We start from the raw sequence: 40,396 nt of genomic DNA on the forward strand, positions 1-40,396 counted from the left end.
TTATTTCCCGGTCCGGCGTACGATCCGAAGGCGTGGAACCGGATCTGCCCCGGCCGGCTTCGGAACCGTGCGCGAGACCCCGGATCGACGGTGAGCCGGCCCGCGGACCTGCCTGGCGCAAGGGGGTCAGCCCCTTCGCCGTCACCGGGCCGGCGGCGCTCGTCACGGCCCTGGCGGCCGGGGCCGCCCGGACCGGCCCCCGGCTGCCGGCCCCGGCGGCTCGGGCCCCACCGACCGCACCGGCGCGGGCCGCGCGAACGGCCGGAGCGGGGAAGAAACCTGGTGGGCGGGCAACCCGTTCCGCTTGTCGAGTCGGTGTGCAGTTCGCGCACGGCCGGACGCGGAGCCGCGGCGACGATCGCGTCCACGGGGCCCACGGCCCGGGTGACCTCCAGACTGACCCAGTCCGCCCTGCCCCAGAAGGTCGCAGCCGCCTTTTCCGGGTCGACCATTACCCTGCGGCGCGGTCGCCCATCCGCGTCGGGCGTCGCACCGGCTCGTAGCCAGTCGTCCAAAGGCACCACCGGCCCCCCTTGCCACCCCTGTCCAGGGTCGCCGGGGCCGAGCGTACCGAAGGGCCGGGTGGGTGACGCGGCCGCCGCCGCACCGACATCGGCCGTTCGCCCGGCGATTCGGGGTGGGGATATTCGGTTCGCGTACCGGTGGGCCCGCGTCCTAGCATGCGCGGCATGGCCAAGACACCCGTGCTCACCCCGCGGTCGGACGACTTCCCCCGCTGGTACCAGGAACTGATCAACAAGGCCGAGTTGGCCGACAACGGTCCGGTGCGCGGCACCATGGTCATTCGACCGTACGGGTACAGCCTGTGGGAGCGGATGCAGCAGGAGATGGACGCCCGGATCAAGCGGGCGGGCGCCTCGAACGCGTACTTCCCGCTCCTGATCCCGCAGTCCTACCTGACGAAGGAGGCCGAGCACGTCGAGGGCTTCGCTCCCGAGCTCGCCGTCGTCACGCACGGCGGCGGCAAGGAACTGGACGAGCCCGTCGTCATTCGCCCCACCTCCGAGACGATCATCAACGACTACTTCGCCAAATGGGTGCAGAGCTACCGCGACCTGCCCCTGCTGATCAACCAGTGGGCGAACGTGGTGCGTTGGGAGCTGCGCCCGCGGGTGTTCCTGCGCACGACGGAGTTCCTGTGGCAGGAGGGCCACACCGCGCACGCCACGTATGAGGAGGCCCGGGACTACGCCGCGCTCATCCACCGCGACGTGTACGCCGAGTTCATGGAGAACGTGCTCGCCATGGACGTCGTGCCGGGACGCAAGACGGTCAGGGAACGGTTCGCCGGAGCGATCAACACGCTCACCCTGGAGGGCATGATGGGCGACGGCAAGGCGCTGCAACTGGGCACCAGTCACGAACTCGGACAGAACTTCGCCAAGGCGTTCGACATCCGGTACCTGTCCAAGGACGGTCGCCAGGAGTACGTCTGGCAGACCTCCTGGGGCTCCACCACGCGCATGGTCGGCGCCCTGGTGATGATGCACGGTGACGACGACGGTCTGCGGGTCCCGCCGATCCTGGCGCCGATCCAGGCGGTGGTGGTGGCGATCAAGGCCGACGACGCGGTGGTGGCGAAGGTCCGCGAGATCGGTGAGCGGTTGACGGCGGCCGGTGTCCGGGTGCGGGTGGACGACCGTACGGACACACCCTTCGGTCGCCGTGCGGTGGACTGGGAACTCAAGGGTGTGCCGGTACGGATCGAGGTCGGGCCGCGCGATCTGGACAACGGCACCGCCGTGCTGGTCCGGCGCCACGTGGGAGGCAAGGAGCCGGTGGCGATCGAGGCACTGTCCGCGCTCGTGCCCCGGGCGCTCGCGGACGACCAGGCGTTGCTGCTGGCGCAGTCCCGCGAACGCCGCCGGGACCGCACCGTCGAGGTGACCACGATCGAGGACGCCGCGGCGGCCGCGGGCACCGGTTGGGCGCGCATCCCCTGGGCCACGCTCGGCCCGGAGGGCGAGGCGCGGCTCGCCGAACAGGGCGTGTCCGTGCGCTGCCTGATCGCCGAGGACGGGTCGGTTCCCGCGAGCGATGAGCAACCGGGCAACATCGCGATCGTGGCGCGGGCATACTGATCCCCGAACTGCCCCCCGCCGCACCGTGATTGCGGGCGGGGGGCACACGGGAGCGAAGGAGCACTGTGCAGCCCACCGCGTCGCCGGCGTCCGATGACCCCGAGTTGCTCACCGCGCCCACCGACCGCTGGGGAAACCATCGATGGTTCCCGGTCCGCAGGGTCGAGTCCTACGCCGACCTGAGTGTCGCGCTGCACGACGTGGTGGCCGATTCGATGCCGGTGATCACCGTCATCGGTGGCGCGGCGGGAGCCGGTGCGGCGACGGCCGCGGACAAGGCGATGTACGAGGAAATCCTGCTGAACGCCGCGAGGTTCTCGGCCGCCGTGATGTTCGGGGGCACCGATTCCGGCTGCCTCAAGGAACTCGGCGAGGCCAAGCGCCGGTTGTTCGCCGAGGGGCGACTGGCGATGGCCGACGCCCCGCTGATCGGCGTCGTGGCCGAGGGCACGGTGGCCCCTCCGGGATCGCTCTACGATCCGAACAAGAAGGCACCGCTGCAACCCGACCAGGACCTGATCCTCGTGGTGCCGGGCCAGGATTTCGGTGACGAGTCCTGGGCGCTCGCCCAGGCCGGTCGGATCCTGTCCCAGGGACAGGGATCGGCGACCGTGCTGATCAACGGCGGCGGGATCACCATCCAGGACGCGACGCATCGCGTCCACGACATGACCGAGAACGGCAGGCCCGTCCAGGACGCGATCCTGCTGGCCTACCGAGGCTCCGGCCGCGCGGCCGACGACATCATCGCGGCGAAGGAGAACGGCGGGGGACACCAGGACCCCCGCATCAATGTCATCGCCGCGCACAGCCAAACGCGCGCCTTCGACTCGGCAGCCGATCTCCGAGCGCAACTGGGCGCGCACTTCACGGCCGCCGGACACGTGGCCCGCGAGCCCGGCGATCCGAGAACGGCGAAAATGGCGCCGGAGGTCACCGTTCCGCCGGTTTCGCTCCGGGTGCCGTTCGTCGTCGCCGGGATGACGCCGATGCGGGCGTACGAGTTGGCCCAGATGACGGTCGGCAGCACCGGGCCGCGCCATCTGTCCCAGGCACGCACCGATCCGGATCTGCATCGAGCGTGGCGGGAGGCGACCAAGGCCTCCCGCGCGGCAGCGCTGGACAAGCTGAACCGGGATAACGCCGGCTACCGGGAGGACGATCGGGCGGGCGACGAACGACGAAGCGTCGCCGCCTACAACGCGGGGCTTCGGGAAGCCTTTTGGCGCACCCACGACCACATCCGGGACGGTGATCTCTCGGCGCCGGGCCGACTGACGCACCTGGCGGCCAAGGGCTTCGGCGCGTCCAAGCAGGCGGCGCCGCTGCGCTCCGGCGACACGGAACCGGTCAACGGCGGCAGTTCGGACTGGACGCGGGTCGTGCTGCCCTCGCTCGCGCTCGGCGTCGATCAGGGCGGTGGCTCCTCCCACAGGCGGGCGGGGCGAAGCGCCGGCCAGGGAGTCTGACCCGCCCGGCCCGCCGCCCGTTCCGGCCCGCCGACCCGCCGACCTGTCGGGACCGGCGGCAGGGAACCCGTCGGGTCCCGGTTGCGTCAGTTCTGCGAACCTGCACGGACGCAACGAACGAGGGAGTGGCACGGTGACGGCACGACGGAGGACCGCGGCGGCGTTGACGACGGGGCTGGCGGTGCTGGGCCTGGCCGGTTGCGGGAGCTCGGGGAAGGATCCGGTGTCGTTGCCGACCCCCGAGCCCACCCGGTCGCAGTCCGCGACCGCGCCGCCGGTCGAGCGGGAGACCGAGGTGAACACCGAGGCGGTGGGGTTCCGGATCCGGGCCTCGAGTCCGGTACAGCCGACGACCGCGCCCGCGACCGAGGGGTGCGCACAGGTCGTGGTGCGGCTGGGCGATGTCACGATCGAGTCCAACTCGACGCGGTGCAAGGCGCAGACCCAGGCGCCGGGCAATGGCCGGCACGGCATGTACCGCACCGCCGCGGACGTTCCGCCCGGCGCTGTGACGGAGACGATCCGTACGCCGCTCGGCGACGCCATCCTGTTCACCCAGCGCTACTTCGAGGCGACGAATTCGGTGACGTACTGGAACGAACCGGTCGCCATCGTGACCCTGCGGAACCCGAAGCAGGCGACCCATCCGACGCTGATCCTGCGTTCCGACAAGGGAAAGCTCGATCAGGCGGGGCTGCGGACGTTCGTCGAGACGAAGCTGTCGCCCTCGGCATGAGCCGGATGGCCGCATCTCGGCTTCGAGCCGGTCGGAGCCGGTGGCTTCGAGCCGGTCGGCGCCGGGCGGTGCGCGGATCGACGTCCGGAGAACGAGGATGGCCTGAAACGATGCCGCTGCCGTCGGCGATTCGGACGGATTCGGCGACCGTTCTTTGTCCGGCAGGACGAGCCGAGGTGTTCGGACGCTGCCTACCGTGAGCGTCCTCTGCGGCACCGAGCCGTTCTCCGAGGAGGTATCCAGCATGGGACGATCCGATGCGGTCGGGTCCACCGTCCGGATGGTGGGTCCGGACGCCCGTACACCGATCGGCGCCGAACCGGAGGGCGGGAGGCAGGCGTGGCTCGCCTTCCTGGGCAGTGGTGACCGGGCCGGGATCCCGCAGACCAGGCGCGCCCTCTCCCGGGCGGCCGGCGTGGGGACCGGCTCGGGGGCGGCGAAGGTCGCCGACCAGGGTCTCGTGAACCGTCCCGGCGGCGGTGCCCGATGAGACGCGGCGTACGCGCGGCCGCGACCACGGTCGCGCTGGGCCTGCTTGCCGTCGGCTGCGGCGGAACCGGCTCCGGCGGCGCGGGCGGTCGCGACACGATCACCATCGGCATCACCGCCGACCCCGGCAACCTGTCCCCGCTCACCTCGCTGACGAGAATCACGTCGTTGCTCAACCGGTTCTCCTACGATTCCCTGGTGAACGTCGAGCCCGACGGGCGGATCGTCTCCGGCGTGGCCGAGAAGTGGACGACCGACGCCGTCTCGGCGACCTTCACGCTCAGGCGCGACGTGACGTGCGGTGACGGCCGACCGCTCACCGCGTCCGCCGTCGCGGCCCAGTACAACTACGTCACCGACCCGAAGAACACCTCACCCCTGCTCGGCCTGGCGGTGACCCCCGGAACCGTCGCCACCGCCGACGACGCCACCAACACGCTGACGCTGAGGACTCCGGAGCCCACACCGTTCCTGCTGCGGGGCACCTCCGGACTGCCGTTGGTCTGCCCTTCGGCCCTCGCCTCGCCCGACTCGCTGACGCACGCCACCGACGGCACCGGTCCCTACCGACTCACCGAGTCGGCACCGGGCGACCACTTCACCTTCACCAAACGACCCGACTACATCTGGGGCCCGGACGGCGCCGGCGCCGGCGAGTTGCCCGAGCGACTGGTCTTCAAGGTCGTCTCCAACGAGTCCACCACGGCCAATCTGCTCCTGGCCAAGCAGATCGACATCGCCCCGGTCAACGGCGCCGACCGGGTCCGGCTGACGGCGGCCGGATTGAAGTACCAGATCCAGCGCGACCCGCTCGGCATGCTCTTGTTCAACGAGGCCGCCAACCACGTCACCGCCGACCCGCAGGTGCGTTGGGCCCTGACCGCGGCGCTGGACCTCAAGCAGGTGGGGGCGGTGGCCACCGGCGGCAAGGGGGCGCCGCCGGCCAGGATCGCCACCACCATGCTGCCGCCCTGCCAGGCCGACGCCGTCACCGGGAACGTCCCCCCGCACGACAAGGCCCGAGCCGCAGCGGCGCTGCGGGCCGCCGGCTGGGAGAAGTCCGGCGGGCGCTGGAGCAAGGACGGCAAACAACTGTCGATCGTGCTGCCCTTCCCCTCCACGTCGGGCTCCCAGGTCGTGTCCGCCGTCGAGCTGGCGGTCGCGCAGTGGAACTCGTTCGGTGTGAAGGTCACCCGCAAGCCGCTCACCTCGGCGACGACCGGCGAGGTGCTGGCCTCGGGCGAATGGGACGTCTCGTGGACGCCGGTCGCGCTCACCCAGCCCGACCAGCTCATCCCCTTCTTCAGCGGCCCCCCGGGGCCCGACGGGATCAACTTCGGCTCCGTCGACAACCCCGAGTACCAGCGCCTGGTGGGTCTCGCGATGGCCAAGCCGGATCTCTCCGGCTGCGACGAATGGACGGCCGCCGAAGCCGAGTTGGTCAAACGCGTCGACGTGGTGACCTTCGTGGACTCGCTCTCGCCCTACTTCAACACCAAGGGCACCACGTTCACGATCGACGGCGCCGGCATCGTGCCGACGTCCCTGCGCCGGGGCCGAGGGTGACGAATCCCGCCTCCCCGGCGGCGTCGACGTCGGTGATCGCACCGCGACGGTCGAGGGCGAGCACGCCTTCGCAGCCGTGACGAAGCCCCGCCCGAAGCCGATCGACCCGGCTTCGGGCGGGCGGACGCTCAAGCACCTCGGTGCATCGAGGGTGCCCGTTCGCTCCCGGGGCCACGGCGCCGAGGCTGCCGGGATACAGGTACTGGTCCTGCGGGACGGTGGTGCCGTGTGCCCAGGCGTCGAAGAACCCGGTGAGGGCCGGTCGGGCGGAGATCTTCTTGGCGAGTGCCTCGAACCGCGGCCGGGAGGCGTTGCCGTAGCGGTGCTCACGCTGCCACTGCCGGAGAGTTCCGAAGAAGGCGTCGTCCCCGATGGTCCGCCGCAGGGCGTGCATCATCATCGACCCTTATCCGAGCGCGGGAAGATGTCGGGAACCTGTCGGAAAGCCGTTACCGCACGGTGATTTCGTCGCGGAATCCCTTGGCCGCACGGTGATTTGGTCGCGTGTGCGGACCGCTGCGGCACGGTGGGGGAGCGGCTCGGCCGTCGGGACCCGGTGCGGATCCCGACGGTGGGGTCAGACGGTGACGCGGGCCCGTACGGTGGCGCGGACGTGGGGGCCGAGGGAGTTCGTGCCGGTGACGCGGAGGTCCACCTCGTCGCCGGTCACGGCGGTCACCTCGGCGTCGAGGGTGAGAGTGTCGCCCGTGTGGTTGGGCGCGAGGAGGTGCAGGTCGACCTCCAGGAGCCGGGTGGCCGGGCCGCCCCAGTCGGTGACCACTCCGCCGACGAGGCCGGTGGTGGCGAGGATGTTGGTGAAGATGCCGGGACGCCGGAGCGAGGTGCGCGTCCAGTCGGCGTCGTGGTGAGCGGCGTAGAAGTCCTGGGTGGCGAACGCGGTCGCGATCACGAAGGTGGGGGTGATCGGGATCGTGGTGAGGGGGGTACGGTCGCCCACGCGGGGGGCGGCCGTGAGCGGGCGGCAGGTCCGGCGGCTCGCGGGTGTGGGCGGGGCCGGATCCGCGGGGGTGCCCGGTGCGCCGACGTCGGATGCGGCTGCGTCCACCGCGGTGACGTCGGGTGCGGTGACGTCGGGTGCGCCGGCGGGTTCCGGCGTACGGAAGCACAGTACGGTCCAGTCGACCGTCGCCACGTCCGCCTCGTCCTGGTCGCGGAAGGTCATGCGTGTGGTGACGAAGTAGCCCGGCCCCAGCGCCGTTCGCTTGCGCGGCGACACCGTCGTGAGCACGCTCTCGCAGGTCAGGTGGTCCCCGACCGCCGTCTCGCGGTGGTACCGCTGCCGGCATCGGGTCGCCGCGCGGGCGGTGTACCCGTGCGCGGTGAGGAGTCGGTGTACGGCCGCCGCCGGGTTGTCGGTCTCCTGCTCGGTCGACCGGCCGTCGGGCGACCCGTCCTTCGACGACACCTCGTGCCCCGATGCGCCGGCCAGATAGGGCGCGTACCCGGGGACCTGGGGCAACGTGGCGGCCAGGGCGGAGAGTCGGGGCATGGTCCAGGCCTGGATCATGGTCGGGGGCGCGACGATCCCGGCCCGCCCGGTCGCCGCGGCGGCCTCGGCGTCGCGGTAGACGGGGTTGGGGTCGCCGAGGGCGTCGGCCCAGGTATCGAGCATGGGCGCGTTGACCGGGTGCCGGGCGCGCACGACGGACCTGGTGCCGCGCGCCACACAATCCTGGAGCGTGCGTTCCGGTTCCACGGTGTCGGTGCTCATGCCCGCCTCGCCTTCCGGAACGATCGCCGCCTGTCGGATGCCGTCGCCTACCCTATCGATCTACTTGACATTGACAAGCGATTGACCCGCGTCGATGATCGGCAGGAGTGGTTGTGGGGCCGCACGCGTGCACAAGCACACAAGCCCGCAAACGCGCACGCACAGGGATCGCGGTGAACTCCCGTCGTCGTCACGTGTGTCGAGGCACGCGCCGAGGTGCCGGGCCGAACGCGGTGGGGATGCGTTCGAGGATGCCGCCCGCGAAGACGTCGTACAGCGGCAGGGACGTCAGGTGCACGTAGCCGATGTGGCAGTCGCAGGTCTGCTCGGGGCACGGCGGCGCGGGTGCGAGACCGGCGCGGAACGAGCCGTCGTAGAGATTGCCCAGCACTGCGGGCACGAAATGGCAACGGCGTACGGTGCCGTCGCCGTCGACACTGATCACGGTGTCACCGGTGCGGCAGGGCACACCGAGGGCGGGATGCGGGTTTCGGCTGAAGCCGAAGTGCGGGTCCAGCGTGGCCCATTCGGCTGCCGCCGAGTCGGTGTACGCGTGCCCCTCGGCGGCGTTGACCCATAGGTACACGTCGGCGGGAAGATCGTCCCGCAGGCGCCGCGCGGCGGGCAGGTGTTCCGGCAGGCCGACGACGCCGACGCTGAGGCGCACGCCACGTGCGCGCAGGTCGCGGCAACGGTCCAGGAAGCGCTCGTGAGGGACCTGGTCGGGGTGATAGGTGGCCCAGAGCGCCAGGCGGGTGAGGTCGGCCGCCTCGGTCCACCGGGGATGCGCGCTCAGGTTGGTCTGGATGGCGACACGTTCGACGTGCGGGAGATGGCTCAGTTCGGCGAGCGTACGGCGGTACCAACTGCGGACGAGACCCTCGCCCCACGGGGTGAACAGGACCGACACGCGGTGCGGCGCGTGCGTCACCCAGTTTGCGAAGCGCGCCAACGCCGCACGATCGGCCCGCAGTTGCTCGGGACTATCGCGGCGCTTGGCGAACGGACAGTAGCCACAGTCGTAGTCGCACGAAGCGAGCGGACCCCGGTACAGGATCGTCAACGGGTCCGCGCGCACGCCGAGTTCGACCAGGGGCGGCGCGGCGGGGGGAGTGCCCGTCATCGCGGCCGGTATCCGTGCATCAGGGTGGAGGTCTCGGGCGAGAACAGCGCGGGACCGATCGCGTCGGACCAGGCCAGGCCCTCGTCGGTCAGGTGTATGCCCGCCGCGGAGACGGTCAGCAGGCCCGCGTCGGCGAGCGGCGCCAGTTCGGCGGCGAAGTCGGCCTCGGCGTCGGTGCCGAACTCGGCCCGATAGTCGGGTGCGGCCAGGCCGTCGGCCTGCAGCAGCGAGGTGAGCAGGTGGCGTCTGCGTCGTTCGCCGACGTCCAGCCGATAGCCCACGCGGGCACGGGTGAAGGCGTCCTGATCGAGCGTCACATAGTCGTCGATGATCGCACGCACCTCGCCGACACCGACCGCGTACTCGAACGAGTAGTGCAGGTCGGTGGTGTACGAGCGGGCGCCGCAGCCGAGGCCGATCATGCCGTCGCGCTGGCAGCGGTAGCCGCCTTGCGCGTCGCTGCCGGCCGCGTCGGTGCCGGCAGCGCCGGCCGGCCCGCCGGCGGCGTCGGGGAGGGCGTCCGCGCGGCGGAACATGCGCATCGAGACCTGCTCGTAGCCGGCCTCGCGCAGACGGTCGCGGCCCGCCCGATAGAGCGCGAGGCGGTCCTCGTCCCAGTCGGCGCGCGTGACGGCTCGGCGGCCGAGGCCGGTGAGCGGGCGCACATACAGTGGATACAGGTACAACTCCTCCGGCCGCCACGCGAGCGCAGCGTCGATCGAAGCGAGCCAACTCGCCCGCGTCTGGCCGTCGATGCCGTAGATCAGATCGATGTTGAGCGTCGGCACCGCGGCGTCCCGGATCGCCGCCAGCGCGGCCTCGACGTCGGCACGGCGCTGCGGGCGCCCGCTCGCTCGCGCCTCGGCGTCGTCGAACGACTGGACGCCGATGCTGACCCGCGTCGTCCCGCGCTCGGCCAACACCGCGAGGCGCTCGGGCGTCGCCGTCGCGGGAGAGGTCTCCACGGACATCGGGATCGAGCCGAGGTCCGCGCCCATCACCTCCGTCGCGATGTCGAACAGTCTTTCCAGTTCGGGCGCGTCCAGGTACGTGGGCGTTCCGCCACCCACCGCCGCGACCGCGAAACGTGCCTCGGGGATCGCCTCGCGCACGGCCCGCGCCTGCCGTTCGAGCGCGTCCAGGTAGCGCCCGACCAGTTCCGCGGGGGCGCCGGTGCGGGTGAACAGGTTGCAGAAGCCGCAGCGCATCTCACAGAACGGCACGTGCACGTACAGGAACAGCGCCGACAGGTCCTGGCCCCGCCACACATCGCCCAGCGTGGGCATCGGGGCGAGCGGGCGGTAGGCGGTTTTGTGCGGATACGAGTAGACGTACCCCGCGTACGGCGAGCCGAGCAGGTCTCGCGCAGACGACGGAACCACCAGGGGATCGGCGGTGCTGGACGATCCCATGAGCGGACGACCTCCGAGGACGTGGGTGAGTGCCGGGTGCGGTGTTCGCACGCCCCGACTCTAGGGGTGGGCGCCGACAGGCCGGCCGACCGCCCGGTGGCTTGGGCGGCGGGCGATGGTCGGGGCCGTCGCCCGCCGCCGATCAAGGCGTGCGCGGGGTCACCATTCGCCGGGGTCGAGGGTGAACTGGGCGTAGGGGACGGTCCACACGACCTCGTGGCCGATGCGGTGCCCGGTGTAGCCGTCCTCGCCGTACGCCGTGCCGTGATCCGACGTCAGGATGGTGAAACACGGGCGGCGGGCGCTCATCGCCCGGAAGAGCCGGCCCAGATGCCGGTCCACGTACTCCAGCGCCGCCGCGTGCGTCTCGCGGGTATCGCCCTCGGCGGCCGTCGCACCGGGCCGGTGGAACCAGTTCGGCTGGTGCAGCGCCGCCACGTTGACCAGCAGGAAGAGTCGCCGGTCGGGGTCGAGGGCGGCGACGACGCGTTCCGCGCGGGCCACCTGTGCCTCGAACGAGGTGGGCGAGGTGACGCCGAGTTCGGGATCCCAGTGGCTCTCCGCGAACATGCCGGGCAGTACCGAGCCGAGCGCGCCGCGTTTGTTGAAGAAGCCGACGCCGCCGACGCAGGCCGTGTGATAGCCCGCGCGAGCCAGCCCGGAGGGCAGATCGGGCTCGTCGAACACCCACGTGTGCGGCGCGGTGGACTCGCTGCCGCCGAAGCGTGCCGCGAACAGGCGTGGATGCGGGCCTTGCCCCAGCGGGGTGGGCAGGAATCCGGCGAGGAACGCGGTGTGCGCGGCGTAGGTGAAGCTGCCCGGGGTGTGCCGCGCCTCCCAGCGCCCGCCGGGCAGCACCCGGGCGAGGGTGGGCAGTCGGCCCGCCGCCACGAGTTCCGCTGCCACGTCGTAGCGGAGCGTGTCGAGCGTGACCATGAGCAGATCGTGGTGGCCGACGACCTCGTTCATGTCGGGATTGTGGCCGTGCGGGCCGTTGTTCCCGTGGCGCGGTGGGGGTGTCGTCAGTTCGGGCACGGCAGTCGTTCCCCGTCGGGTGTCTCGCGGTTCGGTATTTCGTGGTCCGGTGCCTCGCGGTCCGTCGCTTCGCGGTCCGGTGCCTGGAGGTGTGCCGCTTCGCGGGTAGGCGTTTCGCGGTCCGATGTCTCGCGTCCCGCCTGTCGTGGCCTCGCGGGTGGGTGCCGGCCGTCGACCAGGGCGCGGATCTGTTCCGCCCACGTGTCCCGGCCCCGGTGCAGCACCCCCGGCAGCAGATCGCCGAACGCGTTGACCTCGCCGACCGCGTGGCGGCGGCGGTCGACCGCGAACAGGAGGTCGACGCCGACGTGCAGCGTCCGGGGAAAACACTCGGCCGCGCGAACACATGTCGTCATCGCCTCCTCCCAGGCGGCGGCCCCCACGGCGCGGCGGACCGCGTCCACGTCGACGCGGGTGTTGCCGAGGTGGAGGTTGGTCATCGGGGTACGGCTGCCGCGTGCGACGACGTGTGTGGCGCGGCCCGCGACGACCAGGACGCGCAGGTCGACGGCGAGTCCGTCGAGGGTGAGTTTGGGCAGCCAGGTCTCGATGTGCACGCCGTCCGCGCACAGTGCGTCGATCAGGGCCGCGACATCCTCCTCGTCGCGGTACTTGCGCACCCGCAACGAGTTGAACAGTTCGATGCCCGACGCGGTGCGCACCAGTTCGGTGGACGTGGTGGCCTGGACGCGCGTTCCCGAGGTCTCCAGGGCGACCACACCGGACGCCGACGAGCCGTGCGCGGGCTTGACGAACACGCGTGGCCGGCGGGTGTCGCGCATCAGGTCGCGCAGGTGGGTGTAGGAGCGCACGGTGACGCCGCGCCCCTCCGCGCCGAGCCCGGGCGGGACCGGGACGCCCGCGTCGTGCAGCCGCCCGTGCGCGCGCGGCTTGTCGAACATGACGGCGATGTCGTCGGGGTCGTTGACGAGCCACGCTCCGGGCGTCGCGGCCACGGCGGTTCGTACGCGTTCCAGCGCGCGCACAAAGGTCGCGTGGCGCACCGCACCGCCCTCGACGCGGTGCGGGTCGGACGGCCCGCCGAGCAGTGCGTGGACGACGGGGTTCTCGCCGGGGGAGTCGATCCGCACCGGCCCGGCGGCGAAAGCCGGTTGCACACCACGCAGTACGTCCTCCCACGGGACGACGCGCGGGGCCGGTAGCCCGGCGGCCCGCGCCGCCGCGTCGAATCCCACGACGCGCCGGTGCCCCGGGTTGGCGACGACGGTGATCACGGTCACGGCAGGTACCGCGCGGCGCGGAGGTCGGCGGTGCCCGTGGGGTCGATCGCCGCGACGACGCGCGGGCCGGCGGAACGTGCCCGGGCCTGACCGCCGGTCATTCGGAGATCTCCACGTATCGGGGGTCGCCGCCCCAGTCGCGGGGGCTTTCGGGGTCGGAGATCTCCACCGTCACACCGGATGCCCGCAGCGTCGCCCGCAGGCGCTCGGCCACGGAGTCGTCCAGGAAGTGGTGGCGGATCGTCAGGTTCCGCAGCCGCTCCAGGGATCGGCTGTTCAGCAGCGCCTCGGCGCCGTCGTTGCTCAGGATTCCCATCGACAGGTCGAGCGATTCGAGCCGGGGCGTGACGGCGGCGCTCGCGATCGCGGCGGCGATCTCGTTCTGCAATTCGCTGTTCATCAAACCGAGATGCCGGAGTCGGGGCACTCGGGTCCCGGACAGGAGGTCGGCGAGGTCCTCGACGCGGGCGTCACCGCCATAGTCGTCGACGCCGAGCCACATGTCGAGTTCCTCCAGCGCGGGGAAGTCGCTCATGCCGACGGCGCGCACGATCCGACCGGACAGGCCGCCGCTCTCGAAGCGGAGCCGGCGCAGGTGCTCGTGACGCACCGGAGTCAGCGCGGGGGCGTCCTCGGTGGCGTTCTCGCTGCCCCGAAGCACCAGTTCCTCCAGGTGCGGGAAGGCTTCGAGGAGCCCGGTGGAGGGGCCGATGCCGATCCAGGAGATCTCGGATTCCTCCTGCACCACGTCGCCGACGAACAGATGGCGCAGCGCCGGAAAGCGGGCGGCGTCGCGGACCAGCAGCCCGGGCAGCGGATTCTCCTGGGACATGTCCACGTCCCAGGCGCCGACGATCAGCGCGGTGACTCGTGTGGTGTCGACGTTGGCGAGGAAGTAGGCGTAGAGATCGGCGAGTTCGGGATCGTCCTCCCAGTGGCGGTGGCGCAGCCGCCAGGCGACGGCGTCCGCGGGGTGGTCGCCGGGCGCGATGCCGTACGGCGGTGTGGGCTCGCCGCGGCGGGCCTCCTCGGGTTGCCTTCCGGGAACGGCCGAGGGCTGCTTCGAGTCCGGCGGCCGCAGGTCGGCGACGGGCAGGCCGCCGAAGTGTTCGAGATAGGTGTGGATGCTCATGTCGGGAGGTCACCTGCGTGGGTCGGATGCGTGCGGATCGGTGCGCGTAGGGCTCTTGCCTACCAGAGCGCACCGACGGCCGGCGCGGGGGGAGAGCCGAGGGGCCTGAGTCGGCAGACCCGCTCACTCCCGTCGGTGGTGCCCGGTGGGTCGGCTCGCCGCCGGTGCCGTCCCGGGACGGTGCGAGCGCGCCGGTGTTCGTTCGGCGGGTGCTTGCCGCGAAGGCTCCCGCGCCCCGTGTCACACTTTCTCGCCGACGTTCGTCTACATCGCATGGAGAACGAACCCGGGCCCGAGCCCACGTGGCGTGCGGAGTGGACGGCCGACCAGTTCGAGGGGCTGCGCCCGCACCTGCGGTCCGTCGCGTACGGCATCCTCGGTTCGCGCGCCGACGCCGAGGACGCGATCCAGGAGACCTGGCTGCGGGTCTCGCGCACCGAGCACGAGGACATCCGCGACCTGCGGGCCTGGCTGACCACGATCGTCGAGCGGATCTGCCTCGACATGCTGCGCGCGCGGCGACTGCGCCGTGAGCCGGGTACGTGGTTGCCGGAGCCGATCGTGCGCTCGGCCGACGCCGACGCGTACGACCCCGAACGCAAGACCATCGAGGCCGACGCCATCGGCTTGGCGCCGCCGATCGTGCTGGAGACCCTCAATCCGGCCGAGCGGCTCGCCTTCGTGCTGCACGACGTGTTCGGCGTGCCGTTCGACGAGGTCGGCCCCATCGTGGACCGCACCCCGGCGGCCGCCCGGCAGTTGGCCGGCCGGGCGCGGCGGCGGGTGCGGTCCGCGCCGCAGCCGGAGGGCGACCTCAAGCGGCAGCGCCGCGTCGTCGACGCGTTCCTGGCCGCCGCGCAGGACGGCGACTTCGACGCGCTCCTGGCCAACCTCGACCCGGACGTCTCCTTCCAACTCGACCCGGGCCCGAACCGGCACTCGGCCCCGCCCACCGTGGTCGGCGCCGAGAAGGTCGCGCGGCAGATGTTGCGCTCGGCCCCGTTCTGCCCTACGCCCGTCCCGTTCTGGTCAACGGCGCCCCGGGTCGGCTGGTGGGCGACCCCAACCGGCCCAGCGGCGTCGCCGGCTTCACCGTGGCGGGCGACCGGATCGTGCGGATCGACGTGATCGCCAACCCCGAGAAGCTCAAGGGAGTTCCGCTGGACATCGTCGACGACGCCGACCCGATCGACTACCCCGACTTCACCCGGGTGCCGCACGAGCCGCCGGCCGCGGACGACACCCACCTGCGCCCCGACGACACCGAGAGCTGACCCGGCGAACCTTCGCCGCGCGGGACGAGCCGCGCGCACCTCCCGTGACCACCTCGGGCGACGCCCCGGTTCCCGGCACGCCGTCGCCTGATCCCCGCACGCCCGAAAACCGAACCGTCATCCAGCCCTGGAGCACCCATGTCCACCGGCACCTTCGCATCGACCGACTCGACGGATCCGACGAAGTCCGCGGCTCCGACCGAGTCCGACGCCTCGTTCCTGACCACCGCACGGGGCAAACTCACCCTCGTCCTGCTGTGCGCGGTGGCCTTCCTCGACTTCGTCGACGCCTCCATCGTCAACATCGCGCTGCCGGCCATCCAACGCGACCTCGACCTGAGCAACCAGGGTCTGCAATGGGTGCCGTCCGGCTACCTCCTGACCTACGGCGGCCTGATGCTCCTGGGCGGGAGGGCCGCGGACCTGATCGGGCGCCGCCGGGTCCTGACCGGCGGCACCCTGGTGTTCGCCGCCTCCTCCCTGATCGGTGGACTGGCGCAGAGTTCCGAGGTGTTGATCGGCGCCCGGCTCGCCCAGGGCGTGGGCGCGTCGATGATGCTGCCCGCGGCCCTGTCGATCCTGACCACCTCGTTCGGTACCGGTCCCGACCGCAACAAGGCGCTCGGCGCCTGGGCGGGCACCGGCGCACTCGCCTCCGCCGTCGGCGTGTTCCTGGGTGGGGTGCTCACCGAGGGCCCCGGGTGGCGCTGGGTCATGTTCGTCAACCTGCCGGTCTGCGCGCTCGTGCTTCCGCTCATCCCCCGACTCCTGCCCGACGACAAACGCCGGGCATCGGTACGCGGCTTCGACTTCCTCGGCACCGCACTGGCCACCGGCGGACTGGTGCTGCTGGTCCACGGTCTGGTGAAGGCCCCCGACCAGGGGTGGTCGTCCACCCGCACCGTGGTCGAACTAGGGGTCGCCGCCTGCCTGTTGCTCGCCTTCGTCGTCAACGAGGCGGTGATCGGCAACCCGCTGATGCCATTGGGCATCTTCCGGGTCAAGGGCCTGGCCGCGGCGAACGTCACGCAACTGGTGGCCATGTCCGGCTTCATCGCGATGTTCTTCTTCATCACCCTGTACGTGCAGGGTGTCATGGGCTACTCCGAGATCAAGGCCGGATCCGCGTTCCTGCCGGTCACCGTGGGTGTGGGGATCGCGGCCGGAATGGCCCAGCCGCTGCTGGCCCGGGTCGGCACCCGTCCGCTGATCGTGGTCGGCTCGCTGATCGCCTCCGCCGGGGTCTGGTTGTTGTCCCGCATCCCGGTGGACGGCACCTACCTCGGGGACCTGTTGCCCGGCCTGGTCGTGATGTCCTTCGGGCTCGGCTTCGTCTTCGTCGGCGTCGCCACCGCCGCCAACGCGGGCGTCCCCGCCGAACAGGCGGGCCTGGCGGCGGCGCTGATGAACACGGCGCAACAACTCGGCGGCGCGTTCGGCCTCGCGATCCTCTCCGCCGTGGCGACCGCGGAGACCACCCACCGACTGGCCGCCGGCGACGCGGCGGCCTCCGCCTACACGGATGGCTACCAAAAGGCGCTCCTGGTCGGCGCGTTCCTCCTCGCGGGCGCGGCCGTGGTCGGCCTGTTCGTCGCCAACACCCGCGGGGAGGAGACGACCTGACCCACACGCGGATCGGCCGCGCGCCGAAGGGCCGTCCACCGGGCCGGCTCCGCCGGACGCCGCTGTCCGGAACCACGGTTCCGCACAGCGGCGTTCGGCACGTCCGGGCACGTCCGGGCATCCGTGCACGTCCGCACGTCCGACCGACCCGTCCGGAGGCTGGTCGGGGTGACGTCTGATCCTGGCGCGAGCGTGGCCGTGGAAGTGCACGGTGTGGACGACCGGCCGGGCGGGCGGGTCAGTTCGCGGTCGGGGTGGTGCTCGGGGCCGGTCGGCGGGTCAGGTGGGTCAGGGCGTTCGCGATGATGTCGAGACCGATGGACCCGTGTGCCGTCATGATCGACTCGGGGTGGAACTGCACGGCCGCGAAAGGGCGTTCGGTGTGCTCGACGACCATCGCGACGCCGTCGTCGGTGGTGGCGCAGACCCGCAGTCGCGGTGGCAGGTCCCTCGGGTGCACGTACAGCGAGTGGTAGCGGCCGACTTCGAACGTGTCCGGGAGGCCGGCGAGCAACCCGCTGCGGTGATCGGTGACCCGCACTCGCGAGGAGCGCCCGTGGACGGGACGGTCCAGGACGCCGAGCGTGCCGCCCAGGTATTCGACCAGGCCCTGCAATCCGAGACACACCCCGAACACCGGGGTGTCGAGCGCCTCGGCCGCGGCCAGTGTCTCGGCGACGCCGAAGTCGCTCGGGCGCCCCGGGCCGGGGGACAGCACGAGCAGGTCCGGCCGGGTGCGTTCCAGCACGGCCAGGTGGTGCGGCGGCCGGAACGTGGCCACCTCGGCGCCGCATTGACGGAAGTAGTCGCCCAGGCAGTGCACGAACGAGTCATGGTGGTCGACCATCAGGACCCTGGGCCGGGCAGCCGGCTCGGCGATCGGCGACGGTCGCCGCCCGCGGATCGCCGCCGCCACCGGCACCGGGACGCGGACCTCGGGTGCCTGCGCCTCGTCCAGGGCGGCCAGCAGGGCCCGGGCCTTCAGTTCGGTCTCGGCCTCCTCGGCCCGGGGGTCGGACGCGCACAACAACGTCGCCCCGGTCCGGACGACGGCCGTTCCGCGCCGGATCTGGATGGTGCGCAGCGTGAGCGCGGTGTCCAGACCCCCGTCGAAGCGGATCCGGCCGACGGCTCCGCCGTACCAGCGCCGAGGCGACCTCTCCTCGTGTTCGAGGTACCGCACCGCGGCCCGCTTGGGCGCGCCGGTGACGGTGACCGCCCACAGGTGCGCCAGGAACGCGTCCAGGGCGTCGAGTTCGGGTCTCAGGCGTCCCTCCACGTGGTCGACGGTGTGGATCAGCGTGGCGTGGAACTCGACACGGCGCCGGGCGGTGACCCGGATGCTCCCGGGTACGCACACCTTCGCCTTGTCGTTGCGGTCCACGTCGGTGCACATGGTGAGTTCGGACTCCTCCTTCTCGGATTCCAGGAGTCTTCGCACCTGTGCCGCGTCCTCCAGCGCGTCGCGGCCGCGCGCGATCGTGCCGCTGATCGGCGCGGACTCCACGACGAGCCCGCCCTCGCCGGCGTCCCCTCCCGCTCGGACCGCGACGAAGCGCTCGGGTGACGCGCCGATCAGGTGCTCACGCTCCCCGAGGTTCATCAACAGCGCGTACGGGGCGGGATTGCGGGCGTACAGCCGCCGGTACACCGCCGACGGCGGCGCGGTCGCGGCGCGGCGGAACTCCCGGCCGGGCACGACCTCGAACAGGTCACCCGCGCGGAAGGCCGAGCGGGCCCGCTCCACGACCCGGGCATAGTCGCCGGGAGCGTGGTCGTCCTTCGCGACCGCGCCGCCGGGGCGGAAGGCGGCGTCGGCGGTGGTACACGGCAGTCCGTCGGTGCGCGCGCGGCTGTCGTGGAACTCGTACCGGTGCCGGATCGCCGTGTCGTTGCGCTCGTCCACCTCGAGGAGTTCGTCCGGCAGGTGCAGGACCAGCACGCGGTCGCCGGGATCGCGTTCTCGCGCGATCGTGATGCCCTCCAGCCCCAGGATCAAGTCGTAGCCGAAGGCTCCGTACAGGCCCAGGAGGGAGTCGGCGGGAGAGCGCATCGCGTCCACCAACTCGCGGAGCACCGTGAAGACCCCGGCCCGGCGGGTACGGTCCTCCTCGGCGATCGCCTCGTCCGCGGACGGCACGCTCCCGTACACCCGGTCCGCGCGGACCTCTCGATCCCGCAGGACGCCGGCGGTCGCCCGGGCCAGCGCGGGAAGCAGCACCCGGCCCCGGGCGTTGAGCGCCCGCACGGCCAGCAGGGAACCGCGCGCGGTCACCTCGATCGGCGGGTCGGCGTATCCCACGACCGTTCCGTTCCCGAGGTGGGCGAGCAGGCCACGACGCCGGTCGAGCCGTTCCTCCAGTGCCGCCAACGCGGGGCCCGCCCGTCCCGCGTACGCGGACGAACGGCGCACTCGGAGGCCGTTCGGCAGGCGCCAGGACAACTCCCGGGACGTGCCGGCGGAACGGACGGCGAGCATTTCCGGTAGCGCCATGGCGAAGCCCCTCCGTGAAGTGGTGTGCCGACCGGCCACGTGCCGCGGTGCGCCGACGGGCCGCGATGTGCCGACCGGTCCATCACACGCGCCGGGCAAGTGCCGTCGCAATCGGCTGGGTTGCGCGGACGCGAACGTCCGGCCCCAGATGCGGTGAATGTTGCTCAACCCCGCGACCCGGGGGCGCAACCGGTTGCCCCCGGCCGCCCGGCGTGGGTGCACTGGACCCGTTCCCGCAAGGTCGCCGCGTCGGCGTCGTCGACGCGCCGGGCGGGAGCGTTTCCCTTCTTCCCACCGAGAATCGGGGACCCCATGCTCTCCGCCCGACACACCCTGCTCCCCCGATCGGCACGTATCGCCCTGGCCCGGGACACCCGGCTCGGGGGCGGCAACCTCTGGCGTACCGCGCTGGAACACAGCCGGGCCCCCGACGCACCCCTGCTCGTGTCGGACCCGCCGCTCGTGGTCGGCGACGGGAGCCGGCAGCGGGAGTTCGGCATCGCCGCGCTCGACGCCCTCGCCGACGCGTGGGCGTGCCACTACCTCGACCGGGGCGTACGACCGCGCGACCGGGTCGCCATCTACATCGAGGACTCCTTCGAAGACCACGTGCACCTGGCCGCTCTCGCCCGGATCGGGGCCATCGCGGTCCTCGTCAACGGCCGGATGCCGCCCGAGCTCGCACTCGGCCTGATGGACCGCGCCGACCCGGTCGGCCTGTACACCGACCCCGCGCACCTGGAACTCCTCGCCGGGCGGCACCGGGAACTGCCCGGACTGCGCTGGACGCACACCCGCGCGGACGCGGCCGGGCTCGGCAACCCGGAACCGCCCGACAAGGCGAGATACCGGCACGGCGACAACGACCCGATCTTCCTGTGCCATTCGTCCGGCACCACCGGCCGACCCAAACTGGTCACCTGGACCCACCGGCAGAGCGTCGCGGGCACCCGGTTCCGGCTCGCCACCCAACCCGAACCCGACGACTCGCTGTTGCTGTGCGCGGCGCCCCTCAGCCACGGGGCGGCGATCGCGATCACCTTCTTCGCGCTGGCGGCGGGTCTGCCCGTGGTCTCCTCCGCCGACCGCAGCGCCGCCGGCCTGTCCCGCGCCGCCGCCGCGCACCGGCCCACGACGATCTTCGCCTTCAACCACACCCTCGCCGAACTCGCCGTCTCGGACCCGGACCCGGCGGACTTCACATCGGTGACGGACTGGGTGAACGTGGGCGACTCCGCCCACGAGGCGCACGTACGGTCGCTGGTACGGATGGGCGGGCGTACCGCGGCGGGCAATGCCGTATCGGGCTCGGTCTTCAACGACATCCTCGGCTCGTCCGAACTCGGGTGGGCGGCGCTGCGCCGCTCCACGGCACCCGACACACCCTCGTGCCCGCGCCACCTCGGCAGGCCCGGCTCCGCGATGAAGGTGGCGGTACTGCGCGAGGACGGAACGCACGCCGACGTGGGGGAGGTGGGCATGCTCGGGGTCCGCGGGGAATCGGTGACCACCGGCTATTGGAACGACTCGGACACCTACCACCGCAGTTTCCTCGGCGGCTGGTTCCTCTCCGGGGACCTGGTGCGCCGAACCGCGGAGAACCACTACTTCCACGTCGACCGCGTCGTGGACACCATCCACACCACGGGATCGCCGGGCCACTCCGTCCTGATGGAGGAGGTGATCCTGCTCGCGCTGCCCGAAGCGGCCGACTGCGCGGTGGTCGCGGGAGGCGATCGCGGCGCGAGCGTGCCGGTGGCGGTGGTCCGGCTGCGGGGTGAGCACGCGGACCCGGCCGGACTCCTCGATCGGGCCAACACCGCGCTCGCCGCGGCCGGTCAGCCCGACCTGGCCGCCCTGGAACTCGCCGCCGACGACGCGGACCTGCCCGTCGGCGCGACCGGGAAGGTCCTCAAACGGCACCTGCGGGAGAAGTACCGGGACTTGCCCGGCCATCTGGCCGCCGCGGCACGGGGATCCGTGGCGGCAGTCCGGGAACCGAACCGCCCACCCCGGCACGAGGAATCGACGACCCACCGAACCACCCCGGACGCGACCGCCACGCCGGAGGGTGTGCGTGCGATCGCCGCCGCGGTGCTGGAGACGGAACCCGAGCGGATCACGCCCGACGCGGCCTTCCACGCACAACTGGAGATGGACTCGCTCCAGAAGACCGAATTCGTCGCGCGGGTCGAACGCGCCTTCGGGGTGCGGTTCGCCGCCGAGGAGGCGGCCCGACTGGACTGCCTGGCCGACGTGCTCGCCGCCCTGCGTCGGCACGGCGTCGGCACCGACCCGCGCGCGGACGAAGGAGGCTCCCGATGAACCCCGTCGACCTGCTCCTGCTGCGGCACACCGCGGCCGGCCGGGGCAGCCGTACGAGCGTCACCGACCGCACCGGTGCGATGACCTACGCCGAACTGACCGAGGCGGCGCGCGGGTACGCCGGCGCACTGGCGGCCGGCGGGATTCGCCGGGGATGCCGCGCCCTGGTGGTCTCCGACGACACGGTGGACGCGATCGTCGCCGTCCTGGGCCTGTGGTGGCACGGCTGCGTGCCGGTCGTGCTCAGCCCGATGCTCCGCGACGCCGAGCTCGTGTTCATCGCCGGGGACTGCGCCGCCGAGTACGCGGATCTCGACCTGGTGCCCGAGCGCCGCGACGAACTGGCCGCGGCCCTGGGCCCGCTCGGCTTCCGCCACGAACAGCGGGCCGAGGAGCGGGCGTTCGTCGACCCGGGCGCACCCGCGAGGTTCGCCGAGGGAGCCGAGGTGCTGGTGCAGTACACCTCGGGCAGCACCGGCCGGCCGCGCGGCGTCCGGCACTCCATGGGCGGGCTGCTCGCCGTGCTGGCCGGGTTCGGCGGCGTGCTCGGGCTGACCGAGTCGGACACCGTCCTGTCCACCGCCAAACTCTCCTTCGGCTACGGCTTCGGCAACTCGCTGCTGTTCCCGCTCGCGGCGGGCGCCGGCTCGGCGCTGCTCACCGGCCCCGTCGACGCGTTCAGCGTGAGCACCGCGATCGACCGGTACCGGCCGACCGTGCTGTGTGCCGTGCCGAGGGTGTACGAATCCCTGCTGGGCGCGGTCGCCGGCCGAGGAGCGGCGCCGGACACCTCCGCCATCCGCCTCGCGGTCGCCGCCGGCGAGCACCTGCCCGCCGACCTCGGCCGCCGCACCACGGAGACCTTCGGATTCCCACTGGTCAACGGCCTCGGCGCGACCGAGGTCCTGCACATCGTGCTGGCCACCGCGGCCGACGCTCCGCCGCACGGATCCACCGGCAACCCGGTGCCGGGCGTGACGGCGACCGTCCGCGACGAACACGGGCAGCCGGTGCCGACCGGGACCCACGGCCGGTTGCACATCGCGTCCGCGTCCGCCGCGCTCGGCTACATCGACCGGCCCGAGGCCCAGGCGCGCACGTTCGCCGACGGCGGCGTCTACCCGGGCGACGTCGTGCACCGCACCCCAGACGGGGACTTCCGGCACGTCTGCCGTACGGACGACCTGCTCAACATCGGCGGCCACAAGGTGGCGTCGGCGGAGATCGAGGCACTGCTCAAGGCGACCGACGGCATCGCCGACTGCGCCGTCGTCGCCGACCGGGACCCGGCCGGCCTGCAACAAGCCGTGGCCTACGCCGTTCCCGCGCCCGGCGCCGCGCCGGAGGAGGTGCGCCGCAACGCCCTGCGCGCCCTGCGCGACCGGTTGCCGCCACACCGGCGCCCCTCGCGGATCGAACTCATCGACGCGCTGCCGACCACCTCCACCGGAAAACTCGCCCGCTACCGGCTGCGCACGCCCGAGGAGACCCGATGACCTGGGACATCGTCGGAATGGGCGCGGTCACCTGTCTCGCGAACGAACCGCGGGCGATCCACCGGGCGTTGAGCCGAGGCGAGAGCGGAGTCGGCCCGCTGCGCGCCTTCGACAGCACCGGGTACCGGGTGAAGAACGCGTACGAGATCGACGATCGCGCCGTGCCGGGCCGTGACGAGCCCGGCCGGGCCACCCGTTGGCTGCGCGCGGCGGTCGCCGCCGCGCTCGCGGACGCGGGCCTGGGCGATGGGGGACCGGCCGACGGGGCGGGAGCGGCCCACGCCGGACTCGGCGAAGCGGGACGCACGGACGCGGACCCGGGCGGCGGCGCACCGCACCAGGGGTCGCGGGCCGGCGGGATCGCGGACATCCCGGTGATCGTGGGAACCACCCTGCGCGAGCTGCGCTCGGCGGAACTGTGGTGGCGCGACGGCACCGAGTTGGAACCCACCGACCTGCACTTCGCCCGGGCGATGCGCGACGCGTTCGGGACCACCCGCACGCACACCGTGGCGAGCGCGTGCGCCGCGTCGCTGTACGCCCTGGGCATGGCCACCGACCTGATCGCGCTCGGCATGGCGGAGACCGTCGTGGTGGCCGGCACCGACTCTCTCACCGAGAGCGCCTTCGGCGGGCTCGACCGTGTGCAGAGCCCGGCGCCGCAGTCGATCCGCCCGTTCGACCGCGACCGAAGGGGCATGGTCATGGGCGAGGGCGCGGTGGCCGTCGTGGTGCGCAGGGCCGGCGCCCACCACCGACCAGCCCACGCACAGGTGCGTGGCGTCGCGATGAACTGCGACGCCGCCCATCCGACGGTGCCCGACCCGGCGAGCGTGACCGCGGCCGTGCGCGAGGCCCACCGGCGAGCCGCGGTCCGGCCCGAGGACGTCGACCTGGTCGTCGTGCACGGCAGCGGCACCCGGCACAACGACGTGGTCGAATCCCAAGTCCTGGGCGAGGTGTTCGGACGGTCCCGGCCCGGACCGCTGGTCACCTCGATCAAATCCGGACTGGGGCACACCTGCGGCGGCTCCGGCCTGATGAGCCTGGTCGTCGCCGTACTGGCGCTGCGGTCGGGGCAACTCCCGCCGATCGCCGGCCTGCGCGACCCGATCCCCGAAGCCGCGAACCTACGCCTGGTCGCGGGCGAGCCCGCCTTCGACAGCTTCGCCACCGCGCAGATCAACGCGATCGGCCTGGGCGGCATCAACGCCGTCGCCGTCGTGGGGAAGGCGCCGTGATGCCCGCCGGGACGCCGCACGGGGCGGCACCGGTGATCACCGGCTGCGCTCTCGCGGTCTCCGGCCTGCGCGACGAATACGACCTGCTGGAGCCGGCCGAAGCCGGAGTCGGGGCCGCCACCGGGGACCGCGATCCGGACGCCGGTCGCGCCGGTGCGGGCATGCGGCACAAGGACCGCGCCTCCCGGCTGGCCCTGCACGCGGTGCGCCGAGCCCTGGACGGCGTGGCGCTGCGCGATCCCACGGCCACCGCGGTCATCGTCAGCAGCAACTTCGGCAACCTCGACACCGTCTGCGACTTCACCGACACCATCGCGGCGGAGACCGTCACCGGCCTGAGCCCCATCCGGGTCCCGCACATGTCGAGCAACGTCACCGCCGGCTGGGTGGCGATCGCGCACGGCCTGCGCGGACCCAACATCACCCTGTGCAGCGGCACGACCGGCGGGCTGGACGCCGTGTTCTGGGCCGCGGCGCTGCTCACCGCCGGCCGCGCCGAGGCCGCCGTCGTGGTCGGCGTCGAACCGGACACCGCGCCGGTGGCCCGGTTGCACCGTGAGCACGGCGGCGGACCGTGGTTGGACGGCGCGGCCTGTCTGGTCGTGGAAAAGCCCGAACACGCCCGCGCCCGCGGCGTGCGAGCGCGCGCGGTGATCACCGGCTACGGCCGAGCGGCCGGACGCGCCGACGCGGTCGGGCAGGCGACGAAGGCGTACGACCGTCCGATCGCACGGTGGGTTGCGGCCGGCGCGCAGGCGTCGGCGCTGGACCTGACCGCCCGGCTGGGCCGGTGCTCGGGAGCGCTGGGAGTACTGCAATGCGCGGCCGCGGCGGCCTGGTTCGACCGGTCGGGCGACGACTCGGTGCTGGCCGTCGCCGGCGACGACCACATCGGCGCCGGATCCGACGGCGAGGGTGATCCCAGCGGTGTGGCGGCCGTGCTGCTCACCCGCCCCGAACCGGTTCGCGCGGGAGGTGGTCCGCATGACACCGAGGCATGACGAACGCAGGGCCGTGCTGACCGGCCTCGGCGCCGTCTCCTGCCTGGGGGCCGGGGTCGGCGCGTACTGGAACGCGCTGCTCACCGGTGGCGCCGCACCGCGCGAGGTCGACCTGCCGCACCTGAACATGCGGGCCACCCGGATGTACCGGGTGCCCGGGGCCGCCGTCCCCGAGCAGCCGCGCCGGCACGCGGGCGTCCCGCTCGGCGCCGTGCCGCGGATGGCGGTCGCAGCCGCGATCGAAGCCCTCGACGACGCCGGGATCGAGCATCCCGACCGCGCCGACGTGCCCGTGGTCATGGGCTGCGAAATGGGAAACGCGAGTGTGCAGGAGGAGCGGCGCGGCGCCGACGGGGCCGGCCGCCCGCGGTGGACACCGCTCGCGGTCGCCGCCGCGGCCGTGGGTGCGGCCATCGGCTCACGCCGGGGCAACATCAGTGTGGGCAACGCCTGTTCGGCGGGTGGGTACGCGCTCGGCATCGCCTCGGACATGATCCGCTCGGGTGAGGCGTCCGTGGTCGTGGTCGGCGCCGCGGACGGGGTCACCCGGGTCGGCATGGGCGGATTCGACCGGCTCGGCGCGGCCGACCCGCGAAGCTGCCGCCCCTTCGCCCGGGACCGGGCCGGTACCATGTTCGGCGACGGCGCCGCGATGGTCGTGCTGGAATCGGCGGCACACGCCCGACGGCGCGGGGCCCGCGCCTACGCGGAACTCGCCGGCGTGGCGTGGAGTTGCGACGCCCTGCACCCGACCGCGCCCGATCCGGACGCGGCCCAGCTCGTGCGTGCGATGCACGAGGCCCTCGCCGACGCGGGGCTGCGCCCGGACCAGGTGGGCTGTGTGCTGCCGCACGCGACCGGTACCCCGCTCAACGACGCGGTGGAGAGCCGGGCGCTGCGTCGAGTGTTCGAGCAAGTGGCGCACCCGCTACCGCTGTTCGCGCTCAAGGCGATGATCGGACACACCTCCGCGGCGGCCGGGATCTTCGCCTGCCTGACCTCCGCGTTGATCCTGTCCCGGGCGCGGATCCCCGCGAACGCCCCCATGGAGCAGGACCCGGAATGCGACGTGTGGCTTCCCCGGGAGGGCCCGCTGCGCCTGGAACGCCCGGCGGTCCTGGTGAACACCTGTGCCTTCGGCGGCAACAACTCCTCTTTCGCGCTTGCCGGAACGGCGTGGTCGGCATGATCGCCCCGGCGCGGATGCGCGTCACCGGCCTGGGGGTGATCACCCCCGGCGCGAACCGGCCCGACCGTGCGCTCGGACCGCGACTCGCGCCGATTCCCGGCTGGTTCGAGGTCGCCGAAGCCCTGCCCGGGCGCGGCTATCGCCGGTTGCCCGCCGGCTGCCTCCACCTGCTCGCCGCGGCCAGGGCGGCGGCGCTCGACACCGGCCCGTGGTTCACCGGGGTCCCCGCACACCGCCGGGCCGCGGTGGTGGGAACCAACAACGCCGGCGCGGCCCTGATCGAGGAGTTCGACCGAACGATCATCGACCTCGGTGCCGCCGAACTGCCGCCCGCCCGCGTTCCGTACATGGCGATGAGCATGTTCGCGGCCCGATTGGCGCCCGAACACCTGCTGCGCGGCTTCGACCTGACCACCAACTCACCGGCCGTGGCCGGGCTGGACGCACTCCAGAGCGCCGCACGCGCACTGGCCGCCGGGCGCGCGTCGGTCGTCCTGGCCGGCGCGGTGGAGGAACCACCCTCGGCCGCACAGCAGGCCGGCGCCCGATCCGGCGCCGTGCCGGCCGACATCGGAGCCGCGGTCGTGGTCTGCGAACCCGAGGAGACACCGACCGGCGGTGCCGGCGTGTACGGCTACTGCTCGACGTACAGCGCGTTTCTTCCCGACCCCGACAGCGCGCGGGCCGTCCTGGAGGTGTTGTGGGAGCAACTCGCCCAGGACGGTGCGGCGCCGCACCACATCGACACCGTGCTCGACGACTCCGCGATCGGCGCGGCCGTCGCCGCACGGTTGACCGAACTCGCCCCGGACGGCGAGATCACCACCGTTCCCGCGGCGACCGGCGGCGGTTGCCTGACCCCGGTGCGCCGCGTCGTCGGTCGGCTCGGCACCGCCGGCGGCCTCGCCGATCGCGTCGCGGTCGTCGCCGCCTCCGCCCACGGCCACCTCTCGATCACCGACATCACCCCGTACACCGGCCCCCCACGCAGCACGGACAGCACGGACAACACGAACAGCACGAACAGCACGGACAACACGGACGGCACGGACAGCACGCGAAAGACGCACGGCACGCCGCCGGCGACCACGAAGGGACACCGACCATGACCAAGCCCATCCCCACCCGCGAGGAACTGCGCGACTTCTTCGTCGAGGAACTCGAACTCGCCGACGAGATGGTCGCCTACGACAGCGAGTTCGCCGTCGACCTCGGTATCGACTCGCTCACCACGATGGAGCTCATGGTGCAGTTGGAGAAGCGCTACGGTGTGCGGCTCGCGGAGTCCGAATTCGCCGAACTCACCTCGGTGGACGCCGTACACGCCTTCCTGTCGGCCCGGCTCGGGGCGGCCTGAGCATGGCGGACACCGGGCGGCCGGTCGCGGTGGTGACCGGAGGATCGCGCGGCATCGGACGGGCCGTGGTGAACCGACTGGCCGCGGACGGATTCGACGTCGCCTTCTGCTACCGGTCCCGACCGGACGCCGCGGCGAAGGTCGTGGCAGAGGCCGGCGCGGCCGGCGCCACCGTCGTGGCGCACCGGGCCGACGTCTCGGCCGCGCACGAGGCCCGCGCCCTCGTCGCCGTCGCCGAGGCGCGACTGGGGCCGCTGTCGACCCTGGTCACGTGTGCCGGCGTCGTTCGCGACCGGCCGCTGGCACGCATGTCCGACCAGGACTGGGACGAGGTGATCCGCACCAACCTGGACGGGACCTACCACGTGTGCCGCGCCGCCGCTCTCGCGCTGATGCGGCACGGCGGCGGCTGCATCCTCACCCTGTCCTCGGTCGCCGCCGCGCACGGCAGCGCCGGACAGAGCAACTACGCCGCGTCCAAGGCGGGAATCGTCGGCTTCACCACGTCGCTGGCCCGGGAACTCGGCCGCTTCGGGGTGCGCTCCAACGTGGTCGCCCCCGGCCTGATCGACACCGACATGACCGCTGAACTGCCCGGCGCGGCAAAGGCGTCCATCCTCGACCGGATCCCGCTGCGCCGACCGGGCAGCCCCGAGGAGGTCGCCGACCTGGTCTCGTTCCTCGCCTCGGATCGGGCCCGATACATCAACGGTCAGGTGATCGGTGTGGACGGCGGGCTGATCCTGTGAGCACCCGACCGAAACCCTCACGACGGCGCAGGTGGTGCCCCGGAAGCAGGGGTTCGTCATGTACGACGTGATCGTCGTCGGCGCCCGTTGCGCCGGCGCGCCGACGGCCATGCTGTTCGCCCGTGCCGGATACCGCGTCCTGATGCTGGAACGGGCCCGATTTCCCCGCGACACGCTCTCCACCCTCTACATCCATCAACCGGGCAGCGCACTGCTCGACGCGTGGGGCCTGCTGGACTGCGTCACGGCCACCGGCTGCCCACCGATCACGGCCGCGACACACCGCATGGGAGAGGTGACCCTGGCGGGCGCGCCGACGCCGATCGGGGGAATCGGTGCGGCCTACGCGCCGCGCCGGTATCTGCTCGACACCATCCTCGCCGAGGCCGCGACCGCCGCCGGAGTCGAGTTCCGCGAGCGGTGCCGGGTCACGGACGTGGTCTTCGACGGCGACCGGGCCGTGGGCGTGCGATGGCGCACCGGGGCGAGCACCGGCACCGACACCGCCACGCTCGTCGTCGGCGCGGACGGCATGCGGTCCGTCGTGGCGGATTCCGTACGGGCCCCGGTGACCCGCGAGAACCCGGTGCTGAGCTGCGTCTACTACGGCTACTGGGAAGGCGTGCCCGCGGACCGGTTCGCGGCGTACGCCGTGCGCGGACACTGGGTGGGCTGCGTCCCGACCAACGACGGACGCACGCTGATCGGGGTCTATCGCCCGCAGGCCGCGTACGCGGCGCTGCGGGCCGATCCGGAGGCCGGCTACCTCGAGGGCCTGGCCGCTGCGGCGCCCGAACTGCACGACCGGGCACGGGCCGGCACCCGGGTGGAGCGGCTCTTCGGCTGCGGCGCGCAACTCAACTTCTTCCGCCGCGCGTTCGGCCCGGGGTGGGCGCTGGTCGGCGACGCCGGCCACCACAAGGACTCCATCACCGCGGACGGCATCACCGCCGCCTTTCGTCAAGCCGCCCTGCTCACCGCCTGCGTGGGCACGGACCTGCACGACGAACCACTGCTGCGGGCGGCGTTGCGGCGCTTCGCCGGACACCGCGACCGGCTGCTCGCCGACCGCTACACCGACGCCCTCGCGCTGGCGCGACTGCGTCCCGACCGCGGGCAGGGCCGGCTGGCGGCGATCGCGGACGATCCCGCGCTGACCCAGCGCTTCCTCGACCGGGCGGCCGGTCCCGCCCCGGACATGACGGACGTACTACAGGAGGGTCGGGTACGCATATGACCACCGGCTTCGGCATCGCCTTTCCCGGGCAGGGCACCAAGGCGGCGGCGCTCACCGCGGCCCTGCACGCCCACCACCGGCACGCGCTCGTGGCCCGACTGCTGGACACCTTCGACGCGGCCGACCCGGACGCCTTGGACCTGACCGACACCGCCGTCAATCAACCCGCCACCTGCGCCGTGGGCATCGCCGCCGTCGAGGCGGCATTCGGGCCGGCCGCCCGTCCACCCGTGACGGTCGGACACAGCCTCGGCGAACTCACCGCCGCCGCGTGCGCCGGATTCCTGGACGCGCACGACGCGTTCGATCTGGCGGTCGCCCGCGGCGCGTTGTGCCGTGCGCAGAACCTCCGCCGGCCCGGGGCCATGGTCGCGGTGGTGGGCGCCGGACCGGCCGACGTCGAGTGGCTGCGCCGCCGAGTGCTGGCCGAGCGCGGCGGCATCCTCGAGATCGCCGGCCTCAACAGCGCGCGCCAGGTCGTACTGTCCGGCGACCCCGCGGCCGTGCGCGAGACCGTGCGGCTGGCCGCCGAACTATGCCTGCGCGCTGAGCCGTTGCCCATCGCCGGGGGTTTCCACAGTCCGCTCATGATGGACGCGGTCCCACTCTGGCGCAGCCGACTGGAGGCCGTCGACTTCCGCCCGGGCACCGCACGGTTCGTCTCGGCGATCGACGCGCGGGAGCACACCGACCCCGAGCAGGTTCGCGAGCGACTGGCGCAAGGGCTCGTGCTCCCGGTCCGCTGGCGCGAGGCGATGCACGCGGTCCGCGACCTCGGGGTCCCCGGACTGATCGACGCGGGACCCGGGGACACGCTGCTCCGACTCGGGCGCAGGGACCGGTCGACGCCCTTCGTCGGGATCGGCGAGCCGGCCGCGCGGCCGACGGCACCCGAGCGGGCACGGCCGCGGAGGTCCCCGCAGTCCCCGGCACACCCGCGGACACAGTCTCGGACGCCACTCGGCCACGATCACCGGACCGACCGCTCGCCCGATCCGTCGCGACCCGACACACCCATCCGCCGCCGACGCTCGGGAGGCGTCACATGATCCGCGAAGACATCCCCGCCCGGGCCCCCGCCCGAACCGGACCCGCGACGCGCGGCGCGGATCCGCGCACGGACGCGCTGCTCGACCCGGACATCGTCCCGGCCGCGTCCGCCCCGTCCGCGCCGCGCCGGTCCGGATCCGACCGCCGCGTTCTGCTCACCGGCGCGACCGGCTTCCTCGGCGCCTTCCTGCTGCGCGAACTCCTGGACCGCACCGACGACGACGTGTGGTGCCTGGTCCGCGCCGACACCCCGCAGCACGCGCGACATCGCCTCCAGGAGACGATGCGGCGCTACCTGCTGTGGGACGCCGACACGGCCGCCCGGGTCGTCCCGATCACGGGCGACCTGACTCGACCCCGCCTCGGGCTGGCTCCGCGACAATGGTCGCGACTCGCCGAACGCGTCGACGTCATCCAACACAGCGGGGCGCGGGTCAGTCACGTCGCAGGCTACGAACCGCTTCGCGACGCCAACGTACGAGGCACCGCGGAAGTACTGCGGCTGGCCTGCGCGGACCATGTGAAACCGGTGCACTTCGTCTCCACCGCGGCGCTGTCCACCGATCCCGCCGACCCGGCCGGGCAACCCCCGCCGCCCGGGACGCCGGCAGCCGGTTACGTGACGAGCAAGTGGGTCGCGGAGCGGCTGGTGCTCCAGGCCGGCGAGCGGGGTGTGCCGGTCGCCCTCTACCGCCCCGGGCGGATCAGCGGCCACTCGATCACGGGCGCCTGCCAGCTCGACGACGCCATCTGGAACCTGGTGCGCGCGGTCGTGCTCCTGGGAGCGGCGCCCGACGTCACCGTTTCCCGGGTGTCCTTCACGCCCGTGGACCACGTGGCCCGCGCCATCGTGCGCGGGCACGCCGCGGACCGGCCCGTGCCGCCCGTGCGTTACCTGCTGAATTCCTCCGGGATGCCGCTGCGCGAACTGTTCGGGCACGTGGCGAAGCGGTTTCCGATCGACACGGTGCCGCCCGACGTGTGGCTCACCCGCCTGTGGGACGCGCGGCACGGATACGACGGCGCCCTCACCAGGGCGAGCCTGCTGCTGGCCTCCTACCGGGCCCTGCTCGGCGGAACCGCCCGCCCGCCCATCGGCGACGCCGGGGTCGCCCCGGACGGTGCGGGCGACGCCGACATCGTGTGCCCGCCGATCGACGGCGGGCTGATCAACGCCCATCTCGACTACTTCGAGTCCGTGGGTTTCCTGCCGTCCGCCGCCACACAATCCCCTGCATAATGGGCAACCGAATTTTAGGAAACAGTCGGGACGCCGGTCCTTTCCGACGGCGCCGGCCCGGTCGATACTCGAATCCTATCGTCGGCATAAAGAAACACCGATGCCGGAGCGAACAACCCTCACACGGCCTTGACGCGCGCCTCCCTAGTCTTATCGAGACACGATCCACGGGGAGCTCGACCATGGTCCAACCGTTCGCGTTAACGATTCCTCCTGCCATTCTCATCGTCAGTGACACCCCGGAGTATTCCTCCGACGGAACGCAACTCTTTCCCGGTCTGCGCACCACGATCGGCACGGTCGCCGGCCGCCGACCGGAATGGCTTCGGGTCGGGCCGGCCGGCCGCGACGCCGTGCCCCGCGAACTGCTTCGCGCCTCGGCCGCACGCGCCCACGCGTTGGTGCTGCTGACCGCCGTGCGCAACAACTCCTGCTCCGGCGAGATCAAACTCGCCCTGGACCATCTCGACGGCGGCCCGGTGCGGCGCAAACCGGTGGGCCTGGTCTCGGTGAGCGCCGCCCGCGACACCCACGCGGTGGACCATCTCCGGATCGTGCTGGCCGCGTTGGACGCGGTGGTCATCCCCACTGCGCTGACCGTGCCGGGCTACCCGGCCGCCGCCTCGCCCGAGACGCGGGCCCAGACGCCGCACGGCAGGCTGAGCGGTTTCGTCGAGGAACTCCTGTGGTTCACCGGCCGATTGCGCGCGGACGCGCCCAGCGCACCCACACCTGTCGAGCGCCCCGGGGTCGACCCGGTGGCCGAGCAGGTCGACACCGCCGTGGCCTTCATCCGGGAGAGATTCGCGGACAACGAACTGACACTCGGACTCGCCGCCCGAGCCGCGCACATGAGCAAATACCACTTCTCGCGGACCTTCAAAAAGCGGACCGGTCACAGATTCATAGATTTCGTCACGGAGCTGCGTATGGAACTCGCACGTGCACTGCTGATGGAAAGCAGCCTGCCGGTGGCCGATATCTGCGTCAAGGTCGGTTATCGGGACCTCAGCCATTTCCAGCGCACTTTCAAGGCCACCTACTCGCTGTCGCCTTCCGTGTTCCGCTCGGCGGCGCAGGCCGGATTCACGCCGAGCGGAATCGGAGCAGTCGAAACGCAGGATATCGCGGCACGCCAACCCGTCCTGTGCGCGCCGGGTGAAGGGAGCCGACATTGACCGGCCCGGTGCCGCACTACCTGTGCGGCCGATGGCACACACCCGCCGACTCCGGGACCACGCGCCGACACGCGGTGCACGGACACGAGGTCTTCCGGGTCACCACGACCGCGATCGACGCCGCCCCGGCGTTCGGGTACGCCCGCTCGGTGGGCATCCCCGCGCTGCGCGGCACCGACTTCGCCGAGCGGGCCCGGCGGACCAACCGGCTGGCGCGTCATCTCGCGGGCCATCGCGAGGAGTTCGTCCGCCTCCTCGCCCACCTGGGCAGCTCGCCGACCGACGCCGCACAGGACATCGACAGCGGGCTGGCAACGATGCGGCACTGCGCCGCGGCGCTCACCCGCCGACTGACCGACGCCGGCGCGACGGCGGACGGCCTGCTCTTGGCAGGAGACGGAGTGGACCCGCCCTCAGGAGTACGGGGTTCGGCGACCCGGTCCGTGCTCGACCGGCCGCCCGGTGTCGCGGTGCAGATCAGCGGCTTCAGCCTGCCCGCGACCACAATGCTCGGCGCCTTCGCCCACGCCTTCCTCGCGGGCACACCGGTCATCGTCCGGCCGTCGCACCGCACCGCCCAAGTGGCGGCGCACCTGGTGCGACGGATCACCGAGTGCGACGGAATCCCGGACGGAGCACTCCAGTTCGTGTCCGGACCCACCTGTCTGGCCGACCACCTCTCCGCCCACGACCTGCTCTCCTTCACCGGGACCTCGGCCACCGCCCGACGACTGCGCGGTCGGATCGCGACGCTTGCCGCCGCGCCGCACGAGAACTACGCCACGGACGCCCTGGACTGCGCGGTACTGGGTGCCGACGCCGCACCGGGCACGGCGGCCTTCGCGCTGTTCGTCGACCGACTGGTCGCCGCCATGACGGCGCACGCGGGTCAGACGCGGGCGGCGGTACGCCGCGCCTTCGTACCGGCGCAGCTTTTGGACGCGGTGGCGGACGCGGCCGCCGCCGCCCTGGACGAGATCCGACCGGGTGACCCCTACACCACCGGAGCGGACATGGGGCCGCTGATCGACTCGCCCCATCGACACCGCGTCCTGGCGGGTGTCGCCCGACTGCGCGGGGTCACCCGCACGATCCGCGGGACGCCGGGCCGGATCGCCGCGATGGCCGACGAGCGGCGGTTCGGCGCGTTCATGCCGCCGGTGCTGCTGGCCGCCGCCGACCCGGGACGCCGCGAGGTGCACGAGGTGGAGGCGTTCGGGCCGGTCGCCACGCTCGTTCCGTACCGCTCGTCGGCCGACATCCGCGACGCGCTCGCCCTCGGCGGCCGTGACCTGCACGGCTGGGTGGTCACCGACGACCGTGCGACGGCCCGAGACCTGGTCCGCGGGCTGATCCCCACGCACAGCCGCGTCGAGATCGTCGACCCGCGGGATCCGGGCGCCGGCCGAAGCACTGCGGACGACACCGAACACCTTCGTCCGTTCCACCGCCACCTGAGTACCACGAACGTTCGGGCCTCGCCCGGGCATCTGGCGGCGGTCACCGATCGATGGGAACCGGGCGCTGCACGCGCGCACGGCCCGACACATCCCCTGCGCCGATACCTGAGCGACCTGCGCGCCGGCGACGCCGTGACGGTCGGCCCCCGCACGGTCACCCGGGCCGACATCGACCGCTTCGCCGAACTCACCGGCGATCACTACTACTTGCACACCGACGAGGCCACCGCGACCAGACACCCGCTCTATCGCGGGATCGTCGCCCACGGCTACCTGGTGCTGTCGCTCGCGGCAGGCATGTTCGTGCCGCCCGAACCCGGGCCCGTACTGGCAAACCGCGCGCTGGAGAACCTGCGCTTCCTGGCCCCGGTACGGCCGGACGACGCCCTGACCGTCACCCTGACCGCCCGGCGGATCACCGCACGCCCCGGTGGCCGTCACGGCGAAGTGCGCTGGCACGTCGAGGTCGTCAACCAGGACGCCCGGCCCGTCGCGGACTTCGACCTGATCACCCTGACCGCAGACCGGCCCGCCGACGCCGGGGACAAGGACGTGACGCATGCGCGCCACCACCATTCACGGCCCCTATGACATCCGCGTCGAGGACGTCCCCGACCCCCGCGTACAGCGGCCCGGCGACGCGGTGGTCCAAGTCCTGCGCGCCTGCGTGTGCGGCAGCGACCTGTGGGCCTACCGGGGCGAGTCCGCCCGTACGCCCGGACAGCGCATCGGGCACGAATTCCTGGGCACCGTGGTGGAAACCGGCTCCCACGTGCGCGCGGTGCGCCCCGGCGACCTGGTCATCGCCCCGTTCACCTGGTCCGACGGGGCCTGCGTCTTCTGCACGGAGCGCCTGCCCACCTCCTGCACCAACGGCGGAATGTGGGGCGCGGTCGGGTCCGACGGCGGCCAGGGCGAGGGCGTCCGGGTCCCGTACGCCGACGGCACCCTGGTCAAGGTGCCCACCGAGGCCGCCTCGGACGAGCGGCTGCTCGGCGCGCTGCTCGCACTGACGGACGTCATGGGCACCGGCTACCACGCGGCGGTGAGCGCCGGCGCACGGCCGGGTGCGACCGTCGCCGTGGTGGGCGACGGCGCGGTCGGGCTGTGCGCCGTCCTGGCCGCCCGCATGCTGGGCGCGGAGCACGTCATCGCGCTGGGCCGACACGCGGCCCGCCTGCGCCTCGCCCGCGAGTTCGGCGCCGCCACCACGATCACCGAACGCGGCGAGGCGGCCGTGACGGCGGTACGCGAGGCGACGGGCGGCCACGGCGTGCACGCCGCGATCGAGGCCGTGGGCAGCGAGGAGGCGATGCGTACCGCCATCGGCGTCACCCGCCCCGGCGGCGCCATCGGCTGGGTCGGCGCCCCGCACGGAAGCGACCGCGGACTGGACGTCGGCGCCCTGTTCATGAACAACCTCACCCTGCGCGGCGGCATTGCCCCCGTCCGGTCCTACCTCCCCGACCTGTTGCCGCGCGTGCTCGACGGCACCCTCGACCCTTCACCGGTGTTCGACAGCACGATCCCCCTCGCATCGATCGCCGACGGATACCGCGCCATGCACGACCGCAGCGCCCTGAAGGTCCTGATCATCCCCTGAAGATCCTGATCACCCCCTGAAGGCCCGGGATGCGTTGGCCTGTTCCCGTACCGCCGGTGCCCCACGCACCACCCACACGACCGTGAGCAAACGAAAGGCCGTGAGCCGCATGCAGATCATCCACCGGGACGACCTCGAGGCGATCACCTCCGTGGTCGTCGACGAATCCGTCCATGACATCGGACTGTTGAAGGACTTCCATCGTCATCCCGCCCTCAAGGAGTTCATCCCCGACCTCGCGCGGATCTCGATGAGTTGGGTACGGCTGCTCCCCGACCAAGCGCAGGCCGTGCACCGGCATCCCGTCAAGAGCATGGTCGTCGCGGCGGTCGGATCCGGGCGAACGCTCGGCGAAGTCCGGCAGGAGATCGGGCCGGGCGACATCGTGCTGCTCCCGCCGGGCGACGACCACGGCTTCGTGTGCACCGGACCGACCGGGTTCTGGGCCCTGTCGATCCAGTTCGAGGGCGCCGGACTGTACGAGAACACCGAGTCGCCGCGCGTGAGTTACCTCGCCGATCGGCACGAGGTGGCGGCCGTGCGCGCGGCGAACGAACGGTACATGGCCGGGTACCGGGACAGCGCCCTGATCCGCCTCGTCGCACATCCCGACGCCACCACCGGGGAATTGCGGCAACGCGCGCTGGACCACCTGCAACAGTGGTCCGACGGCTTCCAGCGGGTGATCGCCGCCCGCGTCGCGGGGGAGATCGACACGCCCTCGCGTCGGCTCGCCGAGGAACACCTGGCCGAGGAACTCGGCCACAACACGCTGCTGGGCGGCACGCGGGCCGGCCGCCCGGCCCGCCGTGATCCGGTCGTCGCCGCGGCATCCTCGTGGTTCGTGGACCGCATGACCTCCTCGAGCACCGTCGACCGCATCGTGCTGGCGCATCTGGTGCTGGAAGGCAGCGGTCTGGTGTTCCACAACGCCGGGTTGACCAGCTTCGCGGGCAGCCGCTACTTCGAACTCCACGACGGCGCCGATGTGGAACACCTGGAGGTGGGATATCGGGCGCTGGCCGACCGCGACGACTGGTCCGTGGAGCGGGTCGAGGAAACCCTGCGCGAGGGCTGGGAGATGGTCACCCTGTTCTCCGACCGGGTGGCCGAGCGGGCCCACAACGGTTGACCCACTGCGTCGGTGCCGGCCGATGGGTGGCCGGGTGGCCGAACGGCCCGCGCGGACCGATGCGTTCGTCCGCGCGGGCCGTCCGTCCCGAGGTGGGGTCACCACGGGTCCTTCGGGTTCCAGATCAGTGGCGGCGTGTTCGTGAGGATGCGTCGGATGATCGCCATCATGGGTGTTCACCTCCTCCCGGATGCGGGTGATCCGGTCACGGAACGGGTGGTGCGGCTCAGGGTGAACGGCTGGGGAGCCGCCGCGTTGGTCACGACCGGACGGGTGTCCCCGTCGACGACGGTCAGTCGCGCGCCGCCGGCCAGGGCGGCCACCGCGTCGGTGGCCATGGTCTGGGCGATCGCCGCGCCGGCGCAGATGAACGGGCCCGCGCTGAACGGCAGATACGGGCCGCGCTCGTCCGGGTGTGCCCAGCGTTCGGGCCGGAACGCGTCGGGACGATTCCAGTGTCGTTCGTCGTGGTGCAGGAGATAGGGGCTGACCGACAGGATCGCGCCGGGGCGCAACTCGACACCGCCGAATTCGACGGGATCCGGCACCGGGCGGCCGACCATCCAGACGAACGGGCGATGCCGCGCGGCCTCGCGCACGATCCACTCGGGGGGCCACGGCCACGGCGCGCCCGGCGCGCTGTGCAGGCCGGCCAGCAGTACGGTCCAGGCCACGGTGTAGCCGACGTTCCCCACGATCGACCGGAACAGCAGCACGTAGAGTTCGGCCACGATCCGGTCGTCGATGTCCTCGGGGCACGCGCCGACGACCGCGTCGAGCAGGTCTCGCGGCGCGTCGGGATCGCCGCCTGCCGCGCGGCGTTGCCCGATGTGCTCGATCAGTGCCGCGAACAGCCGCGCACGCAGCAACTCCACGCGTACGCGCTCGCGCATCAGGGGCGAGCGGATCAGCAGGCCCGCGCCCACGGATCGGGCCAGCAGGTGTCGCAACTCGGGGGCCGCGGAGGGGTGGAGCAACAGGTCGGCGGTGCACCGATGGACCAGCGCGGGACCGGTCTCGGGCCACCGCCCGGCCGCGGGCAGTTCGGCCACCGCCTCGGCCAGGTTCTCCCGGTACTCCGGCAATCGTGGTCGCAGGACGTTCCGGACCGCGTGCCCGAGGGTGATCTGGGCCGGTCGTGAGGGCAGCAGGTCACCGTAGAAGGTGGACAGTCCCGCGTTGAACTCCGGGTCGCGCAACACCGCGAGCGCCAACTCCGGGTCGCCCACGCACCAGCCGCCCCAGGGGAGCGGGAAGACGCCGGCCGAACGACGGCGGGAGAGGTCCTCGAGAAACCCCAGCGGATCCTGCCTGAACCGACGCGGAACTCTCCTGCCCATCGAGCGGTCCCCCTCGGGCACCTGTCGAGCGCGGACACGTCCCGCCCCACGGAACACGGACAGCGACCTCACGTCAGTATCGTGTGACCGCAACGCCCGGGCAAGGCATCGACACCGTCGATTCACCGCCCCGCGAGTCGGCCGATGATCGCCGCGCGAACGGCCCGGGGGCTACGATCCGTTGCCCCCGGCCCCGATGGGCTGCGGGATCGGCTCCCTCGCGTGGGATGTGGTCTCCTCCCCGCCTCGGCGACGGCGTCGGCGGCGACGCACGACGAGCGACACGAGAACGGCGAGCAGCAGCGCGGATGCTCCCACCACGACCCATGGCACGGCCCGCACTTCGGTTCGCGCGTGGGCGATCGGGCCGGTCTCCGCCGGGCCGGCGGGTACCGGCATCGAGTGCACCGCGAGGTCGACATCGAGCAGGAACGCCTGCGTCACACCGTCCAGGCGCACGGTTCGCGTCAAGGCGGCACCGGGCAGCAACTCCGGTAGCGGATCCAGCCGTTGGTGCCGCGTGGTCACGCCCCAGGGGCCGCGCACGGTCAGCTCGGGACGGGCGCCGAGACGGACGTTGCCGGTGTTGCGCACCGTGTACGTGACGGTCAGGCCGCCGCCGAAGGGGTCGGGCGAGCCGTGCACCCGCGCGCTCAGCCCGCCGGTGCCCAGCGCGGGCCGCAGCGGGCCGTCGACCCGCAGGTACACGCGGGTGCCCACACGTCGGTCGACCAGCACTCGACTGCCGGCCGCGTCCTGTCCGGGAGTGGTCACGGAGGCGACGACACCACCGGTGTGGTCGCCGGGGGACGCGTTGTCCGGGACGGAGAGTTCGAAGGGTACGTCGCTGCGCGAGCGCGGCGGCACGGTGATCCGCGTCTGCTTGAGGCGGATCCACGCGCCGACGTCGGCGGACGGGCGTCCGGCCGCGAGCAGGTCGAAGCCGCCGGCCGCGGTGGTGAAGGCGTCCTGGGCGTACAGATCCACGGTCAGGGGCGCGTCGCCGGCGTTCGTGACGGCGACGTAGTCGATCTGCCGGGCGCCGGGCGCGAGTGCGTAGCGGAAGAACGGGCGGTCGTCCGGGCCCTGTTCGGTCGACGGCTGTACGGACCAGGTGGTGGGAGTGGGCGCGGGTTCGGCCGCGACGGTGGGCGTGGCGCACGACAACACGATGCAGGCGCCGGCGGCGACGAGCGCGGCGAGAACCCGGTGGAGGCGATGACGGGGGTGGGGCATGAAGGATTCCTTCGCGGCCCGGACCGGGCGGGGTCGGTGATGTCGGGTCCGGGTGGGGGGGGGGGGGGGGGGGGGGGGGGGGGCACCGCCCGGAGGGGGGGTGGGCCTCGCGACCCACCCCCCGCCCCGAGGGG

General features: G+C 72.6%; 33 protein-coding genes. 23 read left to right on the forward strand and 10 right to left on the reverse strand.

The genetic code is table 11. From position 1 onward, the window contains the following. Positions 1–689: 689 nt before the first annotated feature. From proS to ACZ4FV_RS13535, 5 genes are all read left to right on the forward strand, one after another. Positions 690–2,102, forward strand: a complete 1,413-nt coding sequence (proS, locus tag ACZ4FV_RS13515; protein WP_402233681.1) for a proline--tRNA ligase — start codon at positions 690–692, stop codon at positions 2,100–2,102. Between the two features lie 65 nt (positions 2,103–2,167). After that, positions 2,168–3,571 carry a hypothetical protein gene (locus ACZ4FV_RS13520; protein ID WP_465322662.1) on the forward strand — a complete coding sequence of 468 codons (1,404 nt, stop codon included), beginning with the start codon at positions 2,168–2,170 and terminating at the stop codon, positions 3,569–3,571. Positions 3,572–3,704: 133 nt separating this feature from the next. Further along, on the forward strand, positions 3,705–4,307 hold the full coding sequence (locus ACZ4FV_RS13525) for a hypothetical protein (protein ID WP_465322663.1): 603 nt from the start codon (positions 3,705–3,707) through the stop codon (positions 4,305–4,307). 244 nt (positions 4,308–4,551) lie between these two features. After that, positions 4,552–4,797, forward strand: a complete 246-nt coding sequence (locus ACZ4FV_RS13530; RefSeq protein ID WP_395860546.1) for a hypothetical protein — start codon at positions 4,552–4,554, stop codon at positions 4,795–4,797. After that, the gene (locus tag ACZ4FV_RS13535; RefSeq protein WP_465322664.1) at positions 4,794–6,362 is read left to right on the forward strand and encodes an ABC transporter substrate-binding protein; all 1,569 of its coding nucleotides are present in this window, start codon (positions 4,794–4,796) and stop codon (positions 6,360–6,362) included. Before ACZ4FV_RS13530 ends, ACZ4FV_RS13535 begins: the two co-directional genes overlap by 4 nt. On the opposite strand, the gene ACZ4FV_RS13540 is transcribed toward ACZ4FV_RS13535, so the two are convergent. The 7 genes from ACZ4FV_RS13540 to ACZ4FV_RS13570 form a co-directional block, all read right to left on the reverse strand. Beyond that, a complete protein-coding gene (locus ACZ4FV_RS13540; RefSeq protein WP_465322665.1) occupies positions 6,307–6,762 on the reverse strand; it encodes a hypothetical protein in 456 nt (151 codons plus the stop codon). The genes ACZ4FV_RS13535 and ACZ4FV_RS13540 overlap by 56 nt on opposite strands. A 177-nt stretch (positions 6,763–6,939) precedes the next feature. Further along, positions 6,940–8,094 carry an FAS1-like dehydratase domain-containing protein gene (locus tag ACZ4FV_RS13545; protein ID WP_465322666.1) on the reverse strand — a complete coding sequence of 385 codons (1,155 nt, stop codon included), beginning with the start codon at positions 8,092–8,094 and terminating at the stop codon, positions 6,940–6,942. 190 nt (positions 8,095–8,284) lie between these two features. Then, positions 8,285–9,217, reverse strand: coding sequence for an STM4011 family radical SAM protein (locus ACZ4FV_RS13550; protein WP_402233677.1), 933 nt, complete (start codon positions 9,215–9,217; stop codon positions 8,285–8,287). Then, the gene (locus ACZ4FV_RS13555; RefSeq protein ID WP_395860537.1) at positions 9,214–10,629 is read right to left on the reverse strand and encodes an STM4012 family radical SAM protein; all 1,416 of its coding nucleotides are present in this window, start codon (positions 10,627–10,629) and stop codon (positions 9,214–9,216) included. The genes ACZ4FV_RS13550 and ACZ4FV_RS13555 overlap by 4 nt, the downstream gene beginning before the upstream one ends. 159 nt (positions 10,630–10,788) lie before the next feature. After that, a complete protein-coding gene (locus ACZ4FV_RS13560; protein ID WP_395860535.1) occupies positions 10,789–11,598 on the reverse strand; it encodes an STM4013/SEN3800 family hydrolase in 810 nt (269 codons plus the stop codon). Positions 11,599–11,651: 53 nt separating this feature from the next. After that, positions 11,652–12,905 carry an STM4014 family protein gene (locus tag ACZ4FV_RS13565; protein WP_395860533.1) on the reverse strand — a complete coding sequence of 418 codons (1,254 nt, stop codon included), beginning with the start codon at positions 12,903–12,905 and terminating at the stop codon, positions 11,652–11,654. A 97-nt stretch (positions 12,906–13,002) separates the two neighbouring features. Continuing rightward, on the reverse strand, positions 13,003–14,037 hold the full coding sequence (locus tag ACZ4FV_RS13570) for an STM4015 family protein (protein WP_465322667.1): 1,035 nt from the start codon (positions 14,035–14,037) through the stop codon (positions 13,003–13,005). Positions 14,038–14,310: 273 nt separating this feature from the next. Between ACZ4FV_RS13570 and ACZ4FV_RS13575 the strand changes: the two genes are divergently transcribed. The 3 genes from ACZ4FV_RS13575 (at position 14,311) to ACZ4FV_RS13585 (ending at position 16,934) form a co-directional block, all read left to right on the forward strand. After that, the gene (locus ACZ4FV_RS13575; protein WP_465322668.1) at positions 14,311–15,165 is read left to right on the forward strand and encodes a sigma-70 family RNA polymerase sigma factor; all 855 of its coding nucleotides are present in this window, start codon (positions 14,311–14,313) and stop codon (positions 15,163–15,165) included. Then, positions 15,162–15,311 carry a hypothetical protein gene (locus ACZ4FV_RS13580; protein WP_402233671.1) on the forward strand — a complete coding sequence of 50 codons (150 nt, stop codon included), beginning with the start codon at positions 15,162–15,164 and terminating at the stop codon, positions 15,309–15,311. The genes ACZ4FV_RS13575 and ACZ4FV_RS13580 overlap by 4 nt, the downstream gene beginning before the upstream one ends. A gap of 138 nt (positions 15,312–15,449) precedes the next feature. Further along, positions 15,450–16,934, forward strand: coding sequence for an MFS transporter (locus tag ACZ4FV_RS13585; RefSeq protein WP_402233669.1), 1,485 nt, complete (start codon positions 15,450–15,452; stop codon positions 16,932–16,934). 238 nt (positions 16,935–17,172) lie between these two features. Here the strand turns inward: ACZ4FV_RS13585 and ACZ4FV_RS13590 are convergent, their stop codons facing one another. Further along, positions 17,173–19,428, reverse strand: a complete 2,256-nt coding sequence (locus ACZ4FV_RS13590; protein WP_465322669.1) for an anthranilate synthase component I — start codon at positions 19,426–19,428, stop codon at positions 17,173–17,175. Positions 19,429–19,740: 312 nt separating this feature from the next. Between ACZ4FV_RS13590 and ACZ4FV_RS13595 the strand changes: the two genes are divergently transcribed. The 15 genes from ACZ4FV_RS13595 to ACZ4FV_RS13665 all read left to right on the forward strand — a co-directional run bounded on the left by ACZ4FV_RS13595 (position 19,741) and on the right by ACZ4FV_RS13665 (position 37,686). After that, positions 19,741–21,753, forward strand: a complete 2,013-nt coding sequence (locus ACZ4FV_RS13595; protein ID WP_465322670.1) for an AMP-binding protein — start codon at positions 19,741–19,743, stop codon at positions 21,751–21,753. Beyond that, a complete protein-coding gene (locus ACZ4FV_RS13600; RefSeq protein ID WP_465322671.1) occupies positions 21,750–23,249 on the forward strand; it encodes an AMP-binding protein in 1,500 nt (499 codons plus the stop codon). Before ACZ4FV_RS13595 ends, ACZ4FV_RS13600 begins: the two co-directional genes overlap by 4 nt. Continuing rightward, on the forward strand, positions 23,246–24,490 hold the full coding sequence (locus ACZ4FV_RS13605) for a beta-ketoacyl-[acyl-carrier-protein] synthase family protein (RefSeq protein WP_465322673.1): 1,245 nt from the start codon (positions 23,246–23,248) through the stop codon (positions 24,488–24,490). The genes ACZ4FV_RS13600 and ACZ4FV_RS13605 overlap by 4 nt, the downstream gene beginning before the upstream one ends. Next, positions 24,490–25,491 (forward strand): beta-ketoacyl synthase N-terminal-like domain-containing protein, encoded by a 1,002-nt coding sequence (locus ACZ4FV_RS13610; RefSeq protein ID WP_465322674.1) that lies wholly within the window; start codon positions 24,490–24,492, stop codon positions 25,489–25,491. The genes ACZ4FV_RS13605 and ACZ4FV_RS13610 overlap by 1 nt, the downstream gene beginning before the upstream one ends. After that, on the forward strand, positions 25,475–26,680 hold the full coding sequence (locus ACZ4FV_RS13615) for a beta-ketoacyl-[acyl-carrier-protein] synthase family protein (RefSeq protein ID WP_465322675.1): 1,206 nt from the start codon (positions 25,475–25,477) through the stop codon (positions 26,678–26,680). Before ACZ4FV_RS13610 ends, ACZ4FV_RS13615 begins: the two co-directional genes overlap by 17 nt. Further along, positions 26,677–27,789: a beta-ketoacyl synthase N-terminal-like domain-containing protein gene (locus ACZ4FV_RS13620; RefSeq protein ID WP_465322676.1), complete on the forward strand. Its 1,113-nt coding sequence runs from the start codon at positions 26,677–26,679 to the stop codon at positions 27,787–27,789. Before ACZ4FV_RS13615 ends, ACZ4FV_RS13620 begins: the two co-directional genes overlap by 4 nt. Then, on the forward strand, positions 27,786–28,037 hold the full coding sequence (locus ACZ4FV_RS13625) for an acyl carrier protein (RefSeq protein WP_331770219.1): 252 nt from the start codon (positions 27,786–27,788) through the stop codon (positions 28,035–28,037). Before ACZ4FV_RS13620 ends, ACZ4FV_RS13625 begins: the two co-directional genes overlap by 4 nt. 2 nt (positions 28,038–28,039) lie before the next feature. Further along, entirely contained in the window at positions 28,040–28,786 is a 747-nt protein-coding gene (locus tag ACZ4FV_RS13630; protein WP_402233657.1) for an SDR family oxidoreductase, read from the forward strand. Positions 28,787–28,844: 58 nt separating this feature from the next. Continuing rightward, positions 28,845–30,023, forward strand: coding sequence for an NAD(P)/FAD-dependent oxidoreductase (locus ACZ4FV_RS13635; RefSeq protein ID WP_465322677.1), 1,179 nt, complete (start codon positions 28,845–28,847; stop codon positions 30,021–30,023). Then, positions 30,020–31,072 carry an ACP S-malonyltransferase gene (locus ACZ4FV_RS13640; RefSeq protein WP_402233653.1) on the forward strand — a complete coding sequence of 351 codons (1,053 nt, stop codon included), beginning with the start codon at positions 30,020–30,022 and terminating at the stop codon, positions 31,070–31,072. The genes ACZ4FV_RS13635 and ACZ4FV_RS13640 overlap by 4 nt, the downstream gene beginning before the upstream one ends. Next, complete coding sequence (locus tag ACZ4FV_RS13645; protein WP_465322678.1) at positions 31,069–32,313, forward strand: thioester reductase domain-containing protein; 1,245 nt, start codon at positions 31,069–31,071, stop codon at positions 32,311–32,313. Before ACZ4FV_RS13640 ends, ACZ4FV_RS13645 begins: the two co-directional genes overlap by 4 nt. A gap of 182 nt (positions 32,314–32,495) precedes the next feature. Next, the gene (locus tag ACZ4FV_RS13650; RefSeq protein ID WP_402233651.1) at positions 32,496–33,491 is read left to right on the forward strand and encodes a helix-turn-helix domain-containing protein; all 996 of its coding nucleotides are present in this window, start codon (positions 32,496–32,498) and stop codon (positions 33,489–33,491) included. Continuing rightward, complete coding sequence (locus ACZ4FV_RS13655; protein ID WP_465322679.1) at positions 33,488–35,542, forward strand: aldehyde dehydrogenase family protein; 2,055 nt, start codon at positions 33,488–33,490, stop codon at positions 35,540–35,542. The genes ACZ4FV_RS13650 and ACZ4FV_RS13655 overlap by 4 nt, the downstream gene beginning before the upstream one ends. Then, positions 35,511–36,554, forward strand: a complete 1,044-nt coding sequence (locus ACZ4FV_RS13660; RefSeq protein WP_395860500.1) for a zinc-dependent alcohol dehydrogenase family protein — start codon at positions 35,511–35,513, stop codon at positions 36,552–36,554. Before ACZ4FV_RS13655 ends, ACZ4FV_RS13660 begins: the two co-directional genes overlap by 32 nt. Positions 36,555–36,636: 82 nt before the next feature. Further along, complete coding sequence (locus tag ACZ4FV_RS13665) at positions 36,637–37,686, forward strand: cupin domain-containing protein (protein WP_465322680.1); 1,050 nt, start codon at positions 36,637–36,639, stop codon at positions 37,684–37,686. A gap of 176 nt (positions 37,687–37,862) precedes the next feature. Here ACZ4FV_RS13665 and ACZ4FV_RS13670 read toward each other — a convergent pair whose 3' ends face one another. Further along, complete coding sequence (locus ACZ4FV_RS13670; RefSeq protein WP_465322681.1) at positions 37,863–39,026, reverse strand: cytochrome P450; 1,164 nt, start codon at positions 39,024–39,026, stop codon at positions 37,863–37,865. Positions 39,027–39,197: 171 nt separating this feature from the next. Continuing rightward, positions 39,198–40,262 (reverse strand): WxL protein peptidoglycan domain-containing protein, encoded by a 1,065-nt coding sequence (locus ACZ4FV_RS13675; protein ID WP_465322682.1) that lies wholly within the window; start codon positions 40,260–40,262, stop codon positions 39,198–39,200. Positions 40,263–40,396: the final 134 nt, after the last annotated feature.

This window comes from Embleya sp. NPDC025285 (assembly GCF_055558835.1).

Excerpts from the sequence above, each read along its gene's own strand:
- ACZ4FV_RS13600 (WP_465322671.1), top strand. The coding sequence starts at position 21,750 with ATGAACCCCGTCGACCTGCTCCTGCTGCGGCACACCGCGGCCGGCCGG.
- ACZ4FV_RS13535 (WP_465322664.1), top strand. The coding sequence starts at position 4,794 with ATGAGACGCGGCGTACGCGCGGCCGCGACCACGGTCGCGCTGGGCCTG.
- ACZ4FV_RS13585 (WP_402233669.1), top strand. The coding sequence starts at position 15,450 with ATGTCCACCGGCACCTTCGCATCGACCGACTCGACGGATCCGACGAAG.
- proS (WP_402233681.1), top strand. The coding sequence starts at position 690 with ATGGCCAAGACACCCGTGCTCACCCCGCGGTCGGACGACTTCCCCCGC.
- ACZ4FV_RS13540 (WP_465322665.1), bottom strand. The coding sequence starts at position 6,762 with ATGATGATGCACGCCCTGCGGCGGACCATCGGGGACGACGCCTTCTTC.
- ACZ4FV_RS13590 (WP_465322669.1), bottom strand. The coding sequence starts at position 19,428 with ATGGCGCTACCGGAAATGCTCGCCGTCCGTTCCGCCGGCACGTCCCGG.
- ACZ4FV_RS13550 (WP_402233677.1), bottom strand. The coding sequence starts at position 9,217 with ATGACGGGCACTCCCCCCGCCGCGCCGCCCCTGGTCGAACTCGGCGTG.
- ACZ4FV_RS13640 (WP_402233653.1), top strand. The coding sequence starts at position 30,020 with ATGACCACCGGCTTCGGCATCGCCTTTCCCGGGCAGGGCACCAAGGCG.
- ACZ4FV_RS13570 (WP_465322667.1), bottom strand. The coding sequence starts at position 14,037 with ATGAGCATCCACACCTATCTCGAACACTTCGGCGGCCTGCCCGTCGCC.
- ACZ4FV_RS13675 (WP_465322682.1), bottom strand. The coding sequence starts at position 40,262 with ATGCCCCACCCCCGTCATCGCCTCCACCGGGTTCTCGCCGCGCTCGTC.
- ACZ4FV_RS13545 (WP_465322666.1), bottom strand. The coding sequence starts at position 8,094 with ATGAGCACCGACACCGTGGAACCGGAACGCACGCTCCAGGATTGTGTG.
- ACZ4FV_RS13595 (WP_465322670.1), top strand. The coding sequence starts at position 19,741 with ATGCTCTCCGCCCGACACACCCTGCTCCCCCGATCGGCACGTATCGCC.
- ACZ4FV_RS13650 (WP_402233651.1), top strand. The coding sequence starts at position 32,496 with ATGGTCCAACCGTTCGCGTTAACGATTCCTCCTGCCATTCTCATCGTC.
- ACZ4FV_RS13660 (WP_395860500.1), top strand. The coding sequence starts at position 35,511 with ATGCGCGCCACCACCATTCACGGCCCCTATGACATCCGCGTCGAGGAC.
- ACZ4FV_RS13645 (WP_465322678.1), top strand. The coding sequence starts at position 31,069 with ATGATCCGCGAAGACATCCCCGCCCGGGCCCCCGCCCGAACCGGACCC.
- ACZ4FV_RS13575 (WP_465322668.1), top strand. The coding sequence starts at position 14,311 with ATGGAGAACGAACCCGGGCCCGAGCCCACGTGGCGTGCGGAGTGGACG.
- ACZ4FV_RS13610 (WP_465322674.1), top strand. The coding sequence starts at position 24,490 with ATGCCCGCCGGGACGCCGCACGGGGCGGCACCGGTGATCACCGGCTGC.
- ACZ4FV_RS13530 (WP_395860546.1), top strand. The coding sequence starts at position 4,552 with ATGGGACGATCCGATGCGGTCGGGTCCACCGTCCGGATGGTGGGTCCG.
- ACZ4FV_RS13615 (WP_465322675.1), top strand. The coding sequence starts at position 25,475 with ATGACACCGAGGCATGACGAACGCAGGGCCGTGCTGACCGGCCTCGGC.
- ACZ4FV_RS13555 (WP_395860537.1), bottom strand. The coding sequence starts at position 10,629 with ATGGGATCGTCCAGCACCGCCGATCCCCTGGTGGTTCCGTCGTCTGCG.
- ACZ4FV_RS13670 (WP_465322681.1), bottom strand. The coding sequence starts at position 39,026 with ATGGGCAGGAGAGTTCCGCGTCGGTTCAGGCAGGATCCGCTGGGGTTT.
- ACZ4FV_RS13630 (WP_402233657.1), top strand. The coding sequence starts at position 28,040 with ATGGCGGACACCGGGCGGCCGGTCGCGGTGGTGACCGGAGGATCGCGC.
- ACZ4FV_RS13625 (WP_331770219.1), top strand. The coding sequence starts at position 27,786 with ATGACCAAGCCCATCCCCACCCGCGAGGAACTGCGCGACTTCTTCGTC.
- ACZ4FV_RS13605 (WP_465322673.1), top strand. The coding sequence starts at position 23,246 with ATGACCTGGGACATCGTCGGAATGGGCGCGGTCACCTGTCTCGCGAAC.
- ACZ4FV_RS13620 (WP_465322676.1), top strand. The coding sequence starts at position 26,677 with ATGATCGCCCCGGCGCGGATGCGCGTCACCGGCCTGGGGGTGATCACC.
- ACZ4FV_RS13560 (WP_395860535.1), bottom strand. The coding sequence starts at position 11,598 with ATGAACGAGGTCGTCGGCCACCACGATCTGCTCATGGTCACGCTCGAC.
- ACZ4FV_RS13635 (WP_465322677.1), top strand. The coding sequence starts at position 28,845 with ATGTACGACGTGATCGTCGTCGGCGCCCGTTGCGCCGGCGCGCCGACG.